The 54180-nt window shown below is 67.7% G+C and carries 61 protein-coding genes (2 of these 61 only partly in view); 24 read left to right on the top strand and 37 right to left on the bottom strand.

The window, feature by feature from the left end; all coding sequences use genetic code 11:
* Positions 1 to 147, bottom strand: the beginning of a protein-coding gene (locus U1701_RS02755; protein ID WP_332780998.1) for an aspartyl protease family protein. The gene continues 792 nt to the left of window position 1, outside the view; only the first 147 of its 939 coding nucleotides appear in the window; it begins with the start codon at positions 145 to 147; the stop codon falls past the left edge of the window.
* 129 nt (positions 148 to 276) lie between these two features.
* Positions 277 to 2700, bottom strand: a complete 2424-nt coding sequence (locus tag U1701_RS02750) for a ligase-associated DNA damage response DEXH box helicase (protein WP_332780997.1) — start codon at positions 2698 to 2700, stop codon at positions 277 to 279.
* Positions 2701 to 2790: 90 nt separating this feature from the next.
* Between U1701_RS02750 and U1701_RS02745 the strand changes: the two genes are divergently transcribed.
* Together U1701_RS02745 and U1701_RS02740 are read left to right on the top strand one after the other, a co-directional pair.
* The gene (locus tag U1701_RS02745; protein WP_332780996.1) at positions 2791 to 3390 is read left to right on the top strand and encodes a hypothetical protein; all 600 of its coding nucleotides are present in this window, start codon (positions 2791 to 2793) and stop codon (positions 3388 to 3390) included.
* 162 nt (positions 3391 to 3552) lie between these two features.
* Complete coding sequence (locus U1701_RS02740) at positions 3553 to 4551, top strand: ligase-associated DNA damage response exonuclease (RefSeq protein WP_332780995.1); 999 nt, start codon at positions 3553 to 3555, stop codon at positions 4549 to 4551.
* 293 nt (positions 4552 to 4844) lie between these two features.
* On the opposite strand, the gene rpoN is transcribed toward U1701_RS02740, so the two are convergent.
* The 5 genes from rpoN to U1701_RS02715 form a co-directional block, all read right to left on the bottom strand.
* On the bottom strand, positions 4845 to 6341 hold the full coding sequence (gene rpoN / locus U1701_RS02735; RefSeq protein WP_332780994.1) for an RNA polymerase factor sigma-54: 1497 nt from the start codon (positions 6339 to 6341) through the stop codon (positions 4845 to 4847).
* Positions 6342 to 6497: 156 nt separating this feature from the next.
* Positions 6498 to 7286 (bottom strand): LPS export ABC transporter ATP-binding protein, encoded by a 789-nt coding sequence (lptB, locus tag U1701_RS02730; protein ID WP_332780993.1) that lies wholly within the window; start codon positions 7284 to 7286, stop codon positions 6498 to 6500.
* Between the two features lie 86 nt (positions 7287 to 7372).
* On the bottom strand, positions 7373 to 7918 hold the full coding sequence (locus U1701_RS02725) for an LptA/OstA family protein (protein WP_332780992.1): 546 nt from the start codon (positions 7916 to 7918) through the stop codon (positions 7373 to 7375).
* Positions 7919 to 7923: 5 nt separating this feature from the next.
* Positions 7924 to 8580: an LPS export ABC transporter periplasmic protein LptC gene (lptC, locus tag U1701_RS02720; protein WP_332780991.1), complete on the bottom strand. Its 657-nt coding sequence runs from the start codon at positions 8578 to 8580 to the stop codon at positions 7924 to 7926.
* Positions 8580 to 9200 carry a ribonuclease D gene (locus U1701_RS02715; protein ID WP_332780990.1) on the bottom strand — a complete coding sequence of 207 codons (621 nt, stop codon included), beginning with the start codon at positions 9198 to 9200 and terminating at the stop codon, positions 8580 to 8582. The genes lptC and U1701_RS02715 overlap by 1 nt, the downstream gene beginning before the upstream one ends.
* Positions 9201 to 9486: 286 nt before the next feature.
* On the opposite strand from U1701_RS02715, the gene U1701_RS02710 reads away from it, so the two are divergent.
* From U1701_RS02710 to U1701_RS02700, 3 genes are all read left to right on the top strand, one after another.
* On the top strand, positions 9487 to 10344 hold the full coding sequence (locus U1701_RS02710) for a cold-shock protein (protein WP_332780989.1): 858 nt from the start codon (positions 9487 to 9489) through the stop codon (positions 10342 to 10344).
* Positions 10345 to 10384: 40 nt separating this feature from the next.
* Complete coding sequence (locus tag U1701_RS02705) at positions 10385 to 11179, top strand: glutaminyl-peptide cyclotransferase (RefSeq protein WP_332780988.1); 795 nt, start codon at positions 10385 to 10387, stop codon at positions 11177 to 11179.
* A gap of 216 nt (positions 11180 to 11395) precedes the next feature.
* Positions 11396 to 12025, top strand: coding sequence for a carbonic anhydrase (locus U1701_RS02700; protein WP_332780987.1), 630 nt, complete (start codon positions 11396 to 11398; stop codon positions 12023 to 12025).
* Between the two features lie 155 nt (positions 12026 to 12180).
* On the opposite strand, the gene U1701_RS02695 is transcribed toward U1701_RS02700, so the two are convergent.
* The 4 genes from U1701_RS02695 to U1701_RS02680 form a co-directional block, all read right to left on the bottom strand.
* On the bottom strand, positions 12181 to 13773 hold the full coding sequence (locus U1701_RS02695) for a cisplatin damage response ATP-dependent DNA ligase (RefSeq protein ID WP_332780986.1): 1593 nt from the start codon (positions 13771 to 13773) through the stop codon (positions 12181 to 12183).
* Positions 13774 to 13805: 32 nt separating this feature from the next.
* Positions 13806 to 14297 carry a Dps family protein gene (locus tag U1701_RS02690; protein ID WP_332780985.1) on the bottom strand — a complete coding sequence of 164 codons (492 nt, stop codon included), beginning with the start codon at positions 14295 to 14297 and terminating at the stop codon, positions 13806 to 13808.
* 92 nt (positions 14298 to 14389) lie between these two features.
* Complete coding sequence (locus U1701_RS02685; RefSeq protein WP_332780984.1) at positions 14390 to 14941, bottom strand: TMEM165/GDT1 family protein; 552 nt, start codon at positions 14939 to 14941, stop codon at positions 14390 to 14392.
* A gap of 11 nt (positions 14942 to 14952) precedes the next feature.
* On the bottom strand, positions 14953 to 15285 hold the full coding sequence (locus U1701_RS02680) for a hypothetical protein (RefSeq protein ID WP_332780983.1): 333 nt from the start codon (positions 15283 to 15285) through the stop codon (positions 14953 to 14955).
* Positions 15286 to 15455: 170 nt separating this feature from the next.
* Between U1701_RS02680 and rpmG the strand changes: the two genes are divergently transcribed.
* Entirely contained in the window at positions 15456 to 15623 is a 168-nt protein-coding gene (gene rpmG / locus U1701_RS02675) for a 50S ribosomal protein L33 (protein WP_017977469.1), read from the top strand.
* A 205-nt stretch (positions 15624 to 15828) separates the two neighbouring features.
* Here the strand turns inward: rpmG and U1701_RS02670 are convergent, their stop codons facing one another.
* Positions 15829 to 16191: a response regulator gene (locus U1701_RS02670; protein ID WP_332780982.1), complete on the bottom strand. Its 363-nt coding sequence runs from the start codon at positions 16189 to 16191 to the stop codon at positions 15829 to 15831.
* 36 nt (positions 16192 to 16227) lie between these two features.
* Here U1701_RS02670 and U1701_RS02665 point away from each other — a divergent pair, with 36 nt between their 5' ends.
* The 4 genes from U1701_RS02665 (at position 16228) to U1701_RS02650 (ending at position 19061) form a co-directional block, all read left to right on the top strand.
* The gene (locus tag U1701_RS02665) at positions 16228 to 16527 is read left to right on the top strand and encodes a DUF3572 domain-containing protein (RefSeq protein WP_332780981.1); all 300 of its coding nucleotides are present in this window, start codon (positions 16228 to 16230) and stop codon (positions 16525 to 16527) included.
* A complete protein-coding gene (locus U1701_RS02660) occupies positions 16524 to 17147 on the top strand; it encodes an HAD family hydrolase (RefSeq protein WP_332780980.1) in 624 nt (207 codons plus the stop codon). Before U1701_RS02665 ends, U1701_RS02660 begins: the two co-directional genes overlap by 4 nt.
* 161 nt (positions 17148 to 17308) lie before the next feature.
* Positions 17309 to 17776 (top strand): RidA family protein, encoded by a 468-nt coding sequence (locus tag U1701_RS02655; protein WP_332780979.1) that lies wholly within the window; start codon positions 17309 to 17311, stop codon positions 17774 to 17776.
* A 139-nt stretch (positions 17777 to 17915) separates the two neighbouring features.
* Complete coding sequence (locus U1701_RS02650; RefSeq protein WP_332780978.1) at positions 17916 to 19061, top strand: GNAT family N-acetyltransferase; 1146 nt, start codon at positions 17916 to 17918, stop codon at positions 19059 to 19061.
* On the opposite strand, the gene U1701_RS02645 is transcribed toward U1701_RS02650, so the two are convergent.
* A complete protein-coding gene (locus U1701_RS02645; protein ID WP_332780977.1) occupies positions 19024 to 20595 on the bottom strand; it encodes a hypothetical protein in 1572 nt (523 codons plus the stop codon). The two genes, U1701_RS02650 and U1701_RS02645, sit on opposite strands and share 38 nt — an antisense overlap.
* Positions 20596 to 20674: 79 nt before the next feature.
* Positions 20675 to 21892, bottom strand: coding sequence for an argininosuccinate synthase (locus U1701_RS02640; protein ID WP_332780976.1), 1218 nt, complete (start codon positions 21890 to 21892; stop codon positions 20675 to 20677).
* A 129-nt stretch (positions 21893 to 22021) separates the two neighbouring features.
* On the opposite strand from U1701_RS02640, the gene U1701_RS02635 reads away from it, so the two are divergent.
* On the top strand, positions 22022 to 22405 hold the full coding sequence (locus U1701_RS02635; protein WP_332780975.1) for an EF-hand domain-containing protein: 384 nt from the start codon (positions 22022 to 22024) through the stop codon (positions 22403 to 22405).
* A gap of 106 nt (positions 22406 to 22511) precedes the next feature.
* On the opposite strand, the gene U1701_RS02630 is transcribed toward U1701_RS02635, so the two are convergent.
* The 3 genes from U1701_RS02630 to U1701_RS02620 are packed head-to-tail and all read right to left on the bottom strand — an operon-like array spanning position 22512 to position 25285.
* Positions 22512 to 23735 (bottom strand): class I SAM-dependent methyltransferase, encoded by a 1224-nt coding sequence (locus tag U1701_RS02630; RefSeq protein WP_332780974.1) that lies wholly within the window; start codon positions 23733 to 23735, stop codon positions 22512 to 22514.
* A 51-nt stretch (positions 23736 to 23786) separates the two neighbouring features.
* A complete protein-coding gene (locus U1701_RS02625; RefSeq protein ID WP_332780973.1) occupies positions 23787 to 24542 on the bottom strand; it encodes a molybdopterin-dependent oxidoreductase in 756 nt (251 codons plus the stop codon).
* Positions 24539 to 25285, bottom strand: coding sequence for a cytochrome b/b6 domain-containing protein (locus U1701_RS02620; RefSeq protein WP_332780972.1), 747 nt, complete (start codon positions 25283 to 25285; stop codon positions 24539 to 24541). The genes U1701_RS02625 and U1701_RS02620 overlap by 4 nt, the downstream gene beginning before the upstream one ends.
* Positions 25286 to 25336: 51 nt before the next feature.
* On the opposite strand from U1701_RS02620, the gene U1701_RS02615 reads away from it, so the two are divergent.
* The gene (locus tag U1701_RS02615; RefSeq protein ID WP_332780971.1) at positions 25337 to 25954 is read left to right on the top strand and encodes a flavin reductase family protein; all 618 of its coding nucleotides are present in this window, start codon (positions 25337 to 25339) and stop codon (positions 25952 to 25954) included.
* 103 nt (positions 25955 to 26057) lie between these two features.
* Here the strand turns inward: U1701_RS02615 and U1701_RS02610 are convergent, their stop codons facing one another.
* The 4 genes from U1701_RS02610 to U1701_RS02595 all read right to left on the bottom strand — a co-directional run bounded on the left by U1701_RS02610 (position 26058) and on the right by U1701_RS02595 (position 29283).
* Complete coding sequence (locus U1701_RS02610; RefSeq protein WP_332780970.1) at positions 26058 to 26816, bottom strand: sulfite exporter TauE/SafE family protein; 759 nt, start codon at positions 26814 to 26816, stop codon at positions 26058 to 26060.
* The gene (rlmN, locus tag U1701_RS02605) at positions 26809 to 27999 is read right to left on the bottom strand and encodes a dual-specificity RNA methyltransferase RlmN (RefSeq protein WP_332780969.1); all 1191 of its coding nucleotides are present in this window, start codon (positions 27997 to 27999) and stop codon (positions 26809 to 26811) included. The genes U1701_RS02610 and rlmN overlap by 8 nt, the downstream gene beginning before the upstream one ends.
* Positions 28000 to 28168: 169 nt before the next feature.
* Positions 28169 to 28651 carry a hypothetical protein gene (locus U1701_RS02600; protein WP_332780968.1) on the bottom strand — a complete coding sequence of 161 codons (483 nt, stop codon included), beginning with the start codon at positions 28649 to 28651 and terminating at the stop codon, positions 28169 to 28171.
* Entirely contained in the window at positions 28648 to 29283 is a 636-nt protein-coding gene (locus U1701_RS02595; RefSeq protein ID WP_332781431.1) for a histidine phosphatase family protein, read from the bottom strand. Before U1701_RS02595 ends, U1701_RS02600 begins: the two co-directional genes overlap by 4 nt.
* Before the next feature lie 48 nt (positions 29284 to 29331).
* Here U1701_RS02595 and U1701_RS02590 point away from each other — a divergent pair, with 48 nt between their 5' ends.
* From U1701_RS02590 to gyrB, 7 genes are all read left to right on the top strand, one after another.
* Entirely contained in the window at positions 29332 to 29865 is a 534-nt protein-coding gene (locus U1701_RS02590; protein WP_332780967.1) for an outer membrane protein, read from the top strand.
* Between the two features lie 143 nt (positions 29866 to 30008).
* Positions 30009 to 31127, top strand: coding sequence for a DNA polymerase III subunit beta (dnaN, locus tag U1701_RS02585; RefSeq protein WP_332780966.1), 1119 nt, complete (start codon positions 30009 to 30011; stop codon positions 31125 to 31127).
* A gap of 96 nt (positions 31128 to 31223) precedes the next feature.
* Positions 31224 to 32000 carry a Coq4 family protein gene (locus U1701_RS02580; RefSeq protein ID WP_332780965.1) on the top strand — a complete coding sequence of 259 codons (777 nt, stop codon included), beginning with the start codon at positions 31224 to 31226 and terminating at the stop codon, positions 31998 to 32000.
* A 44-nt stretch (positions 32001 to 32044) separates the two neighbouring features.
* A complete protein-coding gene (gene recF / locus U1701_RS02575) occupies positions 32045 to 33094 on the top strand; it encodes a DNA replication/repair protein RecF (protein WP_332780964.1) in 1050 nt (349 codons plus the stop codon).
* An 83-nt stretch (positions 33095 to 33177) separates the two neighbouring features.
* Positions 33178 to 33978 (top strand): OmpA family protein, encoded by an 801-nt coding sequence (locus tag U1701_RS02570; RefSeq protein WP_332780963.1) that lies wholly within the window; start codon positions 33178 to 33180, stop codon positions 33976 to 33978.
* A gap of 101 nt (positions 33979 to 34079) precedes the next feature.
* Positions 34080 to 34340, top strand: a complete 261-nt coding sequence (locus tag U1701_RS02565) for a hypothetical protein (protein ID WP_332780962.1) — start codon at positions 34080 to 34082, stop codon at positions 34338 to 34340.
* A gap of 64 nt (positions 34341 to 34404) precedes the next feature.
* Positions 34405 to 36957 (top strand): DNA topoisomerase (ATP-hydrolyzing) subunit B, encoded by a 2553-nt coding sequence (gene gyrB, locus U1701_RS02560; RefSeq protein WP_332780961.1) that lies wholly within the window; start codon positions 34405 to 34407, stop codon positions 36955 to 36957.
* Positions 36958 to 36996: 39 nt separating this feature from the next.
* On the opposite strand, the gene U1701_RS02555 is transcribed toward gyrB, so the two are convergent.
* Entirely contained in the window at positions 36997 to 38184 is a 1188-nt protein-coding gene (locus U1701_RS02555; RefSeq protein WP_332780960.1) for an MFS transporter, read from the bottom strand.
* 265 nt (positions 38185 to 38449) lie between these two features.
* Positions 38450 to 39040, bottom strand: coding sequence for a redoxin family protein (locus U1701_RS02550; RefSeq protein ID WP_332780959.1), 591 nt, complete (start codon positions 39038 to 39040; stop codon positions 38450 to 38452).
* Between the two features lie 16 nt (positions 39041 to 39056).
* On the opposite strand from U1701_RS02550, the gene argH reads away from it, so the two are divergent.
* Genes argH through U1701_RS02525 form a run of 5 tightly spaced genes read left to right on the top strand, consistent with a single transcriptional unit; the run spans position 39057 to position 43710 of the window.
* Positions 39057 to 40439, top strand: coding sequence for an argininosuccinate lyase (argH, locus tag U1701_RS02545; protein ID WP_332781430.1), 1383 nt, complete (start codon positions 39057 to 39059; stop codon positions 40437 to 40439).
* Positions 40436 to 40672: a hypothetical protein gene (locus U1701_RS02540; RefSeq protein ID WP_332780958.1), complete on the top strand. Its 237-nt coding sequence runs from the start codon at positions 40436 to 40438 to the stop codon at positions 40670 to 40672. Before argH ends, U1701_RS02540 begins: the two co-directional genes overlap by 4 nt.
* 28 nt (positions 40673 to 40700) lie before the next feature.
* On the top strand, positions 40701 to 41963 hold the full coding sequence (gene lysA / locus U1701_RS02535) for a diaminopimelate decarboxylase (RefSeq protein WP_332780957.1): 1263 nt from the start codon (positions 40701 to 40703) through the stop codon (positions 41961 to 41963).
* Positions 41948 to 42760: a precorrin-2 dehydrogenase/sirohydrochlorin ferrochelatase family protein gene (locus U1701_RS02530; RefSeq protein ID WP_332780956.1), complete on the top strand. Its 813-nt coding sequence runs from the start codon at positions 41948 to 41950 to the stop codon at positions 42758 to 42760. The genes lysA and U1701_RS02530 overlap by 16 nt, the downstream gene beginning before the upstream one ends.
* On the top strand, positions 42757 to 43710 hold the full coding sequence (locus tag U1701_RS02525) for a CorA family divalent cation transporter (RefSeq protein WP_332780955.1): 954 nt from the start codon (positions 42757 to 42759) through the stop codon (positions 43708 to 43710). The genes U1701_RS02530 and U1701_RS02525 overlap by 4 nt, the downstream gene beginning before the upstream one ends.
* 2 nt (positions 43711 to 43712) lie before the next feature.
* Here U1701_RS02525 and U1701_RS02520 read toward each other — a convergent pair whose 3' ends face one another.
* The 14 genes from U1701_RS02520 to U1701_RS02455 form a co-directional block, all read right to left on the bottom strand.
* Entirely contained in the window at positions 43713 to 44108 is a 396-nt protein-coding gene (locus U1701_RS02520; protein WP_332780954.1) for a flagellar export chaperone FliS, read from the bottom strand.
* A complete protein-coding gene (gene fliD / locus U1701_RS02515; protein WP_332780953.1) occupies positions 44108 to 45628 on the bottom strand; it encodes a flagellar filament capping protein FliD in 1521 nt (506 codons plus the stop codon). Before fliD ends, U1701_RS02520 begins: the two co-directional genes overlap by 1 nt.
* Positions 45629 to 45679: 51 nt before the next feature.
* Positions 45680 to 46813 carry an EscU/YscU/HrcU family type III secretion system export apparatus switch protein gene (locus tag U1701_RS02510; RefSeq protein WP_332780952.1) on the bottom strand — a complete coding sequence of 378 codons (1134 nt, stop codon included), beginning with the start codon at positions 46811 to 46813 and terminating at the stop codon, positions 45680 to 45682.
* Positions 46813 to 47586 carry a flagellar biosynthetic protein FliR gene (gene fliR / locus U1701_RS02505; protein ID WP_332780951.1) on the bottom strand — a complete coding sequence of 258 codons (774 nt, stop codon included), beginning with the start codon at positions 47584 to 47586 and terminating at the stop codon, positions 46813 to 46815. The genes U1701_RS02510 and fliR overlap by 1 nt, the downstream gene beginning before the upstream one ends.
* A gap of 187 nt (positions 47587 to 47773) precedes the next feature.
* Positions 47774 to 48043 (bottom strand): flagellar biosynthesis protein FliQ, encoded by a 270-nt coding sequence (fliQ, locus tag U1701_RS02500; RefSeq protein ID WP_332780950.1) that lies wholly within the window; start codon positions 48041 to 48043, stop codon positions 47774 to 47776.
* A 1-nt stretch (position 48044) separates the two neighbouring features.
* Positions 48045 to 48923 (bottom strand): flagellar type III secretion system pore protein FliP, encoded by an 879-nt coding sequence (fliP, locus tag U1701_RS02495; RefSeq protein WP_332780949.1) that lies wholly within the window; start codon positions 48921 to 48923, stop codon positions 48045 to 48047.
* On the bottom strand, positions 48920 to 49171 hold the full coding sequence (locus U1701_RS02490; RefSeq protein ID WP_332780948.1) for a flagellar biosynthetic protein FliO: 252 nt from the start codon (positions 49169 to 49171) through the stop codon (positions 48920 to 48922). Before U1701_RS02490 ends, fliP begins: the two co-directional genes overlap by 4 nt.
* 10 nt (positions 49172 to 49181) lie before the next feature.
* Positions 49182 to 49472, bottom strand: coding sequence for a flagellar motor switch protein FliN (fliN, locus tag U1701_RS02485; RefSeq protein WP_332780947.1), 291 nt, complete (start codon positions 49470 to 49472; stop codon positions 49182 to 49184).
* Positions 49469 to 50431 (bottom strand): flagellar motor switch protein FliM, encoded by a 963-nt coding sequence (locus U1701_RS02480; RefSeq protein WP_332780946.1) that lies wholly within the window; start codon positions 50429 to 50431, stop codon positions 49469 to 49471. Before U1701_RS02480 ends, fliN begins: the two co-directional genes overlap by 4 nt.
* 4 nt (positions 50432 to 50435) lie before the next feature.
* Positions 50436 to 51032 carry a flagellar basal body-associated FliL family protein gene (locus tag U1701_RS02475; protein ID WP_332780945.1) on the bottom strand — a complete coding sequence of 199 codons (597 nt, stop codon included), beginning with the start codon at positions 51030 to 51032 and terminating at the stop codon, positions 50436 to 50438.
* 9 nt (positions 51033 to 51041) lie between these two features.
* The gene (locus tag U1701_RS02470; RefSeq protein ID WP_332780944.1) at positions 51042 to 52100 is read right to left on the bottom strand and encodes a flagellar hook-length control protein FliK; all 1059 of its coding nucleotides are present in this window, start codon (positions 52098 to 52100) and stop codon (positions 51042 to 51044) included.
* A gap of 33 nt (positions 52101 to 52133) precedes the next feature.
* Positions 52134 to 52550 (bottom strand): hypothetical protein, encoded by a 417-nt coding sequence (locus U1701_RS02465; protein ID WP_332780943.1) that lies wholly within the window; start codon positions 52548 to 52550, stop codon positions 52134 to 52136.
* Positions 52543 to 53874 carry a FliI/YscN family ATPase gene (locus U1701_RS02460; protein ID WP_332780942.1) on the bottom strand — a complete coding sequence of 444 codons (1332 nt, stop codon included), beginning with the start codon at positions 53872 to 53874 and terminating at the stop codon, positions 52543 to 52545. The genes U1701_RS02465 and U1701_RS02460 overlap by 8 nt, the downstream gene beginning before the upstream one ends.
* Positions 53868 to 54180, bottom strand: the 3' end of a protein-coding gene (locus tag U1701_RS02455) for a FliH/SctL family protein (RefSeq protein WP_332780941.1). The gene runs 416 nt beyond the window's last position; 313 of the gene's 729 nt are visible here — the last part of the coding sequence; its start codon lies beyond the right edge, outside the window; it ends in the stop codon at positions 53868 to 53870. Before U1701_RS02455 ends, U1701_RS02460 begins: the two co-directional genes overlap by 7 nt.

The raw sequence follows: 54180 nt of genomic DNA, 5'->3' as shown, positions 1-54180 counted from the left end.
CACCGGCACCGTCATCCGCGTCGCGACGTCGCCGAGCAGCAACACGCTCTCATCGGTCAGCGGCAGTGGCGGCGGCGTCGTCGGCGGAATGACCAATTGCGTGGGCGGCGACGCGGCGGCGAGCAACACGGCGATCAAGGCCTTCATGGACGGAGGCTGCGCCCGAATCGGCCCTTTGGCAAGGGGAGCTTGTGCTCCTGCGCAGGCAGGAGCCCAGGGTTACACATGCCGCCGCCCGTTACCTTGGGTTCCTGCCTGCGCGGGAACACATAAGCCTTAATCCACCCGCATCGCCTCCGCCGCCAGCGCCTCCGCCTCCACCAGCAACGCGTCGTCGGCATTGCCCGTCGACACCTTCTCGCGCCCGATCAGCGTCAGCACCGGCACCGCCAGCGGCGTGACCCGCTCGGCATCGACATGCAGCATCGTATCCGCCGCGCGGTCGAGCAAATTGGCCAGCCGCCCGACATCGGTCATCCGCGCCCGCGCATCCGCCCACGCCGCCTCCAGCAGCAGGTGGGTCGGCTCGTATTTGCGCAGCACGTCGTAGATCAGGTCGGTCGAGAAGGTCACCTGCTTGCCGGTCTTGCGCTTGCCCGGATGCTGCCGCTCGACCAGCCCGCCGATCACCGCCACCTCGCGAAACGCGCGCTTCAGCAGATGCGATTGCTGCACCCATTCGACGAACTCGTGCTCGAGGATGTCGGACGAGAACAGCGACGCCGGGTCGGTGATCTTCTCCAGCCCGTACACCGCGATCGCATAGTCGTTCGCGACGAACCCCAGCGGCTTCAGCCCCTGCGTCTCCATCCGCCGCGTGATCAGCATGCCGAGCGACTGGTGCGCGTTCCACCCCTCGAAGCTGTACGCGACCATGTAATGCCGCCCCTCGCGCGGGAAGGTTTCCACAAGCAGCTGGCCGGGCTTGGGCAGCACCGAGCGATAGGCCTGGAACTCCAGCCATTCGCGCACATCGTCGGGAAACCGCGCCCATTCCTCCGGGCTGGCGAGAAACTCGCGGACGCGCGCGGCGAGGTTGGTCGACAACGGCATCCGGCTGCCGCCATAGGTCGGGATCCGCGCCGGCCGCGATGTCGCGCGCACGATCAGGTCCTCGGTGTCGATCTTCATCACCTCGAGGCTCAGCCCCGCGAAGAAGAAGGTGTCGCCGTGCGACAGGGTGGACGCGAACGCCTCCTCGACCTTGCCGAGCTGCCGGCCATTGTTGAAGCGCACCTGCAGCATCGTCGCCTCGACGATGATCCCCGCGTTCAGCCGGTGCTGGCCGATGAATTTCGGGTGGCTGACGCGCCACGATCCGTCCGCATCCTGCGTCAGCCGCTTGAACTTGTCATAGGCCTTCAACGAGTAGCCGCCGTCGCGGATGAACCCGAGCACGCGCTCGAACGTGTCGGTCGGCAACGCGGAATAGGGCAGGGCGGAGCGAATCTCGTCGAGCAGCGCATCCTGGTGGAACGGCGCCGCGCACGCGCACGCCATCACATGCTGCGCCAGCACGTCGAGCGCACCCTCGCGGAAGATGTCGGCGTCCAGTTCGCCCGCATCGACCGCGTCCAGCGCCGCGCGCGCCTCCAGATATTCGAACCGGTTGCCCGGCACGACGATCGCCTCCGACGATTCGTGCAGCCGGTGGTTGGCGCGCCCGATCCGCTGCAACAGCCGCGACGATCCCTTGGGCGCGCCCATCTGGATCACGCAGTCGACATCGCCCCAGTCGACGCCCAGGTCGAGGCTCGCGGTCGCGACCAGCGCGCGCAGCTTGCCGTCGGCCATCGCCCCTTCGACCTTCTGCCGCGCCTCCTTCGCTAGGCTGCCGTGATGCACGCCGATCGGCAGTGAATTGACGTTCGCCTTCCACAGGTCCTGAAAGATCAGCTCCGCCAGACTGCGCGTGTTGCAGAACACGATCGACGTCCTATGCGCCTCGATCTGCGCCATCACCTGCTCGGCGGCATAGCGTCCCGAATGCCCCGACCAGGGGATGCGCCCCTCGGGCAGCAGGATCGCGATGTTCGGCTCGGCCCCCGCCTCGCCCTGGACGCTCGCGACCTGGTCGATATCGCCATCGGGCGCCAGCCACGCGCGGTAGCCGTCGGCATCCGCGACCGTCGCCGACAGCGCCACGCGCCGCATCCCCGGCGAGATCCGCTGCAACCGCGCCATGCACAGCGACAGCAGGTCGCCACGCTTGCCGGTCGCGAACGCATGGACCTCGTCGACGACGATCGTGCGGATCCCCTCGAACATCGTGAAGCTGTCGGGATAGCTCAGCAGCAACGACAGCGATTCGGGCGTCGTCAGCAGGATCTGCGGCGGCTTCACCCGCTGCCGCGCCTTCTTGTCGGACGAGGTATCCCCCGTCCGCGTCTCGACGCGGAGGTCGAGCCCCATCTCGTCGATCGGCGTCAGCAGGTTGCGCTGCACATCGACCGCCAGCGCCTTCAGCGGCGACACGTACAGCGTGTGCAGCCCTTCGGTGGGGTTCTCGACCAGTTCGGCGAGCGTCGGCAGGAACCCGGCGAGCGTCTTCCCCGCGCCGGTCGCCGCCACCAGCAGCGCGTGGCGCCCGGCGCGGCCCTGCGCCAGCATCTCCAACTGGTGCCGCCGCGGCCGCCAACCCCGTGTGGCGAACCAGTTTTCCAAAATGGGGGGAAGGTCGCTCACGGCCTGTTCACGCATCGTCGCAATATGGGGGCGCTACGTCGGACCGCCATGGACGCGCGCGGCGCGCGCTGTTTTTGGCATCCGATCCGCATCGAAAGGTTCTATGTGCAGCTTCGCTATTGCTTCCTGCCCCTGATCGTATTGCTGCCGTTTGCGACCGCGCAGGCCGCGACCAAATCCTTCATCGGCGGCGGTGGCCTGGTGCGGCTGTCGCATCCCGCGAACCTCAACCCGACCCGCACCTTTTCGGGCCGTGCCCTGATGACCGGCGGCTGGCGGCTGATGTGGGACGGCAAGCCGGTCGGCCGTGGCGTCGGCATCGCGCGCTTCTGGCAGGTCGCCAAGCCGAAGGACGGCGTCGGGCAGGTGATGGAGATGGTCCAGATCGGCTTCAGCCGCGACGCCGGCGTGGTCGCGCGCTGCGGCACCGACGGCGCGAAGGGTGCCAACACCCGGCGCCTGCCCGACCGCATGCTCGGCGGCCAGCGCTGGACGGTGTACACCAACGGCGATGCAGGCATGAGCCAGGCCATCGCCGCGACCGACCTGCGCACCGTCGTCGACGGCACCTGCTACGCGGTCGACCGGGTGACCTACAGCATCAAGGCGGGGGCTGCCCCCGGCCGCACTGCCCCGACCCGGGCGGTCGCGGCGGCGAACATGGATGCGATCCTCGCGACGATCCACGTCGGCAGACGGCGCTGACCCCGTCACCCTAGAATATCGTCACCCCGGACTTGATCCGGGGTCCCGCTTGTTCCCGCCCGTCGAGATAGCGGGACCCCGGGTCGAGCCCGGGGTGACGGAACAGGTACGAATGCCGGAGCACCCTCCGGCACTTCCGCCGGGGCCACGCGTACTACCCCCATGGCAAAGCTCGGCGACTGGCTCGAACCCCACCCGCACGGCATCCTCGTCAAGCCGATCGACGCATGGATCGACCCCTCGATCCCCGCCGCGCGCGCGTTGGTGACGCACGGCCATGCCGACCACGCCCGCGGCGGCCACGACGCGGTCTGGGCGACCCCCGAGACGCTCGCGATCATGGACGCGCGCTACGGCCCGCAGGCCGGCAACCCCGTCGCGTACGGCGAGACGATCCGGATGGGAGAGGTCGACATCGGCTACGTCCCCGCCGGCCACGTCCTCGGCTCGGCGCAAATCGTGCTCGACTATCGCGGCGAGCGGATCGTCGTTTCCGGCGATTACAAGCGCCGTGCCGATCCCACCTGCACCCCGTTCCAGCCGGTCAAATGCGACGTCTTCGTCACCGAGGCGACGTTCGGCCTGCCGGTGTTCCGCCACCCCGACACCGGCGACGAGATCGACAAGCTGATCGCCGCGCTCCACGCCAACCCGGATCGCTGCGTCGTCGTCGGTGCCTATGCGCTGGGCAAGGCGCAACGCGTCATCGCCGAACTGCGCGAACGCGGCCACCATGCCCCGATCTACATCCACGGCGCGCTGCAACGGCTGTGCGACCTCTATGTCGAACACGGCGTCCGCCTCGGCGAACTGATCCCCGTCGCCGACACCAAGAAGGCCGAGATGGCCGGCCATGTCGTGATGTGCCCGCCGGGCGCGCTCAACGACCGCTGGTCCAGGCGGCTGCCCGACCCGATCACCGCGATGGCCAGCGGCTGGATGCGCGTCCGCCAGCGCGCGGTGCAGAAGAACATCGAACTCCCGCTGATCCTGTCGGACCATGCCGACTGGGACGAACTCACCGCCACGCTGACGGAAATCTCCCCGAAGGAAGTCTGGGTCACCCACGGCCGCGAGGATGCGCTCGTCCACTGGTGCATGACCCACCAGATCAAGGCGAGAGCGCTGGCACTGGTAGGGTTCGAAGATGAAGATGATTGATGTTCACGCTAAGCCGCGAAGACGCTAAGAGAAGAAGGGTTTTCACGCGGAGGCGCGGAGACGCGGAGAGAAGCAGAAGAGGGATCGCGCAGAGGCGCAGAGGACGCAGAGGGTATGCGATTGCCGCGCAGCGGCTTTCAGCTCAAAACGTTTATGTAAATAAGGTCCGCTGACGCGGACGGAACACCTCAGCGTCCTCTGCGCCTCTGCGCGCAAAACTTCTTCTCTCCGCGTCTCCGCGCCTCCGCGTGAACCTAACTTCTTCTCTTAGCGCCTTAGCGCCTTAGCGTGAATCAAGCCCCTTCGAGCGTCCGAGCCCGACGCCGCTGCACCGAACTCCCGATCCCCAACGCCTCCCGGTACTTCGCAACAGTACGCCGCGCGATATCGAAACCCTTCGCGTTCAGCAGCTCGACCAACGTATCGTCCGACAGAATCTTCGCCCCCTCGGTCGCGATCAGCGCCTTGATCGCCGCCTTCACCGCCTGCGCCGACACCGCATCGCCGCCATCCGCCGCCGCGATGCCGCTCGTGAAGAAATACTTCAGCTCGTACAGCCCCCGCGCGCAGCTCACATATTTGTTGCTCGTCACCCGGCTGACGGTCGATTCGTGCATCTCGATCGCCTCCGCCACCTGGCGCAGCGTGAGCGGTCGCAGGTGCGCGACACCCTTCAGGAAGAACGCCTCCTGCTGCTTCACGATCTCGGTCGCGACCTTGATGATCGTCCGCTGCCGCTGGTCGAGCGCCTTCACCAGCCAGTTCGCGCTCGCCAGGCAATCGGACAGCCACGCCTTCGACGCCTTGTCCTGCTGCCCCCCGGCCAGCTCGGTATAGTAACTCCGATTGACCAGCACGCGCGGCAGGGTCGCGCTGTTGATCTCGATTCCCCACCCCGCCTTGGTCCGTGCGACGTACAGGTCGGGCACCACCGCCTGAGCCGGCTCGCCGCCATAGCGGCACCCGGGCTTCGGATCATAGCCGCGCAGTTCGCGGATCATGTCGGCCATGTCCTCGTCGTCGACCTGGCAGATCCGCTTCAACCGGGTCAGCTCGCCGCGCGCGAGCAGATCGAGATTCGCGATCAGCGCCGCCATGCACGGATCGTAGCGGTCCGCCTCCTTCGCCTGCAGCGTCAGGCATTCGGCCAGGTCGCGGGCGCCGACGCCGGTCGGGTCGAAGGTCTGGACGATCGTCAGCACCCCCTCGACGCGCGCGAGTGGCACGGCCAGCCGCCCGGCGATGTCGAGCAGCGACGCGGTCAGATATCCGGTCTCGTCGATCTGGTCGATCAGATGCGCGGCGATCGCCATGTCGGCGTGCGGCACCGCCGGGCCCGCCTGTGCCATCAGATGATCGGCAAGGCTGAGCGCGGTATCGGCGAACGCGTCGAGATCGGGGCCGTCCTCGCCCCCCGCACCGCCCGCGCCGGCGCCGGTCATCGACAGCGCGCCATCGTTGCCGCTGCCGCCGTCGGCGATGCTGTCCTGCTGGTGACTTTCGGTCGCGAAGTCGACGTCGAGCGCGGGTTCGGCAGCGCCGCCGCTGCCGGCGAGCAGTTCATCGGCGGCGACCCGCTCGTCGCGCGGCGCGACGACGGCTTCGCGGTCCGGCGCCTCGATATCCTCGGGCGCGCTGGCTTCCAGGAGCGGGTTGCGCTCGATCTCCTCGGCGATGAACCCCTCGATCTCCAGGTTCGACAGCGCCAGCAGCTTGATCGCCTGCTGCAGCTGCGGCGTCATCACCAGCGATTGCGACTGGCGGAGATCGAGGCGCGGCGCGAGACTCATCGAGAAATCCTCCCCTGCAAGGGGAGGTGGCAGCGCGCAGCGCTGACGAAGGGGGATGTCGGCAGGCACTGCGCTCGCGGATAACCCCCTCCACCAGCTTCGCTGGTCCCCCTCCCCTTGCAGGGGAGGAATGGGCGCGCCTCGGTCCGCATAATCCTAGAGCGAGAAGCCCTCGCCCAGATACAGCCGCCGCACGTTCGCGTCCGCCACCAGCTCCTCGGGGCTGCCCGAGAACAGCACCCGCCCGTCATAGATGATGTACGCGCGGTCGACGATGTCGAGCGTCTCGCGGACATTGTGGTCGGTGATCAGCACGCCGATGTCGCGCCGCTTCAGGTCCTTCACCAGGTCGCGGATGTCGGCGATCGAGATCGGGTCGATCCCCGCGAACGGCTCGTCGAGCAGCATGATCGACGGATCCGCCGCGAGCGCGCGCGCGATTTCCGCGCGCCGCCGCTCGCCGCCCGACAGCGCCATCGCCGGCGCGGTGCGCAGCCGGGTGAGCCCGAACTCCTCCAGTAGCGTATCGAGCTTCCGCTCGCGCGCCGCCTTGTCCGGCTCCGACAGCTCCAGGACCGTCAGGATGTTCTTCTCGATGTTGAGCCCGCGGAAGATCGACGTCTCCTGCGGCAGGTACCCGAGCCCGAGGATCGCGCGGCGATACATCGGCAGCTTGGTGATATCCTCGCCGTCGAGCATGATCCGGCCCGAATCGGGCTTCACCAGCCCCATCACCGAATAGAAGCAGGTCGTCTTGCCCGCGCCGTTCGGGCCCAGCAGCCCGACGACTTCGCCGCGCCCGACCGATACCGACACGTCGGTCAGCACGGTGCGCTTGTCGTAGGATTTGGCGATCGACACCACCTGCAGCCCGTCGCTGGTCGGCGGCTCGATGATCGGCGCGGCGGCGGCGCCGTCGATCGGGGGCAAGGTGGTCGCGTCCATGATCCTGGGTCTCGCTAAAACTGGTTGCATCGCGTCCGCGGACTTGGACCGGAACATGCATGAACCGGCCGCCGCTGGAAAGGACCTCAGTTGCGCTTGGGTACCGAGAAGGTGCCCGTCACGCGTCCGCCGGTCTGCGTGACGCCGCTCGCGCCACCGCCAGCCGCACCGCTGCTGCCCGCCACCGACGACCCGTCGATCACCGCGCGGCCGGTATCGAGGTTCATCGTCAGCCGCCCGCCGTTGACCGTGTTGCCCGCCTGCGTCAGCGTCACCGCGCCCAGCATCGTGATCACGCGGCGGTTGAGATCGTAGATCGCGTACTGGCTGCGCGCGGTCTGCTCGGGCCGGCGCACGGTGACGCCGCCGCTGGCGTCGAGCCGCGAGACCTGCGGGTTCCCGCCGACGACTTCGCCGGTATAGGCGACCGTCATCCGCGCCGCGTTCAGCGTCATCTCGGCCTGCTTGACCGACACGTTGCCCGCCAGCACCGCGCGGTTGGCCTTGTCCTGCAGCTCGATATGATCGGCGCCGAAATCGATCGGCGCGTTGGAATTGTGCGCGCGTTGCGCATGGGCCCCGCCCGCTGCGAGCAGGACGAACAGCGGGGCGGCGAGGAGAGACGTGCGCATGGCGGCTATTTCGGCCCTCTGGGGACGATCCGCAAGCGGGCATTGCCATCGAGCCGCACGGTGCGTCCCTCGAGGTCGGCGCGCAGCTTGTTCGCGCTGAACCGGCCCTGCGGCACCGTGCCGGTCACCGCGCCCCCGCTCTCCATCGTCCGATTGGCGAGATCGAGCGTCGCGTCGTTGGTCTTGAGGTCATAGCCGCCCGCCGCGGTGAAGTTCAACGGCCCGTCGAGCCGCACCTTCTGCGTGTCCATGTCGTAGCGGCCGGTGTTCGCCTTGATCTGCGCCGGGCCGTCGGTCAGCTGGATCTGCGCGTCGAGCCGGTTCAGCTGGACGATCGGTTCGGCCGAGCTCTTCTGGATCGCCGACCCTGCGTCGAGCCGGAACACCTGCCCCTTCGAATCCTGGCCGCGATATTGCGCGGACTGCAGTTTCAGCCGCTCGGTCGCGACATCGACCTTGTTCTTGTCGAGCACGAACGACACGTCGCCGCCCGCGGTCAGCGGCGCCATCACCAGGAACGCGGTCAGCACGCCGATCGCGGTCGGCAACCCGATTCGCGCGATCGCCACTAGCCGGTCGTGCGTGCCCCCCGGCAACGCCCAGCGTTCACGCTTCGAGCGTTCGCGGCGCGCAACCGCCGAGGGGGGTACGATCGACGGCATCAGGCGTGCGCGAAAATGTCGATTTCGGGCCAGCCCGCGAGATCGAGCGCCGCGCGCGCCGGCAGGAAATCGAAACACGCCTGCGCCAGCGCCACCCGGCCCTCGCGTTCGAGCCGCTTGTCGAGTTCGGTCTTCAGCCGGTGCAGAAAGCGGACGTCGGACGCGGCATAGTCCTTCTGCGCGTCGCTCAGCTCGGGGCTACCCCAGTCGGACGATTGCTGCTGCTTCGAGATGTCCTGCCCCAGCAGCTCGCGCACCAGCTCCTTCAGCCCGTGCCGGTCGGTGTAGGTCCGCACCAGCCGCGACGCGATCTTGGTGCAATAGACGGGCGCGGCGACGACACCCAGATAATGCTGGACCGCGGCGATATCGAATCGGCCGAAATGATAGAGCTTCAGCCGTGCCGGATCGGCCAGCAGCGCCTTCAGGTTCGGCGAATCATACCCCGCACCCGCCGCGAATCGGACGAGATGCTCGTCCGGCCCGCCATCCGACAGCTGCACCAGGCACAGCCGGTCGCGCGGCGTGATCAGCCCCATCGTCTCGGTATCGACCGCAATCGACGCGCCGGGCGCAAACAGGTCGGCGGGAATGTCGTGTTCGTGCAGATATACGGTCATGGTCGGGCCCTAGCGCTCCCGGCCCCTTCGCTCAAGCGGTCTGCAGGCATCACGGCGTAGCCTGGCCTCTGGCGAAACATCCATTTTGTGCTCCTCGCGCCACGTTTGTGCCACGATCGATCCAGAATGGTTGACTCCCGACAAGATTCCGTTCGCGGTGGATTGCTTTTTGCGCTACGAGTATCGTTAGGGCGCAAAAGGTTTCGCGCCCGGAAACCTGCGTTTGTCGTCCGGCACGAAGGTTTTGGAGAGATTTGCGGGCGAACCGGGAAGACGATCAGAGCTTATGGGTTTCGATAAAGGTGGCCGCGGGAACCGTGGCGGGCGTGGCCGCGACAAGCGCGACAGCTTCGGCGGCGGTGACGAAGGCGGCAGCAGCTTCGGCGGCGGCAGCTCCTATGGTGGCGGTGGCAGCAGCTACGGCGGCGGCAGCTCCTACGGCGGCGGTGGCGGCGGTGATCGCTTCGGCGGCGGCGGTGGCAGCAGCTACGGTGGTGGCGGCGATCGCTTCGGCGGCGGCGGCGGTGGCGGCGGTTTCCGCAGCGGCGGCGGTGGCGGCGGCGGCTTCTCGGGCGGTGGCGGCGGCGCGGGCCGCGGCATGCCCCCCCAGGTCGTTGGCGAAGGCACCGGCGTGGTCAAGTTCTTCAACGCACAGAAGGGCTTCGGCTTCGTGGTTCGCGATGACGGCGGCGAGGACGTGTTCGTCCACATCAGCGCAGTCGAACAGGCCGGCATGACCGGTCTGGCCGAGGGTCAGCCTCTGGGCTTCACCCTGGTCGATCGCGGTGGCCGTATATCGGCGACCGAGCTCAAGATCGATGGCGAGCCGATGGCCGTCACCGACCGCGGGCCGCCGCGCGACCGTGACGAAGCCCCCCGTGGCGGTGCCGGCGGCGCCGGTGCAGGTGGCGCACAGCGTCAGCTAACCGGCGAGAAGGCGACCGGAACGGTCAAGTTCTTCAACGCGATGAAGGGCTTCGGCTTCATTCAGCGCGACGACGGACAGCCCGATGCATTCGTGCACATCTCGGCCGTGGAGCGCGCCGGCATGGCGACGCTGAACGAGGGCGACAAGCTCGAGTTCGAGCTCGAAGTCGATCGTCGCGGCAAGTACGCGGCTGTCAACCTCAGCGCAGGCGGCTGAACCGACTTCTAATCCGGACCTGTTCGTGATCGGAAAAGTCATGATTGCGGTCGGTCTCGCCTTGGCGGGGCCGGCCGTTTTCGTGTCCGCGCAAGACGCTCGCCAGGTCGCACCTGTGGCACAGGCGGCCGACAAGGCGCCGATGCTGTCGGCGACGATCGTCGCGCGCTACCCGCATGATACCAAGGCGTTCACCGAGGGCCTGCTCTGGCACGACGGCGCGCTATACGAGAGCACCGGGCAGGAGGGCGCGTCGGATGTCCGCCGCGTCGCGCTCGCCGACGGCAGGACGCTCGCCAGGGCGATGATCCCGCCCGCGCAGTTCGGCGAGGGCCTCGCTCTGTGGAACGGCCAGCTCGTCAGCCTGACCTGGCATGACGGCATCTCGCATCGCTGGGACGTCCGCACGCTCAAACCGGTCGGCCGGACCCGCTACACCGGCGAAGGCTGGGGCCTCACCGCCGACGCGCGTCAGCTGATCCAGTCCGACGGCTCGTCCGCGCTGATCTTCCGCGATCCCAGGACCCTGGCCGAACGCCACCGCGTCCCCGTGACGATCGACGGCCGGCCGCTTCGCGACATCAACGAACTCGAATATATCCGCGGCGCGGTGCTCGCCAATGTCTGGCGCACCGGTTTCCTCGTCCGCATCGATCCCGCCAGCGGCCGCGTCACCGCGGTCATCGACCTGCGCCCGCTGGTCGCCGAGATCGGCGCGACCGGCGCCGATTCGGTGCTCAACGGCATCGCCTGGGACGCCAAGGCCGACCGCCTGTTCGTCACCGGCAAATACTGGCCAACCCTGTTCGAAATCCGGATCGACGAAGCGCGTTAGCCGACGGTTGGTCGGCATGCTTCTCCCCTCCCTGGAAGGGAGGGGCCGGGGGTGGGTCGGCTTGGGGCGCTCCCGCGTTCTGGCATTGCTTTCCCGCACGTGCAGGCTGGCGTAAATTCCGCCCGTCTCCCCGAATTCTGGCCGTCTCGAGCCGCAAACAAGATGACAAAAAGTTCATGAATGGCCATCTGATGCCCGAACAGCGAAAGGCAGTGCATGCGTAAATTCAAGGATCTGATCGACGGCTACTACCGCTTCCGCGGCAATGAGTGGATCGACGAGCGCGAGAAGTGGAGCGAACTGGCCACCGGCCAAACCCCCAAGGTGATGGTGATCGCCTGCTCGGACAGCCGGGTCGATCCCGCGACGATCTTCGGCACGCGCCCGGGCGAAGTGTTCGTGGTCCGCAACGTCGCCAATCTGGTGCCGCCGTTCGACCCCAGCGGCGGTCTGCACGGCGTGTCGGCCGCGGTCGAATTTGCGGTTACCGCCTTGAAAGTCGAGGAAATCCTCGTGCTCGGCCACGGCCAGTGCGGCGGCGTCAAGGCATCGCTGTCGGGCGCGTTGCGCGACGCCAAGCCGGGTGAGGGTGGGTTCGTCGCGGAATGGATCAAGCTGCTCGACGGCGCGCGCGACAAGGTCGTCGCCGCCTGCGGCACCGGTCCCGAGGGCCAGACGATGCTCGAAAAGGAAGGCGTGAAGGTCTCGATCGAGAATCTGAAGACCTTCCCGTTCATCCAGGCGGGGCTCGCAGCCGGCACACTGAGCCTCGAAGGCGCGGTGTTCGCGATCGACGACGGCAAGCTCCACGTGCTCGGCACCGACGGCAGCTTCGCCGCCGCCTGATGCCAGCCGATCCTCCCCCTTCGTGGGGAGGATTTTGCTGTCCTACACGCCCGAACTTCGTCAGATCTTGTGGCGCTCTTTGACGTCGTAGATCGACTCGGCGCCCACCCGGAATAACACCCCCGCGGGCGTGACTTTTGTGACTTTCCGACCGGTCAGACGATCATCCGCCGCAGCGTGTCGATCCGGTCCGCCTCCGTGGCCGGCTTGTCGGTACGGATCCGCGCGATTCGCGGGAAGCGCATCGCGACGCCCGATTTGTGCCGCTTCGACTCGTGCAGCGAATCGAACGCGATCTCCAGCACCAGCGTCTTCTCGACCTCGCGCACCGGCCCGAAGCGGTTGAGCGTGTTGCGCCGCACGAAGCCGTCGAGCATCTTCAGCTCCTCGTCGGTAATCCCCGAATAGGCTTTGCCCACCGGCAGCAACTCGCCGTCCTCGGTCCAGCAGCCGAACGTGTAATCCGAATAGAAGGACGATCGCCGCCCGGACCCGCGCTGCGCGTACATCATCACGCAGTCCGCGGTCAGCGGATCACGCTTCCATTTGTACCACAGCCCGACGCGCCGCCCGCCGACATAGGGCGAGTCGCGCCGCTTGAGCATCACCCCCTCGATCGCCGCGTCGCGCGCCCCGGCGCGGACCGCCTCCAGCGCGGTGAAATCCTCCGCCTCGATCACCTGGCTGAGGTCGAACCGTTCGGGATCGAGCCCGGCGACGAACGCCTCCAGCCGGACGCGCCGCTCGGTCCAGGGCAGCTCGCGCAGATCCTCGGCGCCGTCGAACAGCACATCGTACAGCCGCACGAACGCGGGATAGTCCGCCTGCATCTTCGCGGAGACCACCTTGCGCCCTAGCCGCTGCTGCAACGCGTTGAAGCTCGCCGCACCGCCGCCATCCTCCAGGCTGCCGCCCTGATGCTCGCCCTTCACCAGCAATTCGCCATCGACCGCGCCCGGTGTCGTGAAGGCTGCCGCCACCTCGGGAAAACTCCCCGTCACATCGTCGCCGGTCCGGCTGTAGAGCCGCGTCTGCCCCGCGACATGGACGATCTGAACGCGGATGCCGTCCCATTTCCACTCGGCGGCATAGTCGGCGAGGTCGACGCGATTGTCCTCCAGCCCATGCGCCAGCATGAACGGGCGGAACACCGGCACGTCGGCGGGGGTCGGCTGCGCGCCGGTCCCGGCGCCCCAGGCGAACAGGCTTTCATAGGGCGGCGAAAGCCCGTGCCACACTTCCTCGACCGCATCGACCTCCAGCCCGAACGCGTTGGCGAGTGCGGTCTTGGCCAGTCGCGCGGACACGCCGATCCGCAGCGCGCCGGTCGCCATCTTGAGCAATGCGAACCGCTCCTCGGCATCCGACCGGTCGAGCATCCCGGCCAGTACCGCCGGCGCATCGGCGCGCGAGAGGTGCATCAGCCCATCGACGACCTGCGCGACCGACAACGGCGCGGGATCGACCGGCGCCACTGGCTCGGGCCACAGCAGCGCGACCGTCTCGGCGGTGTCGCCGACATAGTCGCGGCTCATCCGGAATAGTACTGGATCGACCCGCGACTCGATCAACGCGCGGATCATCGCCGGCTTCACCCCGGGCAGGTCAAGATCGCCGGTCAGCGCCGCCATCGCCCAGCCACGATCCGGGTCGGGCGTCGCCAGCAGATAATCGGCGATCAGCTTCAGCTTGGCGTTGCGCGACCGCGTGTGGATCAGCGAATCGAGCAGGGCGGCGAATGCGTGCATGGTGGTCGTATCGCAGCCCGTATCCGAACCGCTCAGGCGGTCCGGCTCGCCTCGAACAGGAACCAGGCGCGCTCCTCGGCCTCGTCGGTCCACGCATCGACGACGCCGCTAGTGGCATTGTCCTTCGCGGCGTCGGCCGCGTCCTTCACCGTGCGGAACGACTCGATCAGTTTCAGATTGTCCTCGCGCAGTTCGGCGAGCATCGCGGTGGGCGCGACGAAGTCCATGTCGTTGTCGGCGATCGTCTGACGACGCGAGATGTCGCCGATCGAGCGCAGCGTGGTGTTGCCGGTTTTCCGCACGCGCTCGGCGATCGCATCGGTGATCGCCAGGATCTGCGCGGCCTGGTCGTCGAGCAACAGATGATAGTCGCGGAAATGCGGGCCCGACATGTGCCAGTGGAAATTCTTGGTCTTCAGGTACAGCGCATAGGAATCGGCCAGCGCGCTGTTGAGCGCATCGGCGACCGATTTGGTGCTGTTGCTGGCAAGATCGGTCGGCGTGTCGAGGGCGGGGTTGGTCATGAACAAGCTCCGGAAGTGTCGAGGTCGTTGCGTGAACGGTTCGGACCCCCGAATCGCTCCCGCCGACTTTGCCGGACAGCGTGATCGACGCGCTAGATCAGGTCGAGTGCCCCGAGCGCGAGGAATAGCCCGGCCAGCAGGAGCGCGACCCCGATCCCGATCCGCACCCGTTTCAATGGCAGAGCGGTCCACCCGGCCTCGCCCATCACCGCGGCGGGGACGATCACCGCCAGCGACCCGATCGTCGCGCCGACCGCCGCCAGCGCGGGCACCGGGCTGCGCGCGGCGAGCGTCACGACGATGAACTGTACGCCGTCGCCAAAGGCCAGGATGAACAGCCCCAGCGCGCTGGTGGCGAGCGCACCGATCCGCCAGCGCTGCAGCCGCTCGGGCGCCTTGGCTGGAAAGAATGCGCCGCCGCCCTGCAGCAGCAGCGCCAGCGCGAGCATCAACTGTTTCGCATTGGGCGCCAGCATCGGCGCCAGCAGAGTCCCCGCGAACGCCGCGAGCCCGCTCGCCGCCAGCATCGCGATTGCCGCCATCGCGATCACCCGCGCCGGCCGATACCGGTCCGCCAGGATCGCCGCGAGCCACGCGGTGCGATCCCCGATCTGCGCCAGGGCGGCGGCGACCAGCGCCGCCATCAACGCATCCACTATCCCGCCAGCCGCACCGAACACGCCGCGGCGAACGCATGGCAGGCCTGCACGTCCTGCCGCTCGCTGACGATTGCGTCGCCCAGGATCGACAGCCAGCCATGGACGAGCGCACCGTGTTCGCCGCGCGACAGCGCCGAATCGACGAAATGCGCGACGGTGACCGCGGGGTTCAGTCCGTTGCGATGCGCGATCACGCGAATCGCGTCGATCTCGGGGGCAAGGTCGCGCGCCTGCGCATAGGGGGCGCGCACGTCGATCGCCGCGATTCGCGCGGCAAGATCCGCCTTCACCGCACCCAGTTCATCGATCCGTGCCAGTGCCTGCCCCATGACCCGCTCCATCCTCTGTTGTATCCGCACCATGCGCGCGCAGTGGTAAACAGGGTGTTTCGCATGCCGCGGAGTTGACTTGGGCGCCCGCATGCGCCATGCGCCGCCACTGATAGAGCGGCGGCATTGCCCGCCGCTTTCGCATTTTTACAGCTTTAGGGATTGGGCGCATGGCCAAGCCGACTACCGTCAAGATCAAGCTCGTCAGCACCGCGGACACCGGCTTCTTCTACGTCACCAAGAAGAACCCCCGTACCAAGACCGAGAAGCTCTCGTTCTCGAAGTACGACCCCGTCGTGCGCAAGCATGTCGAGTTCAAGGAAGCCAAGATCAAGTGACGTGACGGGCGGCGCAAGCCGCCGTCAGGTCATCCCCGCGAAGGCGGGGATCGAGAGCCGCGGGCGCCTGCGTCCGCGGCTTTTGCGCGTCCTACGCAAACTCGTCATCCCAGCGCAGGCTGGGATCTCGTGCGGCAAGCGCGCGCTCTACGTCGGGAGACCCCAGCCTGCGCTGGGGTGACGAAGGAGGAGGGGAGCCACTCCGCTACACCAACCCCCGCACCGCATCCATGAACCGCGCGAGGCTGATCGGCTTCGACACGTAAGCATCCGCCCCCGCGGCACGGATCCGGTCCTCGTCGTCGCGCCCGGCATAGGCGGTCACTGCCATCACCGGGATCGCCTTCAACGTCTCGTCCGCCTTCAGCTCCAGGATGATCTCGTACCCCGTCACGTGCGGCATCTGGATGTCCATGATGATCAGGTCGGGCACGAAGGCGCGCGCGCGCGCGACCGCTTCGCGGCCGTCACGCACCGGCTCGGCGGTGAAATCATGTGCCCTCAACAAATCACAGAAAAGTTTGAGGTTGAGTTCGTTGTCCTCGACAACGAGCACCTTCTTTGCCACCCGAGCGGTCCCTTCGATAAGAGGCGACGATAGGCAATGCGGACGCGCGATTCAAACGAAGTCGCCAATGCGGACGGTGCGGAAAGCCTGGCGCTGCAGGCGCTGGTGTGGACGCTCGCCGAGCAGGACCGCGCCGAACGGCTGCTCGCGGTGACCGGCCTCGACCCCGACGATCTACGCGCGCGGGCCGGCGAACCCGCGGTGCTGTCGGCGGTGCTCGGCTTCCTCGAGAATTACGAACCCGATCTGATCGCCTGCGCCGAATCGCTCGGCGTGAAGCCAGAGCAGCTGGTCCGCGCCCGCGCGCTGATCGACGGACCGGAGTTCGACGCATGAAGCCGCTGCTGATCTCCGATTGCGACGAAGTGCTGCTGCACATGGTCAAGCATTTCGGCAGCTGGCTCGACGAGCGCCACGACATCGAGTTCACGATGCAGCACGGCGATTTTTCCGACGCGATGACCCGGCGCGACGGCAGCCCGCCGCCGACGCGCGAAGAAATGTGGGGGATGCTCGGCGAGTTCTTCCCGGGCGAGATGCACCGCCAGACGCTCGTCCCGCACGCGGTCGAGGCGTTGCAGCGGCTCGGCACGATGGCGTACATCGTGATCCTGACAAACCTGCAGGACGAGTGCCAGCAACCGCGCATCGAACAGCTCGCGAAGTTCGGCATCGCGCACCGCGTCGTCTGCAATCAGGGCGGCAAGGGCGATCCGGTGGTCCGACTGGTCGCGGAATATGGCGCGCCAGTGACGGTGTTCGTCGACGACCTTGCGGTCCACCACGCCTCGGTCGCCAAGCATGCGCCGGGTGTCCACCGGCTGCACATGGTGTCCGAGCCGACGCTAGCGGTACACGTGCCGAAGGCGCCCGAGGCACATGCGCGGATCGACGACTGGCGCGAGGCGGCGGACTGGATCGCAGAAAGGTTCGCGGCGGGGGTTCCTGCCGCTTAACGCGTCGCCCAGGGGCGCGTGAGCCCTCCGTCACCCCAGCGAAGGCTGGGGTCTCTTGCGGCTCCTGCCCCGCGTTTGCCTCACGAGATCCCAGCCTTCGCTGGGATGACGGAAGGGGGGGCACTTGACCCGCCACCCACGCCCGTGGTGATACCCACCGCATGACCGATCATATCGACCGCAAGCTCGAAGAGCTTGGCCTCACCCTGCCGCAGGCAGCCGCTCCCGTCGCCGCCTATGTGCCGACCGTGCTCGCGGGCAACCTGCTCCACATCTCCGGCCAGCTGCCGTTCAAGGACGGCAAGCTCGTCACCGGCCGCCTCGGCGACGGCGTCAGCGTGGAGGATGGCCAGGAGGCCGCCAAGCTGTGCGCGCTGATGATCTGTGCCCAGGTCAAGGCGGCGCTCGGCGGCTCGCTCGGCCGGGTGGAGCGGATCGTGAAGCTCGGCGTGTTCGTCAACTCGACCGGCGACTTCACCGACCAGCCGAAGGTCGCCAACGGCGCGTCGGAGCTGATGGTCGCGCTGTTCGGCGATGCCGGCAAGCATGCGCGCTCGGCGGTGGGCGTGCCCGTGCTGCCGCTCGGCGCCGCGGTCGAGATCGACGCAATCGTGCAGGTTTCGGCCTGATCCGTCATGCCGGGCTTGTTCCGGCATCCACCGTGCCGCGTAGTCCGCGGGCGATGATTGCGCGGCGTAGTGGACCCCGGAACAAGTCCGGGGTGACGAGGGCTTTGCGATCCGTGCCTAGCTTCACCATCTACCCCGCATGACCGCACTCACCGCCCGCATCGCCCAGGGCGTCACCACCATCGCCGCCGAAGACTGGGACGCGTGCGCCGGCCCGGGAAATCCGTTCGTGTCCCACGCCTTCCTCGCCGCGCTCGAGGAGTCCGTCAGCGTCAACGGCCGCTCAGGGTGGCAGGCGCTGCCGATCGTCATCGACGGCGACGACGGCCGCCCCGCGGGAATCGCGCCTGCCTATGCCAAGGGCCACAGCCAGGGCGAATATGTCTTCGATCAGGGCTGGGCCGACGCCTGGGAGCGGGCAGGGGGGCAATATTACCCCAAGCTTCAGATCGCCGCGCCGTTCAGCCCTGTGCCCGGTCCCCGGCTGTTGCTCCGCGACCCCAGCCTCGCGCCAGCGCTGATCGCCGCGCTGGAGGCGGTGACCGACCAGAGCGGGCTGTCGTCGGCGCACGCCACCTTCATCGCGCCATACGAAGTGCCGCTGTTCGAGGCGGCGGGCTGGCTGATCCGCCAGGGCACGCAGTTTCACTGGCACAATGACGGCTATGCCGGCTTCGACGATTTCCTCGCGGTGCTGTCGTCGCGCAAGCGCAAGGCGATCCGCAAGGAACGCGTCGCGGCGGTGGAGGGGCTGACGATCCGCCACCTGACCGGTGCCGCGATCACGCCTGCGCACTGGGATGCGTTCTGGGTGTTCTACCAGGATACCAGCGCGCGCAAATGGGGGCGGCCCTATCTCACCCGGCGCTTCTTCGACCTGCTGGGCGACGCGATGGCCGAGCGCATCCTGCTGATCTTCGCCGAACGCGACGGCGTGCCCATCGCCGGTGCGCTCAACCTGATCGGCGACGATACGCTGTACGGTCGGTATTGGGGATCGACCGAGGAGGTGCCGTTCCTCCATTTCGAACTCTGCTACTATCAGGCGATCGACGCCGCGATCGAACGCGGGCTGAAGACGGTGGAAGCCGGCGCACAAGGCGAACACAAGCTGGCGCGCGGCTATGCGCCGGTCGCGACCTATTCCGCGCATTACATTCCCGATCCCGGCTTCCGTGCTGCGATCGCCGACTATCTGGACCGCGAGCGCGACGCCGTCGCGGCGGACCGCGACTGCCTGCAGGAGCTCACTCCCTTCCGGCGGGGCGATCCTCCAGCCGGTTGACGCGGAACAGCGTGCTGGTCTCGTCGCGCCACACCGGCGTCAGATCGCGGACCAGCGCGGGATCATAGGCGGGCGGGGTGATCAGCCAGACATAGTCGAACGCTGCGCGTGGAAACTGCCCCAGCGCCTTCGAGATCGGCCGCCACCATTGGCCGCGGCACGGGATGTCGGTGACGATCTCCGACGGGTCGTGCGCGAAGCCGCCCGCGTCATGATAACGCGTCGTCATCAGCTGCGCGCCGGCCATCGACCATTGGTCGTTGGTGAACGCCAGCCGCCGCTCGAGCAACAGCGCGGGCACATGCTCCAGCCGCGAATAGGCCCAGTCGTCACGGCACCGCCGCCCGACGAACGACACGACGCGTGCCCGCTCCGGCACCTGGTCGATCGCCGCGATCGCGCGGTCATAGGCGCGGTCGTAGATCAGATAGCTCGCCGTCGTGGCGGTCAGCCGGGCCGCGAAGAACGCGAAGCCCAGCGCCGCGATCACCGACGCGCCGCGCAGCGATACGCCGCGACGCGGCCGGAGCGCGATCAGCGCGAACGCCATCATGAACGGCGCCAGGCGCATGTCGGCATAGGCCGACCCGAACACGATCCGCGGCAACAGGATATAGACGACCAGCAGGAACGCCGCCGACAGCCCCAGATTGCGCGAATATTCGATCCGCTGGTCGCGCACGCCGCGCAACAGGATGACGAACAGCAAGGTCACCGACGCGATGTCGAACGGCATCCACCGATCGCGCAGCATCATCGTGATCCAGTTCATCTTCCAGCGCCAGTTGAACCAGTCCTGCGTCTTGCCGGTGACGTGATCGCCCGACCGCCACAGCACCATCATCACCATCGGCAACGCCAGCGGCAGGCAATTGAGCCCGGCGCGAACGAACGCGCTCGTCCAGCCATGCCGCGCCCCGTCCTGGCGGATGTCGTGCTGGCGGATCAGCTCCGCGGAAAAGGCGAGGATGCCGAGCACCCCCCAGCCGAAGGTGTGACAGACCCAGAGCAGGCACGACAACGGCACGAACACTGCCGCGCGCAACCGCAGCCGGTTCAGCCGCGCGAGCCGCAGCCATAGCGCGAACATGTTGAGCGCCAGTGCCATCGCCAGCGCGAAGTTCACGAAGCCGAACTGGAACGGATAGCTGTACGCCAGCGGCAGCGCGAACAGCGCGGTCGCGGGGATCCGGCCGTGCACCTCGCGCGCGATCCACAACAGCCCCGACACCGTCAGCGCGGGGACCGCTATCACGATCAGCTTGACCGCGAGTTCGAGGCCAAAGATCGGCGCGAGCGGCTCGATCAGCAGGTCGACGCCCAGATTGCCGATCAGCGACCAGCGAAAATCATACCATTGCGACAACCACGGATTGTCATCGATCGCCAGCTGGACGCGGTAGCGCCCCATATGCCCGGGCAGGTCGACCAGCGGCGGGATCTGCGGCCACAGCAGCGGGATGATCGACGCGAGCGCCACCAGCACCACGAACGTCCGCGTTTGCCACCAGCGCAGCGGCGCGGCCCCGGTCATATCCCCCTGCATCGTCATATCGCGCGGACCCTAGGAGCCGGCAGGCGTTCTGCACAAGGGCCCGCGCGACAAGTCGAGATTACTGATCGCGTCGGCCTAGCAGACGCAGGCGCAGCGCGTTCAGCTTGATGAATCCGGCGGCGTCGCGCTGGTCGTACGCGCCCTGATCGTCCTCGAACGTCACGACCTTTTCCGAATAGAGCGAGTTGGCCGACTTGCGGCCGACGACGTAGACGCCGCCCTTGTACAGCTTGAGCCGGACGGTGCCCGACACCTTCTCCTGGCTATGGTCGATCGCCGCCTGCAGCATCTCGCGCTCCGGGCTGAACCAGAAGCCGTTGTAGAGCAGCTCGGCATAGCGCGGCGCCAGTTCGTCCTTCAGATGCGCAGCACCACGGTCCAGCGTCAACTGCTCGATCCCACGATGCGCGAGGTGATAGATGGTGCCGCCCGGCGTCTCGTACATGCCGCGGCTCTTCATCCCGACGAAGCGGTTCTCGACGAGGTCGAGGCGGCCGATGCCGTGCGTACGCCCCAGGTCGTTGAGCTTGGCGAGCAGCGTCGCCGGGCTCATCCCTTCGCCGTTGATCGCAACGCCGTCGCCGCGCTCGAAATCGATCGTGATATATTCGGGCGCGTCCGGCGCGTCCTCGGGGTTCACGGTGCGCGAATAGACGTAATCGGGGACCTCATCCCACGGGTTTTCGAGCACCAGCCCCTCGGACGAGGTGTGCAGCAGGTTCGCGTCGGTCGAGAACGGTGCCTCGCCGCGCTTGTCCTTGCTGACCGGAATCTGGTGCTGCTCGGCGAATTCGATCAGCTTGGTGCGGCTGGTCAAATCCCATTCGCGCCACGGCGCGATCACCTCGATGTCGGGCGACAGCGCATAATAGCCGAGCTCGAACCGGACCTGGTCGTTGCCCTTGCCGGTCGCGCCATGGCTGACCGCGTCGGCGCCCACCATCTTGGCGATCTCGATCTGGCGCTTGGCGATCAGCGGCCGCGCGATCGAGGTGCCGAGCAGGTACAGTCCCTCGTACAGCGCGTTCGAGCGCATCATCGGGAACACGTAGTCGCGGACGAATTCCTCGCGCAGGTCGTCGACGAAGATGTGCTCGGGCTTCACGCCCATCATCTCGGCCTTCGCGCGCGCGGGTTCGAGTTCCTCGCCCTGGCCGAGATCGGCGGTGAAGGTCACGACCTCGCAGCCATAGGTCTGCTGCAGCCATTTCAGGATCACGCTGGTGTCCAGACCGCCCGAATAGGCAAGCACGACACGGTTGATGGAATCGCTCATGGGGCAGTCCTCGGGCAATGAATTACGCCCGCGCCCCTATGCGAGGGGGGGCGTTCGTGCAACCGCGCGCGTTCACCCGGCGTACAAGCCGGCCGCGCTAGGCCCCGCGCAAATCAATTGGAGACACCCGTGTTCCGTCAAACTCTCGCCATCCTCGCGCTCGCCGGCCTCGCGACACCCGCGCTCGCCCAGGAAACCCGCGCGTCGGCCGCGGCCAAGTTCCAGAAGGAGTTCGCCGCGTCCGATACCGACAAGGACGGCGTCCTCACCCGCGCGGAAGTCCAGGCGCGGATCGGTCAGATGAAGGCAGGGCAGGGCCGCGTCGACCCGGTCCATGCCAAGCGCATGGCCGATCTGTGGTTCGGGTCGGCCGACCGCAACAAGGACGGCAAGGTTTCGCAGACCGAGGCACAGGCGCTGCTCGCGGCGACGTTCGCCAAATATGACGCGAACGGCGACGGCAAGATCGGCGGCGACGAGCGCGCGGCGGCGGCGAACGGCGGCGGGCGGTAAGCCCACCACCGTCATGCCGGACTTGTTCCGGCATTCATCGTGCGGCGTAATCCAGAGCAGTTGGTTTGCGGCACGATGGACCCCGGACCAAGTCCGGGGTGACGGGTTACCCGCGAAACGCCTGTTCCGCCTCGCCGATATAATCCCGCGTCAACGGCACCGCATACCGGCTCTTCGCCAGCTGCACCTGGTAATTGACCATCCCGCCCGTCCGGAACGCGGCCGCCGCGCCTGCCAGGTAGAACGTCCACATCCGGTAGAACCGCTCGTCGTACAGCGCGACGATCGCGTCCTTGGCGGCGACGGTGCGGTCGTACCAGAGGTCGATCGTCATCGCGTAATGGACGCGCAGCACCTCGATATCGGTCGGGAACAGCTTGGTCCCCTCATAGCCGCGGACGATCTCCGACAGCGCCGGGTTGTAGCCGCCTGGGAAGATGTATTTCGTCGTGAAGGTGTCGGTGACTCCCGGCACGCCCATCCGCCCGATCGTGTGGAGCAGCATCACGCCGTCCGCGGTCAGAAGTTCGCGGCACTTGCGGAAGAACGCCTTGTAATGCGCCGGGCCGACATGCTCGAACATCCCGACCGAGACGATCCGGTCGAACTGCCCGGTGACGGCGCGGTAATCGATCAGCTCGAACTTGACCTTGTCGGCGACGCCGGCCTCTTCGGCGCGGCGGCGGGCGACCTTCAGCTGTTCCTCGCTGAGCGTCACGCCCAGCACCTCGGCGCCGGTCTTGGCGTGCAGGTACAGCGCCATCCCGCCCCAGCCGCAGCCGATGTCTAGCACGCGCATGCCGGGTTTGAGCAGCAGCTTGGCGGCGATATGCGCCTTCTTGTCGTCCTGCGCCTGTTCCAGGCTGTTGGCCGGATCGGTGAAATAGGCGCAGCTATATTGGCGGTCGGCGTCGAGGAAGAGGTCGTACAGCCGGTCCGACAAATCGTAATGATGCGCAACGTTCTTCTTGGAGCGGCGCGCCATGTTCACGCGGTCGACGCGGTGGACGACCTTGTCGAGCAGCTTGACCGGCAACGAGGGCTTCAGCGCGTCGCCCTTCTCCCACGGGGTGTTGCCCTTGAGCAGACGGACGAGATCGCGGATATCGCCCTGGTCGATGACGAGGCGTCCGTCCATGAACGCCTCGGCTGCACCCAGCGCGGGGTTGCGCACGATCGCGAGCGGCACGCCCTTGTCGGTGAACCGAACCGCGACGTTCGGCAGCGTGGCGTCGGGCGTCCCGAACATCTTGGTGGTGCCGTCGGCATAGGTGACGGTGATCTGTCCGCGTTTCACGAACCGGGCGAAGAAACGATCGATGAGTGCCATGGCGGGGTTGCTAACGATTGGTACGGAATTGCGCTACCCCCGGCCGCGGGGTCAAATGCCCGCATACCAATCATAGTCCACATTATCCTCCCAATAGCCGCCCTTGCCTTTGCCGATCCCGGCGAGGCTGGCGGCCGCGTCGATCGCCATGATGTATTTGGCATGCTTGTAGCCGAGCTGGCGTTCGACCCGCAGACGGACGGGGGCACCGTGCGCGACGTCGAGGACGCGGTCGTTGAGTGCCCAGGCGAGGATGGTCTGTGGGTGGAAGGCGTCGACCAGGTCGATCGATTCATAATAGGGCGTGCCGCGATACAGGTCGGCGCAGGTGAAGACGATGTAGCGCGCGCTGTCGCGTATCTGCGCGGCGTTCAGCAGCGCGCCGAGCTTCGGCCCCTGCCACTTGCCGATCGCCGACCAGCCCTCGACACAGTCGTGCCGGGTGATCTGCGCCCGTTGCGGCATCTGGCGAAGCTGCGGCAGCGTTACTGAAAGCGGCCGATCGACTAGCCCGCCGACCTTCAGCCGATAGTCGGCGAAATTGGTCTCGACCATCGCGGTATAGCTGGGCGTGCCGGGATCGCGTGTGCCGTTCGAGCGGAAGATCGGCGACATCTGGCTCGCGCTGAACTCGGGCGCCAGCGCATCGCGGTTCGTCAGCGCGCGTTGCAGACCGCGGTTCATGTCCTCGCCCAGGAACAGGATCTTTCGCGCGGTCGGTTGCTGGACGATCTTGTCGCAGCCGCTGAGCATCACGCCGGCGCTGGCAGCCGCGCCGCCCACCAGTGCGCGTCGGGTGAGGATCATGCCGCGTCCTCCGGTATCGTCCAGCGCCCGGTGATCATCGATCGCACCTCGTTCCACGCGCCGGCCAGGATCACCAGCGTCAGGTGAATGATGATGAACAGCACCAGTCCAGTCGCGGCGATGAAGTGGATCGACCGCGCCGATTGCCGCCCGCCGAACAGCTCCAGCAGCCACGGCCATGCCGCATCCATGCCCGGCGACATCGTCAGCCCGGTCAGGATCATTGCCGGGATCAGCACGAAGATCGTCGCGACGTAGGAGAGCTTCTGGAGGATGTTGTACGCGCCCGGCCGTCTGGGATCGTGGAAGCGGAAGGCCAGATGCTCCTTGACGTCATGCGCGACTTCGCGCGGTGCCAGTTCGGCGGCGCGGACGCGCAGGTCACGCTGGAAATGCCGGTTGATCAGGCTGACGATCATGAACCCCAGCAGCGCAAAGGCGAGCACCAGCGCGAAGAGCAGATGCCAGCGCCGCGAAATCGCGAGATTGTAGCTCGCCGGGATCGTCAGCAGGTTGAGCAGGGTCACCACCCAGCCCGGCCATTGATCGAGCGTGGTCCAGGCAGTGTCGAAATTGGCGCCGTACGCACCCCAATAGAGCCGCGGATGCGCCTTCAGGATACCGATGCCGCTGCCGATCATGATGACCATCGTCACCACCGTTACCCAGTGCCAGACGCGCGTCGCCAGGCGGTGGCGCTTGACGATGATGGGGCCGATCGGGGTCGGCGCGGGATCGTTCATGCTCGGTCTTCGCTCTAGCCAGTCGGCCCGTTCCATAGCAGGGATCAGCGCATGACCGAATGGCATTCTTACGACCCCGCGAGCGGCCACCGCCTGCCGCACGATCCCCTCAACGCGATCGTCGCGCCGCGCCCGATCGGATGGGTCAGCTCGCTGTCCGCGGACGGCGTGCCCAACCTGGCGCCGTACAGCTTCTTCAACCTGTTCAATTACCGCCCGCCGCTGATCGGCTTCTCGTCGATGGGTTGGAAGGACAGCGTCGCCAACATCGCCGCGACCGGCGAGTTCGTCTGGAACCTCGTCACGCGCGATCTGGGCGAAGCGATGAACGCCACTGCGGCAAACGTCGCCGCCGATGTCGACGAATTCGCCTTGGCCGGGATCGCAACGCTGCCGTCGGTGCACGTGAAGCCACCCCGTGTCGCGGCCAGCCGCGCGCAGTTCGAATGCAAGGTGACGCAGATCGTCCGGCTGCAGACCAAGGAAGGCACCGAACTCGACCAGTGGCTGGTGCTCGGCGAGGCGGTCGCGATCCATATCGACGCGGCGATGCTGGAGGACGGGGTCTACCAGACCGCGCGCGCCGAACCGATCCTGCGCGGCGGCGGGCCGGCGGATTACTTTGCGATTACCGAGGATGCGCTGTTCCAGATGCGCCGGCCGGGGTGATCGCCCCCCCTCTGTCACCCCAGCGCAGGCTGGGGTCTCGTGCGGCAAGGACGCGCTTTCGTAACGGGAGATCCCAGCCTTCGCTGGGATGACGCGAGGATCGCTACCCGTACGCCCGCCAGAAGAATACCGCCGTGGTCACCGCAGTGACGAACAAGGTCCACCCGCGGATCGCCCAAGCCGGCAGCACTTTTCCGACCCGCGCGCCGAAATAGCCGCCAACGACACCCCCCGCCATCATCGGCAGGCACAGCGTCCACGCGACCATCCCGGTCACCACGAACACGATCGTCGCCGCGGCGTTGGCAATCGCCAGCATCAGCGTCCGCGGTGCCGCGAGCTCGGCCGGCGACGCGCCCGACAACAGCCCCCAGGCGGCCGTCAGCATCATGCCGACGCCGCCACCGAAATAGCCGCCATAGATCCCCAGCAACGCCTGCGCCGCGACCAGCGACCGCCTCCCGATCGCCACGCGCGCGTGCAGCCAGTCCGATGCCGGCTTACCGAACGCGATCGCCAGAGTCGCCATTAGCAACAGCCATGGGACAATGACGTCGAATGCGCTCGCCGGGGTCAGATACAGCAAAAGGCTGCCTGCCAGCCCGCCGACAAACGTGATTCCCCCCAGCGTCCGGATGCCGACGCCGCCGACCGGCTCCAGCCCCGCGCGATACGCCCAGGCGCTCGCCATCGCCGCGGGCTGCACCGCGACGTTGCTCGTCGCGTTAGCGATCGGGGAAGGTAGGCCGAGCGCGATCAGCGACGGCATGGTCGCGAAGCTGCCACCGCCGGCCAGCGCGTTCATCGCCCCGCCCAGCATGCCCGCACCCGCCGCCAATCCCAGCGTCAGCGCATCAGGCAAGCGCGGCTTCGCGATCCAGTTGCGCGCGGCTCTTCTTCTCGGACGCGGTCTTCAGCTGGCCGCACGCCGCATCGATATCGCGGCCGCGCGGGGTGCGCACCGGCGCCGAGATGCCGGCACCGAACACGATGCTGGAGAAGGACTTGATTCGCTCGGGCGTCGAGCACTCGTAGTCGGCCCCCGGCCACGGGTTGAAGGGAATCAGGTTCACCTTGGCCGGCAGCTCGTACTTCCGCAGCAACCGGACGAGCTCGCGCGCGTCGTCGTCGGAGTCATTCTTGTCTTTCAGCATCACGTACTCGAACGTGATCCGCCGCGCATTGTTGGTGCCAGGATAGTCCGCGCACGCCTGCAGCAATTCCTCGATGCCGTATTTGCGGTTCAGCGGCACCAGCTCGTCGCGCACCTCCTTGGTCACCGCATGCAGCGACACCGCCAGGTTCACGCCGATTTCCGCGCCCGCGCGTGCCATCATCGGCACCACGCCGCTCGTCGACAGCGTGATCCGGCGGCGGCTGAGCGCAAGGCCCGCCCCGTCCATCACCAGTTTCAGTGCATCGCGGACATTCTCGAAATTATACAGCGGCTCGCCCATGCCCATCATCACGATGTTGGTGAGCATGCGCCCCTCGGGCTGGCTCGGCCATTCGCCCAGCGAATCGCGCGCGAGCATCACCTGGCCGACGATTTCCGCGGGCGTCAGGTTGCGCACCAGCCGCATCGTGCCGGTGTGGCAGAAGGTGCAGTTGAGCGTGCAGCCGACCTGGCTCGACACGCAGAGCGTGCCGCGATCCGCGTCGGGGATGAACACCATCTCGTAATCCTGCGCATCGTCCGAGCGCAGCAGCCACTTGCGCGTGCCGTCGGTCGACACCTGCGCCTCGACCACGTTCGGCCGGCTGATCACGAAGCGCTGTTCGAGCCAGGGGTGCATCGTCTTCGAGATATCGGTCATCGCCGAAAACTCGGTCGCGCCGCGATTGTAAATCCAGTGCCACAGCTGTTTCGCGCGCAGCTTGGCCTGCTTCTCCTCCAGCTGCGACGTCTCCAGCGCCATCCGCAGATCGGCGAGCGACAGCCCGAGCAGGTCGATCCGCCCATCGCTGCGCGGCACGAAGCTGCGGGGAACGGGCACGGGGTCGATGTGCCCGGGAATGGGCATCAGGTTGGCGGCGGTCTGCATCGGGGGCACATAGGGGATTTCCGGTGATTTTTCTACTGGGGTCGGATTGCTTGCCCTGAATGGACGCACCCTCCGTCACCCCGGACTTGTTCCGGGGTCCACCGGGCCGCAAACCTAATAGTTTCGATGTGCCGAGCGGTGGATGCCGGAACACGTCCGGCATGACGAACTATCCGTTTCCGCCGGAACACGCCAGCATCGCCGCATCGATCGCGGTCGCCGCACCGGCGAGTGCATAGACGTCGGCGAACGGGCGCCCGCCGACGCCGACCGCCTCGACGCTCATGCTGCGCGCGGAGCGGAGCGCGGCGACGATCGCGCGGTCGCTCGGGCCGTCGGTCGCCCACGCGTCGAGCCCGTTCGCGGCGAGCACGAAGCGGCGTTCGCCGATCGTCAGCGTGACGCCCGCCGAGCGATCGCGTTCGCGGCTCAGCCGCACGTGCAGCGATCCGCGCAGGCCACGCCCCGGCCAGTTGGCGATGCTCGCGAACCCGGTCGGTCGTCCGCCCGCCATCAGCGGCCGCGCGATCGCGAAGCAGCGTGCCGGCGTGGCGTCGCGGAACGCACCCCAGCGCTTGTAGATGCCGATCTGCTCGCGCGCGGTGGCAGGCGCGGCAATTGCGAGCATCAGCAGCAGCGCTCGGCGCATCATGCCGGTCCATGCCCCGTGCCCAGATGCACGATGCTCTCGCGCCCGGTCTGGATGAGCGCCACGGATCCCTGCGGAAGTCCCGGTGCGACGGGCGCGTGCCGGTCGGCGGCGTCGGGCAGTCCGGTCATCACCCCGCGCATCACGCGGCTGGATATGCCGTGCATGATGACCAACCGGTCGCCCGGGTCGTCGGCGGTATCGGCGAGCCAGCCGCCGACCCGCGCGGCGATCGCCGGATAGGTCTCGCCGTCGGGCGCGCAGCGTAGCGATCCGTCCGGCAGCATGACGGGCCCGAACGCGCCGATCACATCGGCATAATAGCGACCGCCCCACGACCCCATGTCGATCTCGACCAGGCGCGGATCGGTATGCGCTGCGTGCCAGTCAAGCGCCAGATGTTCGGCGATCACCGCCAGCGTCTGCAGCGCGCGACCCGTCGGCGACGCCCATAACGTCAGCCTGGGTTGCGCGCCCAGCAAGGCGCGCAGCGCGCGTCCCATCTCGTCGGCCTGCGCGAATCCGGCGCGCGTCAGCGGGGTATGGGCGGCGTCGCCCTGCAGCCTGCCGGCGGCGTTGAACACCGTTTCGCCATGCCGCGCGACGAAGTCTCGACCGGATCTGCGGGTTGGCATCATGCCGCGTCGTTTCAACCCCCTGTGGCGCAAAAGCAACGGATTTGCGTGTTTATCTGGGGTTCATGCAACGCCGATCGAACTGGTTCATATCAGAAGATCGACGGCCTGCTCTATGGCGGCGGCATCGGCTACGACATCGCGACCTCGAGCAACGTCGTGCTCGGCGCCGAGGCCGAACTGACCGGCTCGACCGCGAAGAGCGACCGCAACGATTACACCAGCGATTTCGGCTTCGGCCGCGTCAAGCAGGGCCGCGACATCTATGTCGGCGCGCGCGCCGGCTACATCGTCGCACCCGCGACGATGCTGTACGTCAAGGGCGGCTACACCAACGCCAAGCTGAACGTGCTCGCCGGCAGCACCAGCCAGACCACCGATACCAAGTTCAATCTCGACGGCTGGCGCGTCGGCGCGGGTGCCGAGCATGCGGTCGGTCCGAACAGCTACGCCAAGCTCGAATATCGCTATTCGAAGTACGAGCGCAGCAACATCGACTATGCGACCGGCGGCACCAGCGGCCGGTTCGACGTCGACACCGATCGCCATCAGGTCGTCGCCAGCTACGGCTTCCGCTTCTGATCGCCCACTGATTCGGGCGTTAACCACGCATTTACCGTGACACGCGAAGGGTCGGGGCGCTTGCCCCGGCCCTTTGTTGTTGGGTAGGCTGTACGCGGATTGCCCCCAGCCCGAATCCGGCTGCGGTGGCCGGGGGAATATGCATGAAGGCGACGATCGAACGCGCAACGCTCCTCAAGGGGCTGAGCCACGTCCAGTCCGTGGTGGAACGGCGCAACACTATTCCCATCCTTTCCAACGTCTTGCTCGAAGCGACCGCCGAGGGCGCGCTGAAGCTGATGGCGACCGACCTCGATCTGCAGATCAACGAATCGGTCGCGGCCGCGGTTGATCAGCCCGGCGCGACGACGGTGTCGGCGCACACGCTGTTCGATATCGCCCGCAAGCTGCCCGAGGGTAGCCAGGTCCAGTTGGCGGCCGCCGAGGGTCGCATGACGATCGTCGCGGGCCGCGCCCGCTTCTCGCTCGGCACGCTGCCGCGCGACGATTTCCCGGTGATCGCCGAGGGCGAATTGCCGACGCAGTTCGAGCTGCCCGCCGAGACGCTCAAGCAGATCATCGACAAGACGCGCTTCGCGATCTCGACCGAGGAAACGCGCTATTATCTGAATGGCATCTTCCTGCACGTGGCGGACGGCGACGGTCCCAATCCGGTGCTGAAGGCCGCCGCGACCGACGGCCACCGCCTCGCGCGCGTGACGCTGCCGCGGCCCGAGGGCGCCGAATCGATGCCCGACGTGATCGTGCCGCGCAAATGCATCGGCGAGCTGCGGAAGCTGCTCGACGAGGTCGACGGTTCGGTCGGCGTGTCGCTGTCGCCGACCAAGATCCGCTTCGATCTGGGCAGCGCGATCCTGACCTCGAAGCTGATCGACGGCACCTTCCCCGATTACAGCCGCGTCATCCCCACCGGCAACGACAAGATCCTGAAGATCGACCCGAAGAGCTTTATGGAAGGCGTCGACCGCGTCTCGACGATCGCCACCGAGAAGACCCGCGCGGTGAAGATGGCGCTCGACCGCGATAAGATCACGCTATCGGTGACGAGTCCCGAGAACGGCACCGCCGCCGAGGAAGTGCCGGGCGAATATGTCGCCCTCCCGTTCGAGATCGGCTTCAACAGCCGCTATCTGATGGACATCCTGGCGCAGGTCGACGGTGACCTGGTCGAAGTCCACCTCGCCGACGCCGCCGCCCCGACGCTGATCCGCGAGAACGACAAGTCGCCCGCGCTGTACGTGCTGATGCCGATGCGGGTGTAAATGCCGCGATCCTCGGTGTGGTGGGATCGCCTTTTCTAGCGTGATCCCAATCCCGAGCGCGTTTTTCGACACAACCGTCAGTGAAGGTTCGAACCGATGGCGAAGCTTCCTCCGTTTCCGGGCACGTCCGGCCGCCGCGAATGGCGGACGGCGATCGATGCGATCGGCAAACTGCTCGCCAATGGCGACGATACGACGCAGGTGTTTCGCATCATGCGGGCGTTGAACGTTGGCAATTCGGCGATCAACTATGCGCGGCTGATTGCCACCGAGCAGGGCGGGCGGATCGCGTATGAGCGGGTGGAACTCGCGACGCGTTTCGCCGACCCGGCGTTCGTTGCGGCGTTCAAGCCGGGTACGGTCGGCGCGGCCTATCGGCAGTTTCTGGAAAGCACGGGGTATTCCGCCGACGGGCTAGTCGAGGTCAGCAAGGTCGCGCCGATGCTCGACGACATGGCGCACCCCTATGCTTGGTTCGGTCGCCGGGTGCGCGACTGCCACGACATCTGGCACGTGCTGACCGGGTACAAGGCCGACGAGAGCCTGGGCGAAGCGGCGCTAGTCGCGTTCAGCTATGCGCAGGTTGGCGGGCTCGGTTGGGCGGTCATCGGTGGCGCCGCGGCGCTGAAGAGCCTAAAAGTCACCAAAGGCACGCTGTTCGCGCGCGCGGTATGGGAAGGCTATCGCAACGGCCGTCGCGCCAAATGGATCGCTGGCGAGGACTATCTGCAGCTGCTTGCCGAGCCGCTCGACGCCGCCCGCGCGCGGCTCGGCATCCGCGAGCCGGTCGTCTACCTGCGCGCCCAACGCGAGCTGGGCGCCGAGCTGGCCTCTTATCTCAGCACGCAGAAGGCGGCGCAGCTCGCCGCCTGACACGGGGGTGGGCGGGGCCCGCCCCCGCGGCTAAGGCAGAGGTGATGCTGTCGCGCCTCGTCCTCACCGATTTCCGCAACCATGCCGATCTGACGCTGCCGGTCGGCGACGGCTTCGTCGTGCTGACCGGCGAGAATGGCGCGGGCAAGACCAACATCCTCGAAGCGGTCTCGCTGCTCGCGCCCGGCCGGGGCCTGCGCCGGGCTGCGCTGTCGGACATGGCGCGGCAGGGCGGTCCCGGCGGGTTCGGGGTCGCCGCCGACATGCAGCCGCCACTGGAGGCGAACGTCGCACTGGCGACGGGGACGCAGGCGAGCGCGCCCGAACGACGGCTGGTGCGGATCCAGGGTGCTACGACCAGCGCCAACGCGTTCGTCGAATGGCTGACCGTGCTGTGGCTGACCCCGGCGATGGACCGGCTGTTCGTCGAACCCGCGGGCGAGCGACGCCGCTTCCTCGACCGGCTGACGCTGGCGCTGTCGAGCGCGCACGCGACGCATGCGACGCGCTACGACGCGGCGATGCGCGCGCGCAATCGCGTGCTCGCCGAGGAGGGCGACAGCGAATGGCTGACCGCGCTGGAGGCGCAGATGGCTGAGCATGGTGCCGCGATCGACGCCGCGCGGCGCGAGACGGTGGCGCTGCTGGCCGAGGCGCTGGGCGGACAGGCGGCGGGGGTGTTCCCGCGCGCCGCGCTGGCGCTCGACGGGTGGCGCGGCGACGCGCCGCAACTGCGCGCTGCGCTGCGTCAGGCGCGCGCGCGCGATGCGGCGGCGGGGCGGACCCTCGTCGGACCTCACCGTGCGGACCTGGTCGTCACGCACCGCGACAAGGATCAGGCAGCGGGGCTCGCCTCGACCGGCGAGCAAAAGGCGCTGCTGCTGGGGATCGTCCTCGCGCATGTCGATCTGGTCGCAGCGCGGACTGGGCGGCCGCCGGTGCTGCTGCTCGACGAGGTCGCCGCGCATCTCGATCCCGTGCGTCGCGCCGCGCTGTTCGACCAGCTCCGCGGCCGCGGTCAGGTGTGGATGACCGGGACCGAGGACGCGCTGTTCGCCGAGGTCGGGGCGGGCGCGACGCGGATCGCGGTCTGAACGGCGGCTGTCGACGCGGCTCACCGCGCGTTCAAGCGCCGGGTCTTAGCCGTCTGGACATGGCGGGGGCCATGGAGACGACTATGACCAATTTCATCGCACGCGCAGCTCTTGGGGTCGCAATGCTCGCGGCCGGCGCAACGCCGGTGTTCGCACAGGCGCGCTACGACATGGGCAATCCGCCCTGGGCACGGCCGGGCTATCGGCTCGCCGGTGCCGGCGTACCGGTCCTGTTCCCCGAACTGCGCAATACCCCGCGCGGCCGCGCGTTCGTCATGCCCAATTTCGACGCGAACGGCGATGGCCGGATCAGCCCGCAGGAGGCGCGCGACGCCAACCGCGAATTCGCACGGCTCGCCGGCCCGCGCCGTGACCGGTTCGACTGGGACGGCTATGCTCGCGGGCGCGATCAGGGACGCAGCGGCGGTCCACGCAGCGGCGACACGATCGTCACCGAAACCACGACCTGGGACCGCGGCGCGATGCGCGACTATGGCTTCCGCCAGACCCCGCGCGGCGCGACACTGACGCTGTCGGAGGACGTGCTGTTCCAGACTGACAGCGCGGTCCTGCGCCCCGGTGCGATCGAAAAGCTGCGTCCGCTCGCGGCGTATCTGCGCGGTAATCCCGGCGTCCGCGTCGCGATCGACGGCTTTACCGATTCGCGTGGGTCCGACGCGCACAACCAGGACCTGTCCGAACGCCGCGCCGCCAGCGTCCGCCAGGCGTTCGACGACATGGACGTGGTCCGCGCGCGCTTCACGGTCGTCGGTCACGGCGAAGCCGATCCGGTTGCCACCAACGCGACGACTGCCGGTATGCGGCTCAATCGCCGCGTCGAGGTGACGTTGCTCGGCCAGCGCGCGGATTCGTTTGCGCGCTAAGTGTTCTAGCTGACTGCAGGCCGGCCGGCGTCCGCGTCGGCCGGCTTGACAGCGAAGGGCGTGGTGGCGAGTGCCAGCCGACATCACAGGAAAGCCAGAGCATGGACGACACCGCCGACCTTCAAGCCCAGATCGTAGCCCTGCGCCTTGCCGTCGAGGGCGTCTGGCTGTCCGTACTAGCGAGCGATCCGAATGCGGTGCAGCAGGCCGAGCGGCTCGGCGAGGCGAACGTTGCGAGCCTCGACCAGCTCGACGCCTCCACGCCCCAGGCGCGCGCGGCGCGCGACGCGGTCGTGCTGCATACACGCAGCCTGTGGGGCAGCATCGCATGGCAGTTGCAGCACGGTCCCGCCAAGGGCTGACGGGGAGTCGCTGGCGGGGGCCATTTCGCTTCCGTTTCGGGCCTTGCATGCCTATATACTCGGCATGGCAACCACCCCCGAAAGCAACAATCCCAACCTCCCCAATCAGGGCGATTACGGCGCGGACTCGATCAAGGTACTCAAGGGCCTCGACGCGGTCCGCAAGCGTCCCGGCATGTATATCGGCGACACCGACGATGGCTCGGGCCTGCATCACATGGTGTTCGAGGTCAGCGACAACGCGATCGACGAGGCGCTCGCCGGGCATTGCGACCGGATCGACATCGTCCTGAATGCCGACGGATCGGTCAGCGTGACCGACAACGGTCGCGGCATCCCGACCGGGATCCATACCGAGGAAGGCGTGTCGGCAGCCGAGGTCATCATGACCCAGCTCCACGCCGGCGGTAAGTTCGAGAACACCTCGGACGAGAATGCCTACAAGGTTTCGGGCGGCCTGCACGGCGTCGGCGTCTCGGTCGTCAACGCGCTCAGCGAATGGCTCGACCTGACGATCTGGCGCGACGGCAAGGAGCACTACATGCGCTTCGCGTTCGGCGACGCGGTGCTGCCGCTGAAGGTCGTCGGCGACGCCGCCGAGGGGCAGAAGGGCACGCGCGTCACCTTCTTCCCGTCGCCCGCCACCTTCAAGATCACCGATTTCGATTTCGACAAGCTCGAGCATCGCTACCGTGAACTGGCGTTCCTCAATTCGGGCGTGCGCCTGTTCCTCAGCGACGCGCGCCATGAAGAGCGTAAGACCGTCGAGCTCTATTACGAGGGCGGCATCGCTGCGTTCGTGAAGTATCTCGATCGCGCGAAAGTGCCGTTGATGCCCGAGCCGGTCGCGATCAGCGGCACGCGCGACGACGTCACGATGGACGTCGCGCTGCAGTGGAACGACAGTTACTACGAGAACGTCCTCGCCTTCACCAACAACATCCCGCAGCGCGACGGCGGCACGCACATGGCCGCGTTCCGCGCCGCGCTGACGCGCACGCTCAACAACTATGCCGAGAAGAGTGGCATGTTGAAGAAGGAAAAGGTCCAGCTGACCGGCGAGGACATGCGCGAAGGCCTGACCGCGATCGTCTCGGTCAAGCTGCCCGATCCGAAATTCTCGTCGCAGACCAAGGACAAGCTGGTCAGCTCGGAAGTCCGCCAGCCGCTCGAAAGCCTGATGGCCGACAAGATGGCCGAGTGGCTCGAGGAGAACCCGGCGCACGGCAAGGCGATCGTCGCCAAGATCATCGACGCCGCCGCCGCGCGCGAAGCTGCCAAGCGCGCGCGCGAACTGACGCGGCGCAAGGGCGTGATGGACATCGCCAGCCTGCCCGGCAAGCTCGCCGACTGCCAGGAGCGCGATCCCGCCAAGTCGGAGTTGTTCCTGGTCGAGGGTGACTCGGCCGGCGGCTCGGCCAAGCAGGGCCGCGATCGCCATTTCCAGGCGATCCTTCCGTTGCGCGGGAAGATCCTGAACACCGAGCGCGCGCGCGAGGACCGGATGTTGTCGAGCCGCGAGATCGGCACGCTGATCACCGCGATGGGCACCGGAATTCGCGACGACTTCAACGCGGACAAGCTGCGCTACCACAAGATCGTCATCATGACCGACGCCGACGTCGATGGCGCGCATATCCGCACGCTGCTGCTGACGTTGTTCTATCGCCACATGCCCAAGATCATCGAGGGCGGCTATCTCTACATCGCCCAGCCGCCGCTCTACAAAGCGACCAAGGGGCGTTCCGAAGTCTATCTGAAGGACGACGCTGCGCTCGACGACTATCTGGTCGAGGCTGGCGTCGCGGCGATGGTGCTCGAAGGGCCGGGCGGCGCGCGTTCCGGCGGCGATCTGCGCGAGCTGGTCGATCACGCGCGGCGGATGCGCACGCTGATGCGCTACGTCCCCAAGCGCTACGACGCCGGGATCATCGAGGCGCTGGCACTGGGCGGGATGTTCGATCCCGAAGCGTCGCGCGATGCGCGCACCGCGAGCCTCGAGACGGTAACGCGCCGGCTCGAAGCCGATGACGGCGACGCGCGCTGGACCGCGCGACTGACCGAGGATGGCGGCATCCATTTCGAGCGCGCATGGCGCGGCGTGACCGATCACCACATCGTCGAGGCGAGCTTCCTCGTCTCCGCCGAGGCGCGCAAACTGCACGCGCTGTCCGCCGAACAGGCCGAGAGCTTCGGGCGCACCGCCAACCTCGTCCCTGCCGGCAAGGTGCAGGTCGTCGAAGACACGACCGAAGCGCCCGACGCTAGCGAAGCCGAGGGCGAGACCGCCGAACAGGGCGTGCCCGGCACGGTGACGACGGCGACGGCGGCGCGCGGGTCGACCCAGGTCTCGCGGCCGAGCCATCTGCTCGATGCGATCCTGGCGGCGGGCCGCAAGGGGCTCGCGATCCAGCGCTACAAGGGGCTGGGCGAGATGAACGCCGAACAACTCTGGGAAACCACGCTCGACCCCAATGTCCGCTCGATGCTGCGCGTCACCGCGGTGAACGCCGAGGGCGCCAACGAGATCTTCACCCAGCTGATGGGCGAAGTCGTCGAACCGCGCCGCGAGTTCATCCAGGACAATGCGCTCAACGTCGCCAATCTCGACGTCTGAGCGGCCCGCCTAATCGGGCATGCTTGCGTGCGACACGGTTTAGCGGCCGTGTCGCATGATGCTGACGACCTGGATCCCTGCGGCCGTTAAGGACAGGCCCGCGCCTAGTGCTGCCACGCCCGGCCACCCGGCGAGTCCCCAGGCCTGCATCGCACAGGCCGATCCCGCGGCACCGCCGAGGAACATGCCACCCATGAAGATCGTGTTAAGCCGCGCCCGCGCTTCGGGCCGCAGCGCGTAGACGATGTGCTGGTTCGACACGAGCGCGCTCTGCACCGCGAAGTCGAGCACGATCACACCGACCACCAGCCCCGCGATGGAGGTCCAGACGCCGAACACGATCCACGCGATCAACGTCATCGCCGCCCCCAGCACGATCACCGCGCGCGGTCCGCGCCGGTCGGCATAGCGCCCTGCGATCGGTGCCGCGAGGATGCCGACCGCGCCGACGATCCCGAACGCGCCCGCGACGTCCGCCCCCAGCGCGAAGCGCGGCTCCTGCAGGTGGAACGCCAGGATCGTCCAGAACGTCGTGAACGCCGCGAACAGCAGCGCCTGCGTAATCGTCGCGCGCCGAAGCGCGGCGAACTCGCGCCACAGGCCGATCAGCGATCGCAACAGCCCGCCATAGGAGAGATCGGTCGCCGGCTGGCTGCGCGGCAGGCGGATCGCCATCCAGCCGCCGACACCCAGCGCCATCGGGACGCCGAGCCAGAACATGTCGCGCCAGCCCGCATGAGTCGCGACGACGCCGGCCAGCATGCGGCTGAGCAGGATGCCGCACAACAGCCCGGCCATCACGATTCCCACCGTCGCGCCGCGGCGTTCGGGCGCGGCGAGGTGCGCGGCGAACGGCACGATCTGCTGCGCGACAGTCGCGGCGACGCCGACCAGCAGCGACGCCGCCACCAGCAACCCCGCGGTCGGCGCGATCGCGGCCAGCACCAGCGCGACCGCCAACAGCGCGAACTGGACGACGATCAGCCGCTTGCGCTCGACCAGATCGCCCAGCGGCACCAGGAAGAACAGCCCCGCGGCGTAGCCGAGCTGCGTCGCGGTCGGGATAAGGCCCGACAGCCGCCCCGGCAGGTCGCGCTCGATCACCCCGAGCATCGGCTGGTTGTAATAGATGTTCGCCACCGCGACGCCCGTGGCGATCGCCATCGCAAAGGTCAGTCCGGTGGACAGCGGACTGCCGCGCCCACCCGGTTGCTGGGTCGTGGTCATAAAATTCCAACCGCTTTCGATGGAGTTGGGGCGCGCAATCCAAAATTGCGCGCTAAAGGCCGCGTGTCGGCCCGCCACTAAAATTTGGCTCGTCACCAAGGCGGGTCGACACAACAGGGTTGCAAAACAGGACGGGGATACCATCTAGGGTTCAGAGCCGGACCCCTCCCAAGAAGTCCTGGTTCGGCGCCCTGCTCTGCCGCACCCCCCCGTGCAGAGCGGGCAGGGCGCTTCCCGCATTCCTGACCGCATCACACGGGACGTCCTAAGACGCTTCGGCGATCAGTTTGGCCGCGGCCGGCGTGTTCCACTCATAGCCGCCGGTCATCCGCCACACTTCCTTGCCCGCCGAATCATACAGGATCGTCGTCGGCAGATTCGCTTGGTAGGCAAGGCTCAGCCCCATTTTAGGGTCGAGATACGGCTTCAGGTTCGCGAATGTCTTCGCCGCGAAGAACGGCGCGACCTTTTCGGCGCCTTGCAAATCCTGACTCACTGCGATCACCTGGACCTTCGGCGCGAGGGTTCCCGCTGCGGCGTCGAGCGTGGGCATCTCGGCCACGCACGGCGCGCACCATGTCGCCCACAGGTTGAGCAGCAGCGGCTTGCCCTTGAAGCTGGCGAGCGTCACGGGCGTGCCGTCGGGCGCGGTGAACGCGACCGTCGGGCCGGTTTCACCCTTGTGGCTGCGGTCGAGCTTGTCGACGGGGGCGGCCGGGCCGGCGGTGACTTCATCGGGGGCGGGTGCGACTTCGTCGGCGGCAGCGACGTTGGCTTGCTCGGGGGGCGGCGATTTCCTATCGCAACCCGCGAGCGCCAGGCCCAGGAGACAGACGATCAGCATACGCGATGACATGGACGGGTCCAATGCGATGTGGGGTGGGCGCTTCGCCGAAGGGCCGGCCGCGGTCATGCGCGAGATAAACGCGTCGATCCCCTTCGACAAGCGGCTGTGGCGGCAGGATATCGCCGGGTCCAAGGCGCATGTCGCAATGCTCGGCAAGCAGGGGATCGTCTCGGCGGAGGACGCCGCCACGATTGCCGCCGGGCTCGACCGGGTCGCCGCGCATTACGAAGCGAACGGCGTCGCCGAGGACATGGTCCTCGAAGACATCCACATGCAGACCGAGGCGCGGCTGGCCGAGGTGATCGGTCCGGTCGCCGGGCGGCTGCACACCGCGCGTTCGCGCAACGACCAGGTCGCGACCGATTTCAGGCTCTGGGTGCGCGACGCGATCGACGAAATCCTTGCCGCGCTGGGGGGCTTCCAGCGCGCGTTGCTGACGCGCGCGGACGAGCACGCCGCGAGCGTGATGCCCGGCTTCACGCATCTGCAATCCGCGCAGCCGGTGACGCTCGGCCATCACCTGATGGCGTATCACGCGATGATCGCGCGCGATGTCGGCCGCTTCGCCGACGCCCGCGCCCGCATGAACCGCTCGCCCTTGGGGTCGGCGGCGCTCGCCGGCACCGGCTTCCCGATCGACCGCGAGATGACCGCGAAGGCGCTCGGCTTCGACGGCCCGATGACCAATTCGCTCGACGGCGTCAGCGACCGCGACTTCGCGATCGAGTTCCTGACCGCCGCAACGCAATGTTCGCTGCACCTGTCGCGGCTCGCCGAGGAATTCGTGCTGTGGGCGTCGCAGCCGTTCGGCTTCGTCGCGCTCAGCGACCAATGGTCGACCGGCAGCTCGATCATGCCGCAGAAGCGCAACCCCGACGCCGCCGAGCTGGTGCGCGGGCATAGCGGGCGGATCATGGGCTGCCTGACCGCGCTGATGGTGACGATGAAGGGCCTGCCGCTCGCCTATTCGAAGGACATGCAGGACGACAAGCCGCCGGTGTTCGAGGCGCACGACCTGCTGGCGCTGTCGATCGCGGCGATGACCGGGATGGTCGAGAGCGCGACCTTCAGGACCGAACGGATGCGCGGCGTGGCGGAAGCCGGGTTCGCGACCGCGACCGACCTCGCCGACTGGCTGGTGCGCGAGGCCGGCCTGCCATTCCGCGAGGCGCATCATGTCACCGGGCGCGCGGTGAAGCTCGCCGAGGACCGCGGCGTCGCGCTCGACGCGCTGCCGATCGCGGACCTGCAAGCCATCGATGCGCGGATCGACGAACGCGTGTACGGCGTTCTCTCGGTCGACGCGTCGGTCGCCAGCCGGACCAGCTTCGGTGGCACCGCGCCGGACAATGTGCGCGCCGCGATTCGTATCGAACGGGGCCGCGCCGCACGGGGAGACGAATCATGAAACGGCTGATCCTGATCGCGACGCTGGCGCTCGGTGGCTGCGGTGCCGCCGACGGGCTGAAACCCGCCGACGGCAAGACGCTCCCCATCGCCCCGTACGGCGCGAAGGCGACCCCGACGCCGAAGCAGTTGCTGACCCCGACGACGCAGCAGCGGCCCGAGCGCAGCGACGAGTTGTTGCGATCCTCGGTCCCGCGTCGCAGCGACGAATTCGATCTGCCGCCACCCGACTGACCCTATTCTCAGACCAGAAGACCGACACATGGACTATTTTGCGTATCGCGACGGCGTGCTTCATGCCGAGGACGTGCCGCTGCCCGCGATCGCCGACGCGGTTGGGACGCCGGTCTACGTCTATTCCACCGCGACCTTCCGCCGGCATGCGCGCGTGTTCCGCGAGGCGCTGGCGGGCGCCGGGCGAGTTCATCTCGCCTATGCGATCAAGGCCAACCCGAACCTCGCAGTGCTGCGCGTGCTGGCGGACGAGGGCTACGGCGCGGACGTCGTCTCGGGCGGCGAGATGGCGCGCGCGCTGGCCGCAGGGATACCGGCATCCGACATCGTCTTCTCGGGCGTCGGCAAGACGCGCGAAGAGCTGGGCGCGACGCTCGACGCCGGGATCGGCCAGTTCAATCTAGAACTGGAAGAGGAGGGCGAGGTGCTCGCCGCGCTGGCGCTCGCGCGCGGCACGACCGCACCTGCCGTGCTGCGCGTGAACCCCGATGTCGATGCCGGCACGCACGCGAAGATCTCGACCGGGCGCAAGGAGAACAAGTTCGGCGTCCCGATCGATCAGGCGCCGGCGATGTTCGCGCGCCTGTCGCAGCAGCAGGGTCTGAACCTGCGCGGCGTCGCGATCCATATCGGCAGCCAGCTGGCCGATCTCGCCCCGCTCGAAGCCGCCTATGCGCGCGTCGGCCAGCTTGTCGCCGAACTCCGCGCTGCGGGGCACGTGATCAGCCGCGTCGATCTCGGCGGCGGGCTCGGCGTGCCCTACCGGCCCGGTGACGTGCTGCCGAGCCCGGCCGATTATGGCGCGATGGTTGCGCGCGCGACCAAGGACTGGGATGTCGAACTGATGTTCGAACCCGGGCGCGTGATCGCGGGCAATGCCGGCGTGCTGCTGACCAAGGTGATCTGGGTGAAGCCCGGCGTCGTGAACCCATACGTCATCGTCGACGCGGCGATGAACGATCTGGCGCGGCCGGCGATGTACGATGCCTATCACGACTTCGTCGCGGTCGAGCCCAGGGGCGATCGCATGACCGCGAACATCGCCGGGCCGGTGTGCGAGACCGGCGATACCTTCGCGATGGGGCGCGACATCGACGTGATGGCCAGCGACGACCTCGCCATTTTCCGGACCGCGGGCGCGTACGGTGCGACGATGGCATCGACCTACAACAGCCGCGCGCTCGTGCCCGAAGTGCTGGTCGACGGCGACCGGTTCGCGGTGGTCGCCGACCGTATCCAGCCCGAGACGATCCTCGCCGCCGAGCGCGTGCCCGAATGGCTCAAGCGGTGACGCTGCACAGCTTGCCGTTGTTCGTGCGGCTGGCCGGCCGCCCGGTGATCCTGCTCGGCGAGGGCGAGGCGGCGGATGCGAAACGGCGGTTGCTCGAGCGCGCCGGCGCCCGGATCGTCGGCGAGGACGCACAGGCCGCGCTCGCGATCGTCGCGATCGACGACGAGGAGGAGGCCGTCGCCGCGGTGGCGCGGCTGAAGGCACGCGGGATGCTGGTCAACGCGGTCGACCGGTCGGCGCTGTGCGACTTCACCATCCCCGCGATCGTCGACCGTGCGCCGGTGCTGATCGCGATCGGTACGGGCGGGGTGTCGGCAGGGCTGGCGGCAGCGCTGCGGCAGCGGCTCGAGGCATTGCTGCCGGCGGGTTTGGGGGCGCTGGCGACGGCGCTGCACGGCGCGCGGGGGCGGTTGCGCGAACGCTATCCCGACGCCGGCGCGCGACGTCGGGCGATCGCGGACGCTTTGGCGGAGGGGGGGAGCCTCGATCCCTTTCGTCATGCCGGACTTGTTCCGGCATCCATCGTTCCCCAGGCGTTATCGCTCGGGGGGGGATGGACCCCGGACCAAGTCCGGGGTGACGAACTAGAGCGAGTCATCCTGGTATCGCCTGATCCGGACGACCTGACCCTGCGCCAGGCGCGCGTGCTCGCCTCGGCTGACCGCGTCTACCACCGCCCCGACGTTCCGCCCGCGATCCTCGACCGCGCGCGCGCCGACGCCGCGCGGATCGCGTGCGACGCGGCCCCGCGTGAGCCCGGCCCCGGCCTGTCGGCCGACCTAGCGATGCGCGCATGAGCGGGTTCGCGTTTCGCATCACCGACGGCAAGGCGACGCGGATCGAGGTCAACGACGCGTTGAACTGCGATGCCGATCTCGTCTGGGTGCATCTGTCGACCAATGCCGAGCATGCGCAGAGCTGGCTGCGTGACGAGGCAAAGCTGCAGGACTATGTCGTCGACGCGCTGACCGCGACCGAGACGCGGCCGCGCTGCGAGGCGGTCGGCGACGGCGCGTTCCTCAATCTGCGCGGCCGCTCGGACGAGACGCTCGATACGTCGGACGTGCTCGCCTCGGTGCGGATCTGGGCAGAACGGGGCCACGCCTATTCGGTGACGCGCAAGCCGTTGATCGCGGTCGAAGAGGTCGTCCGGATGGTCGAGCACGGCGACATTCGCGATCCAGGCGACCTGATCGCGGCGTTCGCGACCGCGATCACCGCCGACCTCGATCCCGACGTGGCAGGGCTCGGCGACGAACTCGACGATTGCGAGGAACAGCTCGACGCCAACCGCGTGTTCGAACTGCGGCGCTCGGTCAGCAAGGTGCGGGTCGCCGCGATCGGCTATCGGCGCTTCCTCAACCCGCAGCGCGCGGCGCTCGAAAAGCTCGCGGCGTTGCCCGGCGACTGGCTTGCCAGCGACGACCGGCTGCACCTGTCCGCCGCCGCGGATCGCGCCGCGCGGATGGCCGAGGAGCTCGAATCGATCCGCGAACGCTCGGCGCTGATCCATGAAACGCTGACCGATCTGCGCGCCGAACAGCTCGACACGCGCGGGCTGATCATCTCGATCGCCGCGATGGTATTCTTGCCGTTGACGTTCATCACCGGTCTTTACGGCATGAACGTCGCCGACCTACCCTATGCGCAGGAGCCCTGGGCGTTCGACGCGATCTGCGGGGTCTGCGCCGCGCTGTCGGCGGGGGTGGTGATCTATTTCATGCAGCGGCACTGGTTCGGGCGGTAGGGTTACCCGCTGATGCTGCGCCAGGCCTTGGCGATCTCGTCCAAATTGTCCGCGGTGTCGCGGAACGGCGCGGGATCGTGACCTAGCGAGGCGTTGATGATCGTGGTGCGCGCGCCGGCGTAGAGCCGTGCCAGCGTGATTGCGACATCGCCGCCTTTCTCGAAATCGAGCCCGGCCTCGAGCGCGAACAGGATCGCGGTCGCGCGCGTGATGCGGTCGCTCTTGATCGCGTATTTGCGGTGTTCGGCGGCCCAGGCTGCGGCGCGCAAGGCGGCGACGAGTTCCTCGTAGAGCAATTGGGTGAGGCCGGCAGCGCTCGCGGTTGCAGAGCGGCCGACGATGTCAATCTGGCGATAGGTGGCGGCGGGGTCGCGCGTGAGCGTGGTGGCGTATTGCATCAATTGTCGCTCGAATTCCACGCGTCGATCTGCTGGGTCAGGAACGCCTGCGTGGATTTATACGCCGCCACCGCCGAATCCATCTTCGCAAACTGAGCGGTCATCCGCGTCTTGGTCGTCGCCGCGAGGTCGGCGGCCTTGGTCTGCGCATCGGCGATCGCGGACTGCGCGTCGGTCAGCCGCCGTGTCGACGCGTCAAGGCTGAGATCCTGATCCGACACCGAACTGGCGACGGTGGCCTGCTTGACGATCGCCGACAGCGCGCCGGCGATCCCGTCGTTGGTCGCCGCACCCTTGCCGTAAGCGAACAGCGCCTCGACCGCGTCGGGATATTTCGTGATCGCGGCGGCCAGCTTGGTCGAATCGACCGCCAGCGTGCCGTCGCGGCTGGTCGTCACGCCGAGATCGGCGAGCGTGCGCGGCGCGCCGGTCGTGGTCGGCGTCGCGAGCGTCGTCGTAGTCAGCTTCGCCAGGCTGCGCGCGATCGCGTTGACGGTCGAATCGGTCTTCAGCACGCCGGTGAACGGATCGATGTCCGTCGCGACGATCTTCTGCAGTTGGTTGAAGGTCGTGACGAAATCGTTGACCGCGGTGCTAAGCGAACTGGTCGGCGAGGTCGAGCCCAGCGTCACCGGAGTCGTCGAAACCGAGGCGAGGTCGAGCTTCACCCCGGTGATCAGGTCGCTGATGCTGTTGGTCGAACGATGGAAGGTCGCACCGTCGAGCGTCACGCTCGCGTCGCTTGCGCTGGTACCAATCGTCGTGCCGGTTGCGTTGCGGCCGACGTTCAGTGTCGACAGCTTCGCCCCGGTCGCGGTGGGGTCGGCGTCGTTACCGGTCAGCGTGAACGCCTGCATCGCACCGTTCGCGCCCTTGATGGTCAGCCGCGCGCCGATCCCGTCGGTGACCACGGTCGCGGTGATGCCAGCACCCGCGGCGTTGATCTTGGCGGCGATGCCGTCGAGCGTGGCGTCGCCTGTGCCGATCGCGATGCTGATCGCCGCGCCGCCGCGTGGCGTGAAGGTCGTCGTCGGCGGCGTCGTCGAACGGTCCGTCGTGTCGGCGCCGAACTGCAGCGACAGCGTGCCCGCGTTGAACGCGGTCGTGCGCGGGATCGGGGTGTTGGTCGTCGCCGCCTGTGCCGAGGCGAGCGCGTTGACGGTCAGCTGCCCGGTCAGCCCGGCGAGCTTCGCGCCCGACGTCGCGGTGACGGTGACGACGCTGGTGTTGGAGCTGGTCGGCTGGGTCGTCAGCGAGCCGCTCGTCACCAGCGACTTCAGCGCGGCATCGAAATTGGTCAGTTCGCTCTTCAGCGCGGAAACCGCCGAGATCTGCGCGGTGAGCGTATCCGCCTTGGCGGCGAGCTGGCTGTTCTTGACCGCGAACTGGGCGTCGACGAGCTGCTGGACCAGCGTCACGGTGTCGACGCCGGATCCGCTGCCAAGCGTCTTGACGATCGATGCAACCGTCGACGTCGCGGCGCTCGCCGTCGTCGCAGAGGTCGTGGCAGTCGTCGTCATGTCTGGACCCTTCGCGCGTTACTCCCGAGAACGGCTGAAAGCTCCGAATCTTTAGTCGCCTTTGACGCCGTTCTCATCGTATCGCGCGCCGGGCGGCACGACGACCGCCGGAAGCGGTGCGGTGCCGCCCATCTTGGTGTTGAGGCCGAACACGAACGCCAACACCGCGGCGATCGCGACGTACAGGTCGTCGCGCACCTCCTGATCCTCGCGGCTGGTGTAATAGACCGCGCGAGCGAGTTGGGGGTATTCCAGGACGGGCACGGCATATTCGGCGGCGAGCTCGCGGATTGCCAGCGCCGTCGCGCCGCGGCCCTTGGCGACGACGACGGGAACCTGGTCGCGGCCACGGTCATAGCGCAGCGCGACTGCGAAGTGGGTTGGGTTGGTTAGGACTACATGAGCTTCAGCTATCGCCTTGCGCGAGCCGCGGCGCAGGATTTCGCGTTGGCGTTGGCGCATTTGTCCCTTGGCTTCGGGCGAGCCCTCGCTCTCCTTGTGCTCGTCCTTCACCTCCTGTTTCGACATGCGCAGCTTGCCGAGGAGACGGAGGATCTGGACGGGCAGGTCGATGCCGGCGATCACGACGAGTCCCAGCGACATCGCGATCAGAATGCCGATGAAGGTACCGCTCAGGGCCTTCATCGCTTGCTGCAGGTCGGTCGCGACCAGGCCGATCGCCATGTGCTGCGCCTTCCACAGCGCCCAGGCACCGATTGCGGTGAGCAGCACGACCTTCAGCAGCGACTTGCCGAGTTCGATCCAGCCGGTGGGGCCTAGGATGCGTTTCAGCCCGGACGCTGGGTTCAGCCGGCTAGGCTTGGGCGCCCACAGCTTGGCGTTGAAGGTCGGCGAGCCGAGCGTGAGCTGGCTGAAGATCGCCGCAGCCATGCTGACGACCAACAGCGTTATGATCGACGGCGCGAGCTTCCAGCCAGCTTCTATCAGCGGGCGGAAGGGGGAAAAATCCTCGACATCGGCGCGGCCGAAACTGAAGCTCGCCGCCATCACCGCCTTGCACGCGGCCATCAGCGAGGGACCTGCGAACATCAGCCAGGCGACGCCCGCGAGCACGACGAACGCGGTCGAGAAATCCTTGGAGCGCAGGACATTGCCGTCCTCCGCCGCTTTCTTGCGCTTCTTGGGGGTTGGGGCTTCTGTCTTTTCGCCGAACTCATCCGCCATCAGCCGAACACCAGCCGTTCGGTCGCGGCCAGGCTCTCGCGGACGATGACGAGCATGTAATCGCCCATCGCCGGGAAGGCGATCGCCAGCGCCAGCACGCCGACCGCGAGGCTGGCGGGCAGGCCGATCGCGAACAGGTTGAGCGCGGGCGCGGCGCGCGAAATCATGCCGACGACGATGTTGAGGCTGAGCAGCAGGAAGCCGACGGGGAGCGCGAGCAGCAGGCCGGCGAGGAAGGTGTAGCCGCCGAAATAGGCGATTCCGCGCAGCCGGTCGGCGCCGAGCCAGGCGTTCCCGACCGGCATCGCGTCATAGCTGCGCACGATCATGTCGACGAGCATCAGGTGCCCGTCGACCGACAGGAACAGCAAAGTGAGCATGACCGAGAAGAACTGGCCGAGCGCGGGACTGGACTTGCCGTTCTGCGGGTCGATCGCGGAGGCGAAGCCGAGGCCCATCGATCCGCCGATGATCTCGGCTGCCACCATCGGCGCGGCGAAGCCGATCTGGAGGACGAAGCCCAAGGCGGCGCCGACCAGCGCTTCGGCGGCGATGGCGAGCATGGTGGCGACGGTGAAGATCTGCGCCGGCGGGGTGACCGGATGCGCGGCGAGCACGAGGAAGCCGATCGCGCCCGCCAGCGTGACGCGCACGGTGACGGGCACGCCGACCGCGCCGAACACCGGCGCGGCGGCGAACGCGGCGCCGACGCGGATCATGACGAAGATCAGCGCCCAGAGCTGCGGCTCGATCTCAAGGCCGAAGCCCAACACTACGCTTCCCCCCTCCCGCCTGCGAGTGCGGCGTCGGTCATGCCCCCGGCATGACCTGAACAGCACGGGGTGCTGTTCACGCCGCACTGGGTTGGGGGTGGGCTCGCGTTGTCGATGGCAGCTGACGCCGATGGCGCGAGCCCACCCCCGGCCCCTCCCGCGAGCGGGAGGGGAGAGAGCAGGCTCGTCATTTGACGAGGTCCGGGATGCGTTCGAAGATCGAGATCGTGAAGTCGCTGAGCAGCCCCAGGATCAGGCTCCCGAAGATCAGGATCGACACCGCGACCACGATCAGCTTCGGCACGAACGACAGCGTCGCCTCGTTGATCGACGTCGCCGCCTGGACCATGCCGACGATCAGCCCCGACACCAGCACCGGGATCAGGATCGGCGCGGAGGCGAGCGCCAGCACCCACATCGTCTGGTTGGCGATCGACAGGAAATATTGCGCGTCCATCTCAGGTGCCGAAGCTGCTGGCGAGGCTGCCCATCGTCAGCGCCCAACCGTCGACGAGCACGAACAGCAGCAGCTTGAACGGCAGCGAGATGATCGTCGGGCTGAGCATCATCATGCCCAGCGCCATCAGCACCGTCGCGACGACCAGATCGATGACGATGAACGGCAGGAAGATCAGGAAGCCGATCTGGAACGCGGTCTTGAGCTCGCTGGTGACGAAGGCGGGCAGCAGCACCGAGAAGGGGATGTCGTTGGCCGACGCATAGGGGCCCGACTTCGCCATCTGCGCGAACATCGTCACGTCCTTAGTCCGCGTCTGGCGCACCATGAAGGCGTGCAGCGGCACGCCGGCGGTGGTGATCATCTGCGTGCCGGCGAGCTGCCCTTGCGCATAGGGCTGGATCGCCTGCGTGTTGATCTGGTTGATCGTCGGCGCCATCACGAAGAACGACAGGAACAGCGAGAGCCCGATCAGCACCTGGTTGGGCGGGGTCTGCTGCAGCCCGAGCGCCTGGCGCAGGATCGACAGCACGATGATGATCCGCGTGAAGCTGGTCATCATCAGCAGGATCCCCGGCAGGATCGTCAGCAGCCCCATGATGATGAGGACCTGCAGCGACAGCGACAGCGAACCGCTCTGCCCCGTGCTGCCGGATTGCTGGCCACCGAGCTGGCCGATCGCGCGGTCAACCGCGTCGCCGACGCCGGGGGCGGGTGCCGCGGCGGGGGCGGCTTGCGCGAAGGCCGGCATCGCGATCAGCAGCGCGATCAGGACGGCGAGGACGATCCAGACGATCTTCGCCGCGCCGACACGCGAACGCGGGGTTGCCGCGTGGATTAGCGCCGGGCCGGTGCCGCGGCGCGTAACGGTGATGGTCATGCGTCGATCCGGTCGACCAAAGTCACGCCGCCGCGCGCGACCGATACCAAGAGCCGGCGACCCTCGAAATCGAGCACCGCGAGGCGCACGCCCGGCGAGATCATCATCGTTTCCTTGACCGCGATCAGCCGCGTCGTCGGCTTGCCGGGCATCCGCGCCTCGAACTTGCGCCACAGCACCAGGCATCCGATCATCAGCCCGCAGACGAGCGGCAACATGATCGCAAGCTTCAGGATATAGGACCACATCATCGCGGGATCAGCCGCGCTTGTCGGGGGTGACGAGCTCGGTCATCCGCACGCCGAACCGCTCGCCGACGGTGACGACTTCACCGCGGCCGATGAGCGTGCCGTTGACGAACACGTCGAGCAGTTCGTTGGCATCGCGGTCGAGCTCTATCACGCTCGATTCGCCCAGCGCCAGCAATTCGCGCAGCGTCAGCGAGGTCGAGCCGATCTCGACCGTCAGCTTGACGTCGACATCCTGGAGCAGCCGGAAATTGGCGGCGACCGCGCCGTCGACGGGGAATCCGCCGGTCATGTCGTTCATTGCATCTGTCCTTCGTCGATACGCGCGAATTGGGTGATCTGGATGGCGGCATGGCCGTTCGAGGTGCCGACGGTGCCCGCGCCGAGGCGGTCGTTGCCGACCATGATCGGCACCTCCGTGCCGAAGCTGATCGGGATGACGTCGCCGGGCTTGAGATTGAGCAGCAGCGAGAGCGGCACGACGGGTTCCGCGAGCACAGATCGGATCTCGAACCGCACGTTCATCGCCGCGCGCGTCAGGCCGGTCTGCCAGGCGGGGTCGGGCTCGGCGGCCTTGCCGACGACCTTTCCGGTCAGCGATGCACCGTGCGGCTTCAGCGCCGCGACCGAATAGAGCAGGTCGATGAAGATCGGCCGCGCATCGCCCGCAGCGATGCCGAAGCGCGTGACGATCACCGCATCCTCGCCGTCGATGTCGGCAAGCATCGCCGCGTTCGATTCGACGCGGCCGGGCGCGAAATCGATCTTGGCCAGCGGCTCCCAGGTGGCCTTCAACGGCCCCTCGATCATCGATCCGATCCGCGCGACCATCGCCTCGCCCGCGGGCGAGAATTCGCTGGGCAGCACGGCGGGGGCGGCACCGGTGCCGCCGAAGAACATGTCGAGCAGCTCGAGCACGAACTTGCCGTCCATCACGCACAGCGCCTGGCCGTGCGCGATTGAGCCTGCGGTGGTCATCGCCATCGGCAGCCACGCGGTCAGCCCGTCATGCCGTTCGGCGCGGTAGTCGGCGAAGCGCTGCACCACGAGCGGTTCGGCCCAGCAGCGGATTTCCGCGCGCAGCAGCGGTTCGAACACCCCGCGTATCCCACGCGCCAGGCGTGCGGACAGATGCTGCAGCGTGTGCAGGTCGCCGAACGGATTGAGCTTCGCCGGACCGAGCACACCCTGATGGGTCGCCGGTCGCCTGGGCCGCTCGCGCCGTTCGGGCGCCGTCATCGTTGCGGGGTCGTTAACCATGTGCTCACTGAACGACGAAACTGGTAAAGTAGACGTTACTAACCCCGCCGAATCCTTCCTTTTGCTTCATCGTATCGTTGATTGCCTTCACCAGCCGGGCCTGCAGCTTCTTTTTGCCCTCGCCGGTGAAGACGTCGTCCTCGTTGGTATCGCCCAACGCCATCAGGATCGCCGAGCGAATCGCGATGTCGTTGGTCTTCAGCCCGGCGATCACCGAATCGTCGTACGGCGTCGAGACCGCGATCCCGACCTGGACGAAATGCGACGAATTCTGCAGGTTGGCGGTGAAGTCCTTCTCCATCGCATAGTAATTGGACGCGTATTTGTCGCCGCCGGGGCCGGTGGCGGGGGCGATGCCGGCGCCGCCTTCATGACCTTCGCCGGCGGGCGCGTGCTTCTGCTCGCTCTTGGGGACCAGCTTGGGCCCGGTGTCGACCTTGGCATGGCCGCCGCCAATCAGCCCAGAATTGGCAGCATACAGCCCGCCGCCGATGCCGCCGCCGATCAGGACGATCGCGCCCACGCCGATCACGATCAGCTTGCCCATCTTGCCCTTCGTCTTGCCCGTCGTCTTGGGCGTCTCTTCGGTCTTGTCGCTCATGATCGGTCCTTATGCGATGCGAATGTCGTCGGGGGTCTGGGCCGCGCTCGGGGTCGGCGCGGCGGCGCGCTGCGGCTGCTGGCTCGGCGCGGGAGCTTGGCGTTGCTGGCTGCCGCCGTCCGCGCCGACCGAGGTCTGGCCGAGCGTGATCCCCCGCGACGCGGCGATGTCGGCGAGCTCCGTGCGGGCATTTTCCAGCAACGCCCGCGTCGCGCCCTGTTCGGCGGCGAAATGGACGTGCACCGCGTCGCCGTCGCGGCGCATCGTCACGTCGATCTGGCCGAGCGCGTCGGGGATCAGCCGGATCCGCGTATTGCTGGCGTTGGCGTCGTCACGCAGTTGCTCGATACGATCGATCATCCGGTGCGGGAAATCGCCTTGGCGCGCGTCGAGCGGCGCCTGCTGCACGTCGCCGGTCGCCGCCACCGCATGACGCTGCGGTTCGAGCCCGACCGCCCCGATCGACATGGGCCCCGCGTTGGCCGTCTCGCGGCGGGGTGCGGCATCGGCGTCGTTGCCGACCGCTGCGCGGATCGCTGCGCTGAACACGTGCGCGGCCGGGGCTGCGCCGCGCGGGACGACGTCGGGAACGGCGGGCACGGCGAAGGCATCGACCGTCACGGCGTCCGGCATCGCGTCGGGTAGTGGTGTATCGGCAGTTTCGAGCTTCGCCGCGTCGATCGCGGGCGCGTCGACGGCAACGGCCGAGACGAGTTCCAGCATCGGCGCGACGAGGGTCGGGGCGGCAGCAAGAACCATCGCCGGCGTTGCGGCACCGAGGGACTGTGTCTCGGCAACGGTAGGCGGCGGTGCCGGCTGCGCGATCGGCGGCAGCTGCGCGAGCCAGGCAAGCGCCGGCGGGGCAGCGGCATCCGGCAACGGTTTGCCGTCGGCGGCAGGATCGTCGTTGCCGGGCTGGTTGGCCGCTGCCGGCGGGGCATCGTCCGCGCCCGCGTCTAGAAACGCGGCGAGCGATTGCCGGAAGCGGCCCGCGCCTTCGCTGCGCCGTGGGTCGGCGGGGCGATCGGGCGTTGCGGGGGACCGGGATGCGGTCGCGGACTGGATCATGCGGCGGGTCTCGACGAGGGTATCGTGGTCAGCTCAGCAAGGATCGTGCCGAATCTTTCGGATCGGCGGGGTTTCCTCCAGGCCGCGGATCGCCTTCAGCACGGCGTCCGCATCGGCGCGCGCCATCAGCTGTTCGACCGCGCTCTGGTCGCGCTTGGCGGCGCGCGTCGCCTCGGTCGCGCGGTTGGCCATGTATTCGGCGGATTGCAGCCGATCGCGCGCCGCGGCGGCGGACTGGTGGAGGCGACCGCGGAAATGCGCCGCGGCGGCGAGCGACACGCCCGCCCCGGTCTCGGTGGTCGGCGCGATCGCCGCGGCCAAGTCGGCAATGCGTCGGCCGAGTTCGGCTTCGCTGGTGAGTTTGTCGTGCGCGCGCGCTTCGTCGGCACGGATCAGGTTCAATTGCAGCGTCCGCACGCGGTGGATGCGGGCGAGGACCTTCTTATCCATCGCCGAACACGCCGGTCAGCTCGGCGACCGCGTCATGCATCGGGACGATCGCGTCGGCATCCTGGCGGATGAACTCCATCACCGCGGGGTGGCACGCGATCGCTGCATCGATCGCCGGATCGGCACCGGGACGATAGGCGCCCATCAGAACGAGATCGCGATTCTGTTCGTAGGTTGCGAGATGTCGGCGCAGCACGCGCGCGGCGCGTGCATGGTCGGGGCCGACGATGTCGGTCATCACGCGGCTGACCGAAGGACCGATGTCGATCGCGGGGTACACGCCCTGTTCGGCGAGCGCGCGGCTGAGCACGATATGGCCGTCGAGGATCGAGCGCGCCGAATCCACCACCGGATCGTTGCCGTCGTCGCCGTCCGCCAGCACGGTGTAGATCGCGGTGATCGACCCGCCGCTGTGCACGTCGACCCCGGCGCGTTCGATGATGTTGGGCAGCATCGCGATCGCCGACGGCGGATAGCCGCGCGCCGAGGCCGGTTCCCCGAGTGCGAGGCCGATCTCGCGGCCGGCATGCGCGACGCGGGTCAGGCTGTCCATGATCAGCAGCACCTGCTTGCCCTCGGCGCGGAACGCCTCGGCGATCGCGGTGGCCCGCAACGCACCGCGAATGCGCAGCACGGGGGAATGATTGGCGGGGACGGCGACGACGACCGCACGCTTGCGCGCTTCGCCGGCGACCTTGGTCTCGAGGAAGTCGGCGACTTCGCGTGAGCGCTCGCCGATCAGGCCGATGACGATGACTTCGGCCTGCGCGGCGCGGACGATCATGCCGAGCAGCACCGACTTGCCGACGCCCGAGCCGGCCATGATGCCGATGCGCTGGCCCTGGCCGACGGTCAGCAGGCCGTTGATCGCGCGCACCCCGACATCGAGCGGCACGCGCACGCGACCGCGGTCCAGCGGGCTCTGCAGCTTGCCCGCGAGCGGCCAGCGCCCGGCGCCGCGGATCGGACCCAGCCCGTCGATCGGCTTGCCCGCCCCGTCGACGACGCGGCCGAGCAGACTGGCCCCGACTTCGGCTTCGCCGGGCGCGCCGATCGGGCGCACGGGTGCGCGCGGCAGCAAGGCCGCCGGGCCGCCGAGGTTCATCAGCAGCGTGCGGCCGTTGCGGAACCCGATGACTTCCGCTTCGACCTTAGCGTCGCCCGCGCCGCCGACCATGCAGACGGTGCCGACGGGCAAAGTGAGCCCGACCGCCTCCATCAGAAGCCCGTCGAACGAGGCCAGCCGTCCCGACACCTTCGGTGCGGGGGTGAAGTCTGCCATGCCCAGTGTTTCGAGATAGTCGGCCGTGAACCGGTTCAGCATATCGGCGGCACCGAAACCCGGTCCATCGCCAGCGTCAGCTGTTCCAGCCATAACTCCGGCCCGTCCTCGACGATCGTCGAGGCGGATTCGAGAACGAAGCTGCCGCGTTCGAGTCCGGGGTCGCCAACCGCGAAGATCGCCGTCGGCAGATGCCCTTCGAGCAACGCCACGTCGTCGGGATGGACGCGCAGCAGCGCCGATTCGGTCTTGTCGGCGAGCAGGTCGCTCGCGGTCGTGATCCGGCTGGCCAGCAGTTCGGGGGAGATGCCGACTTCGCCGACCAGCTTGCCGACCAGGCTCATCACG

It is taken from the genome of Sphingomonas rhamnosi, assembly GCF_036663615.1.
Lineage (GTDB): Bacteria > Pseudomonadota > Alphaproteobacteria > Sphingomonadales > Sphingomonadaceae > Sphingomonas.
The sequence above is the reverse complement of the archived record's forward strand: the minus strand, read 5'-3'. Positions and strand labels throughout refer to the sequence as shown.

What these genes read in the sequence shown, in the direction of transcription:
- U1701_RS02750 (WP_332780997.1), bottom strand. Translation starts at nt 2,700, where the DNA reads ATGCGTGAACAGGCCGTGAGCGACCTTCCCCCCATTTTGGAAAACTGG.
- U1701_RS02740 (WP_332780995.1), top strand. Translation starts at nt 3,553, where the DNA reads ATGGCAAAGCTCGGCGACTGGCTCGAACCCCACCCGCACGGCATCCTC.
- rpoN (WP_332780994.1), bottom strand. Translation starts at nt 6,341, where the DNA reads ATGAGTCTCGCGCCGCGCCTCGATCTCCGCCAGTCGCAATCGCTGGTG.
- lptB (WP_332780993.1), bottom strand. Translation starts at nt 7,286, where the DNA reads ATGGACGCGACCACCTTGCCCCCGATCGACGGCGCCGCCGCCGCGCCG.
- U1701_RS02725 (WP_332780992.1), bottom strand. Translation starts at nt 7,918, where the DNA reads ATGCGCACGTCTCTCCTCGCCGCCCCGCTGTTCGTCCTGCTCGCAGCG.
- lptC (WP_332780991.1), bottom strand. Translation starts at nt 8,580, where the DNA reads ATGCCGTCGATCGTACCCCCCTCGGCGGTTGCGCGCCGCGAACGCTCG.
- U1701_RS02715 (WP_332780990.1), bottom strand. Translation starts at nt 9,200, where the DNA reads ATGACCGTATATCTGCACGAACACGACATTCCCGCCGACCTGTTTGCG.
- U1701_RS02710 (WP_332780989.1), top strand. Translation starts at nt 9,487, where the DNA reads ATGGGTTTCGATAAAGGTGGCCGCGGGAACCGTGGCGGGCGTGGCCGC.
- U1701_RS02705 (WP_332780988.1), top strand. Translation starts at nt 10,385, where the DNA reads ATGATTGCGGTCGGTCTCGCCTTGGCGGGGCCGGCCGTTTTCGTGTCC.
- U1701_RS02700 (WP_332780987.1), top strand. Translation starts at nt 11,396, where the DNA reads ATGCGTAAATTCAAGGATCTGATCGACGGCTACTACCGCTTCCGCGGC.
- U1701_RS02695 (WP_332780986.1), bottom strand. Translation starts at nt 13,773, where the DNA reads ATGCACGCATTCGCCGCCCTGCTCGATTCGCTGATCCACACGCGGTCG.
- U1701_RS02690 (WP_332780985.1), bottom strand. Translation starts at nt 14,297, where the DNA reads ATGACCAACCCCGCCCTCGACACGCCGACCGATCTTGCCAGCAACAGC.
- U1701_RS02685 (WP_332780984.1), bottom strand. Translation starts at nt 14,941, where the DNA reads ATGGCGGCGCTGGTCGCCGCCGCCCTGGCGCAGATCGGGGATCGCACC.
- U1701_RS02680 (WP_332780983.1), bottom strand. Translation starts at nt 15,285, where the DNA reads ATGGGGCAGGCACTGGCACGGATCGATGAACTGGGTGCGGTGAAGGCG.
- rpmG (WP_017977469.1), top strand. Translation starts at nt 15,456, where the DNA reads ATGGCCAAGCCGACTACCGTCAAGATCAAGCTCGTCAGCACCGCGGAC.
- U1701_RS02665 (WP_332780981.1), top strand. Translation starts at nt 16,228, where the DNA reads ATGCGGACGCGCGATTCAAACGAAGTCGCCAATGCGGACGGTGCGGAA.
- U1701_RS02660 (WP_332780980.1), top strand. Translation starts at nt 16,524, where the DNA reads ATGAAGCCGCTGCTGATCTCCGATTGCGACGAAGTGCTGCTGCACATG.
- U1701_RS02655 (WP_332780979.1), top strand. Translation starts at nt 17,309, where the DNA reads ATGACCGATCATATCGACCGCAAGCTCGAAGAGCTTGGCCTCACCCTG.
- U1701_RS02650 (WP_332780978.1), top strand. Translation starts at nt 17,916, where the DNA reads ATGACCGCACTCACCGCCCGCATCGCCCAGGGCGTCACCACCATCGCC.
- U1701_RS02645 (WP_332780977.1), bottom strand. Translation starts at nt 20,595, where the DNA reads ATGACCGGGGCCGCGCCGCTGCGCTGGTGGCAAACGCGGACGTTCGTG.
- U1701_RS02640 (WP_332780976.1), bottom strand. Translation starts at nt 21,892, where the DNA reads ATGAGCGATTCCATCAACCGTGTCGTGCTTGCCTATTCGGGCGGTCTG.
- U1701_RS02630 (WP_332780974.1), bottom strand. Translation starts at nt 23,735, where the DNA reads ATGGCACTCATCGATCGTTTCTTCGCCCGGTTCGTGAAACGCGGACAG.
- U1701_RS02625 (WP_332780973.1), bottom strand. Translation starts at nt 24,542, where the DNA reads ATGATCCTCACCCGACGCGCACTGGTGGGCGGCGCGGCTGCCAGCGCC.
- U1701_RS02620 (WP_332780972.1), bottom strand. Translation starts at nt 25,285, where the DNA reads ATGAACGATCCCGCGCCGACCCCGATCGGCCCCATCATCGTCAAGCGC.
- U1701_RS02615 (WP_332780971.1), top strand. Translation starts at nt 25,337, where the DNA reads ATGACCGAATGGCATTCTTACGACCCCGCGAGCGGCCACCGCCTGCCG.
- rlmN (WP_332780969.1), bottom strand. Translation starts at nt 27,999, where the DNA reads ATGCAGACCGCCGCCAACCTGATGCCCATTCCCGGGCACATCGACCCC.
- U1701_RS02600 (WP_332780968.1), bottom strand. Translation starts at nt 28,651, where the DNA reads ATGATGCGCCGAGCGCTGCTGCTGATGCTCGCAATTGCCGCGCCTGCC.
- U1701_RS02595 (WP_332781431.1), bottom strand. Translation starts at nt 29,283, where the DNA reads ATGCCAACCCGCAGATCCGGTCGAGACTTCGTCGCGCGGCATGGCGAA.
- dnaN (WP_332780966.1), top strand. Translation starts at nt 30,009, where the DNA reads ATGAAGGCGACGATCGAACGCGCAACGCTCCTCAAGGGGCTGAGCCAC.
- U1701_RS02580 (WP_332780965.1), top strand. Translation starts at nt 31,224, where the DNA reads ATGGCGAAGCTTCCTCCGTTTCCGGGCACGTCCGGCCGCCGCGAATGG.
- recF (WP_332780964.1), top strand. Translation starts at nt 32,045, where the DNA reads ATGCTGTCGCGCCTCGTCCTCACCGATTTCCGCAACCATGCCGATCTG.
- U1701_RS02570 (WP_332780963.1), top strand. Translation starts at nt 33,178, where the DNA reads ATGACCAATTTCATCGCACGCGCAGCTCTTGGGGTCGCAATGCTCGCG.
- U1701_RS02565 (WP_332780962.1), top strand. Translation starts at nt 34,080, where the DNA reads ATGGACGACACCGCCGACCTTCAAGCCCAGATCGTAGCCCTGCGCCTT.
- gyrB (WP_332780961.1), top strand. Translation starts at nt 34,405, where the DNA reads ATGGCAACCACCCCCGAAAGCAACAATCCCAACCTCCCCAATCAGGGC.
- U1701_RS02555 (WP_332780960.1), bottom strand. Translation starts at nt 38,184, where the DNA reads ATGACCACGACCCAGCAACCGGGTGGGCGCGGCAGTCCGCTGTCCACC.
- U1701_RS02550 (WP_332780959.1), bottom strand. Translation starts at nt 39,040, where the DNA reads ATGTCATCGCGTATGCTGATCGTCTGTCTCCTGGGCCTGGCGCTCGCG.
- argH (WP_332781430.1), top strand. Translation starts at nt 39,057, where the DNA reads ATGTGGGGTGGGCGCTTCGCCGAAGGGCCGGCCGCGGTCATGCGCGAG.
- U1701_RS02540 (WP_332780958.1), top strand. Translation starts at nt 40,436, where the DNA reads ATGAAACGGCTGATCCTGATCGCGACGCTGGCGCTCGGTGGCTGCGGT.
- lysA (WP_332780957.1), top strand. Translation starts at nt 40,701, where the DNA reads ATGGACTATTTTGCGTATCGCGACGGCGTGCTTCATGCCGAGGACGTG.
- U1701_RS02530 (WP_332780956.1), top strand. Translation starts at nt 41,948, where the DNA reads ATGGCTCAAGCGGTGACGCTGCACAGCTTGCCGTTGTTCGTGCGGCTG.
- U1701_RS02525 (WP_332780955.1), top strand. Translation starts at nt 42,757, where the DNA reads ATGAGCGGGTTCGCGTTTCGCATCACCGACGGCAAGGCGACGCGGATC.
- U1701_RS02520 (WP_332780954.1), bottom strand. Translation starts at nt 44,108, where the DNA reads ATGCAATACGCCACCACGCTCACGCGCGACCCCGCCGCCACCTATCGC.
- fliD (WP_332780953.1), bottom strand. Translation starts at nt 45,628, where the DNA reads ATGACGACGACTGCCACGACCTCTGCGACGACGGCGAGCGCCGCGACG.
- U1701_RS02510 (WP_332780952.1), bottom strand. Translation starts at nt 46,813, where the DNA reads ATGGCGGATGAGTTCGGCGAAAAGACAGAAGCCCCAACCCCCAAGAAG.
- fliQ (WP_332780950.1), bottom strand. Translation starts at nt 48,043, where the DNA reads ATGGACGCGCAATATTTCCTGTCGATCGCCAACCAGACGATGTGGGTG.
- fliP (WP_332780949.1), bottom strand. Translation starts at nt 48,923, where the DNA reads ATGACCATCACCGTTACGCGCCGCGGCACCGGCCCGGCGCTAATCCAC.
- U1701_RS02490 (WP_332780948.1), bottom strand. Translation starts at nt 49,171, where the DNA reads ATGTGGTCCTATATCCTGAAGCTTGCGATCATGTTGCCGCTCGTCTGC.
- fliN (WP_332780947.1), bottom strand. Translation starts at nt 49,472, where the DNA reads ATGAACGACATGACCGGCGGATTCCCCGTCGACGGCGCGGTCGCCGCC.
- U1701_RS02480 (WP_332780946.1), bottom strand. Translation starts at nt 50,431, where the DNA reads ATGGTTAACGACCCCGCAACGATGACGGCGCCCGAACGGCGCGAGCGG.
- U1701_RS02475 (WP_332780945.1), bottom strand. Translation starts at nt 51,032, where the DNA reads ATGAGCGACAAGACCGAAGAGACGCCCAAGACGACGGGCAAGACGAAG.
- U1701_RS02470 (WP_332780944.1), bottom strand. Translation starts at nt 52,100, where the DNA reads ATGATCCAGTCCGCGACCGCATCCCGGTCCCCCGCAACGCCCGATCGC.
- U1701_RS02465 (WP_332780943.1), bottom strand. Translation starts at nt 52,550, where the DNA reads ATGGATAAGAAGGTCCTCGCCCGCATCCACCGCGTGCGGACGCTGCAA.
- U1701_RS02460 (WP_332780942.1), bottom strand. Translation starts at nt 53,874, where the DNA reads ATGCTGAACCGGTTCACGGCCGACTATCTCGAAACACTGGGCATGGCA.